This window comes from Pseudoalteromonas sp. BSi20480 (genome assembly GCF_000241365.1).
Taxonomy (GTDB): Bacteria; Pseudomonadota; Gammaproteobacteria; order Enterobacterales; family Alteromonadaceae; genus Pseudoalteromonas; species Pseudoalteromonas marina.
On record NZ_BADX01000064.1, the window covers coordinates 1 to 40,764 of the forward strand.

39 protein-coding genes are annotated in these 40,764 nt (G+C 41.4%); 15 read left to right on the forward strand and 24 right to left on the reverse strand.

The annotated features are described in order from the left end of the window. Positions 1-45 precede the first annotated feature (45 nt). Positions 46-564 carry a hypothetical protein gene (locus tag P20480_RS12035; RefSeq protein WP_033025251.1) on the forward strand — a complete coding sequence of 173 codons (519 nt, stop codon included), beginning with the start codon at positions 46-48 and terminating at the stop codon, positions 562-564. Between the two features lie 272 nt (positions 565-836). Further along, positions 837-1,526 carry a helix-turn-helix transcriptional regulator gene (locus P20480_RS12030; protein ID WP_008128493.1) on the forward strand — a complete coding sequence of 230 codons (690 nt, stop codon included), beginning with the start codon at positions 837-839 and terminating at the stop codon, positions 1,524-1,526. An 80-nt stretch (positions 1,527-1,606) separates the two neighbouring features. On the opposite strand, the gene P20480_RS12025 is transcribed toward P20480_RS12030, so the two are convergent. From P20480_RS12025 to P20480_RS12010, 4 genes are read right to left on the reverse strand one after another with little or no spacing between them, the layout of a single operon-like run. Continuing rightward, positions 1,607-2,380: a CsgG/HfaB family protein gene (locus P20480_RS12025; protein WP_006792598.1), complete on the reverse strand. Its 774-nt coding sequence runs from the start codon at positions 2,378-2,380 to the stop codon at positions 1,607-1,609. After that, complete coding sequence (locus P20480_RS12020; protein WP_006792599.1) at positions 2,380-2,805, reverse strand: curli assembly protein CsgF; 426 nt, start codon at positions 2,803-2,805, stop codon at positions 2,380-2,382. The genes P20480_RS12025 and P20480_RS12020 overlap by 1 nt, the downstream gene beginning before the upstream one ends. Beyond that, the gene (locus P20480_RS12015) at positions 2,795-3,190 is read right to left on the reverse strand and encodes a curli production assembly/transport protein CsgE (protein WP_006792600.1); all 396 of its coding nucleotides are present in this window, start codon (positions 3,188-3,190) and stop codon (positions 2,795-2,797) included. Before P20480_RS12015 ends, P20480_RS12020 begins: the two co-directional genes overlap by 11 nt. A gap of 43 nt (positions 3,191-3,233) precedes the next feature. Beyond that, entirely contained in the window at positions 3,234-4,736 is a 1,503-nt protein-coding gene (locus P20480_RS12010; protein ID WP_008128501.1) for a curlin, read from the reverse strand. A 507-nt stretch (positions 4,737-5,243) separates the two neighbouring features. Here P20480_RS12010 and P20480_RS12005 point away from each other — a divergent pair. Continuing rightward, entirely contained in the window at positions 5,244-7,745 is a 2,502-nt protein-coding gene (locus P20480_RS12005; protein WP_008128503.1) for a S8 family serine peptidase, read from the forward strand. A gap of 86 nt (positions 7,746-7,831) precedes the next feature. Here the strand turns inward: P20480_RS12005 and puuE are convergent, their stop codons facing one another. Genes puuE through xdhA form a run of 9 tightly spaced genes read right to left on the reverse strand, consistent with a single transcriptional unit; the run spans position 7,832 to position 16,901 of the window. Beyond that, positions 7,832-8,764 (reverse strand): allantoinase PuuE, encoded by a 933-nt coding sequence (puuE, locus tag P20480_RS12000; RefSeq protein ID WP_008128506.1) that lies wholly within the window; start codon positions 8,762-8,764, stop codon positions 7,832-7,834. Position 8,765: 1 nt separating this feature from the next. Continuing rightward, positions 8,766-9,977: a urate hydroxylase PuuD gene (locus P20480_RS11995; protein ID WP_008128509.1), complete on the reverse strand. Its 1,212-nt coding sequence runs from the start codon at positions 9,975-9,977 to the stop codon at positions 8,766-8,768. Between the two features lie 3 nt (positions 9,978-9,980). After that, the gene (gene guaD / locus P20480_RS11990) at positions 9,981-11,345 is read right to left on the reverse strand and encodes a guanine deaminase (RefSeq protein ID WP_008128511.1); all 1,365 of its coding nucleotides are present in this window, start codon (positions 11,343-11,345) and stop codon (positions 9,981-9,983) included. Between the two features lie 2 nt (positions 11,346-11,347). Further along, complete coding sequence (uraH, locus tag P20480_RS11985; RefSeq protein ID WP_008128513.1) at positions 11,348-11,698, reverse strand: hydroxyisourate hydrolase; 351 nt, start codon at positions 11,696-11,698, stop codon at positions 11,348-11,350. Next, positions 11,695-11,886 carry a 2-oxo-4-hydroxy-4-carboxy-5-ureidoimidazoline decarboxylase gene (locus tag P20480_RS19790; protein WP_008128515.1) on the reverse strand — a complete coding sequence of 64 codons (192 nt, stop codon included), beginning with the start codon at positions 11,884-11,886 and terminating at the stop codon, positions 11,695-11,697. Before P20480_RS19790 ends, uraH begins: the two co-directional genes overlap by 4 nt. Beyond that, positions 11,879-12,196: a 2-oxo-4-hydroxy-4-carboxy-5-ureidoimidazoline decarboxylase gene (locus P20480_RS19795; RefSeq protein ID WP_008128517.1), complete on the reverse strand. Its 318-nt coding sequence runs from the start codon at positions 12,194-12,196 to the stop codon at positions 11,879-11,881. The genes P20480_RS19790 and P20480_RS19795 overlap by 8 nt, the downstream gene beginning before the upstream one ends. After that, on the reverse strand, positions 12,193-13,083 hold the full coding sequence (xdhC, locus tag P20480_RS11980; protein ID WP_008128519.1) for a xanthine dehydrogenase accessory protein XdhC: 891 nt from the start codon (positions 13,081-13,083) through the stop codon (positions 12,193-12,195). Before xdhC ends, P20480_RS19795 begins: the two co-directional genes overlap by 4 nt. After that, positions 13,076-15,415 carry a xanthine dehydrogenase molybdopterin binding subunit gene (gene xdhB / locus P20480_RS11975; protein ID WP_008128522.1) on the reverse strand — a complete coding sequence of 780 codons (2,340 nt, stop codon included), beginning with the start codon at positions 15,413-15,415 and terminating at the stop codon, positions 13,076-13,078. Before xdhB ends, xdhC begins: the two co-directional genes overlap by 8 nt. After that, positions 15,402-16,901 (reverse strand): xanthine dehydrogenase small subunit, encoded by a 1,500-nt coding sequence (gene xdhA, locus P20480_RS11970; protein ID WP_033025254.1) that lies wholly within the window; start codon positions 16,899-16,901, stop codon positions 15,402-15,404. The genes xdhB and xdhA overlap by 14 nt, the downstream gene beginning before the upstream one ends. A gap of 473 nt (positions 16,902-17,374) precedes the next feature. Here xdhA and P20480_RS11965 point away from each other — a divergent pair, with 473 nt between their 5' ends. From P20480_RS11965 to P20480_RS11955, 4 genes are all read left to right on the forward strand, one after another. Next, positions 17,375-18,214: a DUF417 family protein gene (locus P20480_RS11965; RefSeq protein ID WP_008128526.1), complete on the forward strand. Its 840-nt coding sequence runs from the start codon at positions 17,375-17,377 to the stop codon at positions 18,212-18,214. Positions 18,215-18,229: 15 nt separating this feature from the next. Continuing rightward, complete coding sequence (locus tag P20480_RS11960) at positions 18,230-18,481, forward strand: Rho-binding antiterminator (protein WP_033025257.1); 252 nt, start codon at positions 18,230-18,232, stop codon at positions 18,479-18,481. 319 nt (positions 18,482-18,800) lie between these two features. Beyond that, positions 18,801-19,187, forward strand: coding sequence for a hypothetical protein (locus tag P20480_RS17885; protein ID WP_138739542.1), 387 nt, complete (start codon positions 18,801-18,803; stop codon positions 19,185-19,187). A gap of 132 nt (positions 19,188-19,319) precedes the next feature. Beyond that, a complete protein-coding gene (locus P20480_RS11955; RefSeq protein ID WP_008128531.1) occupies positions 19,320-19,766 on the forward strand; it encodes a hypothetical protein in 447 nt (148 codons plus the stop codon). Positions 19,767-19,973: 207 nt separating this feature from the next. Here the strand turns inward: P20480_RS11955 and P20480_RS11950 are convergent, their stop codons facing one another. The 10 genes from P20480_RS11950 to P20480_RS11905 all read right to left on the reverse strand — a co-directional run bounded on the left by P20480_RS11950 (position 19,974) and on the right by P20480_RS11905 (position 30,847). Continuing rightward, positions 19,974-21,260, reverse strand: coding sequence for an allantoate amidohydrolase (locus tag P20480_RS11950; protein ID WP_008128532.1), 1,287 nt, complete (start codon positions 21,258-21,260; stop codon positions 19,974-19,976). A 15-nt stretch (positions 21,261-21,275) separates the two neighbouring features. Continuing rightward, positions 21,276-22,505, reverse strand: a complete 1,230-nt coding sequence (locus P20480_RS11945) for a pyridoxal-phosphate-dependent aminotransferase family protein (RefSeq protein WP_008128534.1) — start codon at positions 22,503-22,505, stop codon at positions 21,276-21,278. Between the two features lie 3 nt (positions 22,506-22,508). Next, the gene (locus tag P20480_RS11940; RefSeq protein WP_008128536.1) at positions 22,509-23,333 is read right to left on the reverse strand and encodes a sulfite exporter TauE/SafE family protein; all 825 of its coding nucleotides are present in this window, start codon (positions 23,331-23,333) and stop codon (positions 22,509-22,511) included. A gap of 11 nt (positions 23,334-23,344) precedes the next feature. Beyond that, positions 23,345-24,910: a gamma-glutamyltransferase family protein gene (locus tag P20480_RS11935; protein ID WP_008128539.1), complete on the reverse strand. Its 1,566-nt coding sequence runs from the start codon at positions 24,908-24,910 to the stop codon at positions 23,345-23,347. Further along, positions 24,907-26,115, reverse strand: a complete 1,209-nt coding sequence (locus P20480_RS11930) for an amidase family protein (RefSeq protein WP_008128541.1) — start codon at positions 26,113-26,115, stop codon at positions 24,907-24,909. Before P20480_RS11930 ends, P20480_RS11935 begins: the two co-directional genes overlap by 4 nt. 340 nt (positions 26,116-26,455) lie before the next feature. Continuing rightward, positions 26,456-26,938 (reverse strand): putative 4-hydroxy-4-methyl-2-oxoglutarate aldolase, encoded by a 483-nt coding sequence (locus tag P20480_RS11925; protein ID WP_008128543.1) that lies wholly within the window; start codon positions 26,936-26,938, stop codon positions 26,456-26,458. Positions 26,939-26,941: 3 nt separating this feature from the next. After that, entirely contained in the window at positions 26,942-27,595 is a 654-nt protein-coding gene (locus P20480_RS11920; protein WP_006792620.1) for a TetR/AcrR family transcriptional regulator, read from the reverse strand. A gap of 171 nt (positions 27,596-27,766) precedes the next feature. Beyond that, complete coding sequence (locus tag P20480_RS11915; protein ID WP_008128547.1) at positions 27,767-28,636, reverse strand: alpha/beta hydrolase family protein; 870 nt, start codon at positions 28,634-28,636, stop codon at positions 27,767-27,769. Positions 28,637-28,756: 120 nt separating this feature from the next. Beyond that, positions 28,757-29,218, reverse strand: a complete 462-nt coding sequence (locus P20480_RS11910; RefSeq protein ID WP_370587916.1) for an ankyrin repeat domain-containing protein — start codon at positions 29,216-29,218, stop codon at positions 28,757-28,759. Positions 29,219-29,314: 96 nt separating this feature from the next. Continuing rightward, the gene (locus P20480_RS11905; protein WP_008128553.1) at positions 29,315-30,847 is read right to left on the reverse strand and encodes a catalase; all 1,533 of its coding nucleotides are present in this window, start codon (positions 30,845-30,847) and stop codon (positions 29,315-29,317) included. A gap of 363 nt (positions 30,848-31,210) precedes the next feature. Between P20480_RS11905 and P20480_RS11900 the strand changes: the two genes are divergently transcribed. The 5 genes from P20480_RS11900 (at position 31,211) to P20480_RS11880 (ending at position 37,984) form a co-directional block, all read left to right on the forward strand. Beyond that, the gene (locus tag P20480_RS11900) at positions 31,211-31,879 is read left to right on the forward strand and encodes an HAD family hydrolase (RefSeq protein WP_008128555.1); all 669 of its coding nucleotides are present in this window, start codon (positions 31,211-31,213) and stop codon (positions 31,877-31,879) included. A gap of 134 nt (positions 31,880-32,013) precedes the next feature. Beyond that, positions 32,014-33,735, forward strand: a complete 1,722-nt coding sequence (locus P20480_RS11895) for a purine-cytosine permease family protein (protein WP_008128557.1) — start codon at positions 32,014-32,016, stop codon at positions 33,733-33,735. 40 nt (positions 33,736-33,775) lie between these two features. Further along, complete coding sequence (locus P20480_RS11890; RefSeq protein ID WP_008128559.1) at positions 33,776-35,296, forward strand: mannitol dehydrogenase family protein; 1,521 nt, start codon at positions 33,776-33,778, stop codon at positions 35,294-35,296. A gap of 2 nt (positions 35,297-35,298) precedes the next feature. After that, positions 35,299-36,216: a carbohydrate kinase family protein gene (locus P20480_RS11885; RefSeq protein ID WP_008128560.1), complete on the forward strand. Its 918-nt coding sequence runs from the start codon at positions 35,299-35,301 to the stop codon at positions 36,214-36,216. A gap of 301 nt (positions 36,217-36,517) precedes the next feature. After that, complete coding sequence (locus P20480_RS11880) at positions 36,518-37,984, forward strand: carbon starvation CstA family protein (protein WP_006792628.1); 1,467 nt, start codon at positions 36,518-36,520, stop codon at positions 37,982-37,984. Positions 37,985-38,051: 67 nt separating this feature from the next. Here the strand turns inward: P20480_RS11880 and P20480_RS11875 are convergent, their stop codons facing one another. Next, positions 38,052-38,579, reverse strand: coding sequence for a TetR/AcrR family transcriptional regulator (locus P20480_RS11875; protein WP_008128564.1), 528 nt, complete (start codon positions 38,577-38,579; stop codon positions 38,052-38,054). A 204-nt stretch (positions 38,580-38,783) separates the two neighbouring features. Here P20480_RS11875 and P20480_RS11870 point away from each other — a divergent pair, with 204 nt between their 5' ends. The 3 genes from P20480_RS11870 to P20480_RS11860 all read left to right on the forward strand — a co-directional run bounded on the left by P20480_RS11870 (position 38,784) and on the right by P20480_RS11860 (position 40,661). Next, positions 38,784-39,407 (forward strand): glutathione S-transferase family protein, encoded by a 624-nt coding sequence (locus P20480_RS11870; protein ID WP_008128566.1) that lies wholly within the window; start codon positions 38,784-38,786, stop codon positions 39,405-39,407. A 77-nt stretch (positions 39,408-39,484) separates the two neighbouring features. After that, positions 39,485-40,177: a cupin domain-containing protein gene (locus tag P20480_RS11865; RefSeq protein WP_008128569.1), complete on the forward strand. Its 693-nt coding sequence runs from the start codon at positions 39,485-39,487 to the stop codon at positions 40,175-40,177. Positions 40,178-40,280: 103 nt separating this feature from the next. Further along, positions 40,281-40,661, forward strand: coding sequence for a SpoIIAA family protein (locus P20480_RS11860; protein ID WP_008128571.1), 381 nt, complete (start codon positions 40,281-40,283; stop codon positions 40,659-40,661). The last annotated feature ends 103 nt before the right edge of the window (positions 40,662-40,764 follow it).

The following is a 40,764-nucleotide window of genomic DNA, read 5'->3' on the forward strand; positions in this document are numbered from 1 at the left end:
AAGCGTATAAGCAGTTAAATTTATTATAAAAACAGGCTAATTAGAATGATTAGATCAATATTTACAATGCTTTTGTTACTCTTAATAACTGGCTGCGCATCGCAATACCCTAATCAGCAAGTTGTCGGAAAGCAATTTCCAACGATTACTGGCGAAAGCTTAGAGAATAAAGAATTTGTTATTCCGAGTGATTTTAACACTGAAAAAACCTTGCTGCTTATAGGCTATAAACAAGATAGCCAGTTTGATATTGATCGCTGGTTAATCGGTTTAGATATGGCCGGTGTAACACTCCCTACCTATGAGTTACCTACCATTGCCGGCATGACACCGCGAATGTTTAGCACGTTTATTGATAATGGTATGCGCAAAGGGATTCCTAAAGAGTTATGGGGTGGTGTTATTACTATTTATAAAGACGGTGAAGCGGTGCAAAAGTTTACTGGTAACCAAAGCCCTAACAATTCGCGCGTTATTCTTATAGATAGCACAGGGAAAATATTATATTTTTACGACCGTGGTTTCTCTGTTGATGCGCTCAATAAATTAAAGGCAAAAATATAACGTTTTAAAGTGTGGTCGTTATTTATGGAAAATTTAAATAACGGCTCAGTATAATTTTTCAGTACTGAGTATTGAGATAAAGCTAATAGGTAATGCTCAACAGATCAGAGCAGTATAATATATGAGGTATAGTATAAATTAATTTTTAAGCTATTGTTATTTATATGTATTATTTTTTCGCTGCTTTTTCTCTTTATTCTTAATACTAAAATCGCATTGTAAACCTCGGATATTTTAGTTAATCTAGTATCAAAGTTTCAAGGATGAAATCTATGCTAAAACCGCACACCGTATTTGTTAAAACCACCTTTCAATCTTCTTTTCACTGTGAAAGTTACACAATTATATTAAAAACTATGCAGGCTATTTTTGGTGATATAAAAATGGATGATGCGTTGCCTAAACCTGACGCGCGCGACAAGTTTGATTTATATTTAATTGATGGTGCTAAAAATAACTGGCTTGATTTATTACCTGCTGATTTACTTTGTTTAGCAAAAAAGCATAAGGTTGTTTTATTTAATGTTGAGCAAGAGGCTGTTTGCGAAAAAAACTTACTATTAAATCATGTTAATGGTGTTTTTTATAAATCGGATGCGCCAGAAGTTATTTTTAAGGGGTTAGTTAGGGTCACATCCGATGAACTGTGGTTTACCCGAAAAGTAATTTCTAAAGCATTTAGTGATATTTTATTAGTTGCCTCTTCTTTTAACTCTTTAAAAGACGATATTACATTAAAGCAAGACGATTATGCTCACCTGACCAAACGCGAAAAGTCGGTTATTCATTTAATTGCTCAAGGCGCGAGTAATAATACGATCGCGGATAAACTTAATATAAGTGATCACACAGTAAAAACTCATTTGTATAGTGCCTTCAAAAAAACAAATTCACGAAATAGAGTAGAGCTTGCAAACTGGGCCCAGCGTTATGTAGCGGTATTATTACCTATGAGTAAGTAGCTTATTGCGGCTAAATAACAACATAAACCATATAAAAAGGCTACGTAATGTAGTCCTTTTTAGTTTTTTAAAATAAAATATTAAGCTGCTTTTTGAGCCCATAAGCCTTTATCAATGCCCTTTGTAACTAGGTCGGTCAGTGCTTTTTCTATTGCTTGAGTAACACATATACTCATGGGTTCGTTGTCGCTAAAGCCACCTTCAGCTTCGGCAAGGCGCTTGTAGCTTACATATCTAAAAAAGCCTGCTCTCATTTCTTGGCTTAGTACTTTTTTGCTGGTGGCAACGCTCAATAGCACTTGGCCTGTTCGTACGTCTACGGCGCGTAAATATATTGAAATAGCATCTTCTCTATAAAGCTCAGAGGCGCCAATACCAAAGTACTCCATCCCTAAACCACCGGTTTTTACGTTGGTATCGTAGCTAATAATACCGCCTTCTAAAATTATTTTAGCGGTGGTTAATGGAGGAAGTTCAACACTGTTTGGGTTTTCTGATTGGGCTGCCCGAATAATTTTTCTTTCCGTTAATATATTTTGCAGACCTTCTCGTTCAACCGGTGTAAACCAGTCTGATTCATGAAGCGCTTGTACTAAAATAGAATTAGCGCCTTGTGTTACGGCAGTAGAAAAGGAGCTTACATTTGTTTGGGGTTTGTATTGACCTGTTTGATCTCTAAATGAGTAAACTGAAACCGGTATACTGCCTGCTGGCTTTGGTAAGTTTTTTAGATCGCTGAATATTTCTGTTGGCTCAAGGCTCATTGCATTTTGTTGTGACGGTGGAATTAATTTGCCTAATGTTGAGCAACCGCTTAGCAGTAATAGTATTGCTATTGTTATTATTTTTTTCATTATCCAAACCTCGGTACTTCAATAATCACGACGGTGTCATCAATAATATTTGTTATTTTGACTGTAATGGTATCAGCGGTGCTGGTGATGACTTCAATTTGATAATCGCCACTCATAAAAATTGAGTCTTGGTCAAAAATACTGTCTTCTATATCTTCCCCAAAGGCCATGTCTGTTATTTCACGTACCATACGGTTTAAATAAGTACGTTCAAGTGAGTCCTGAAATTGTTCAGCATAGCCTTTTTCGATTGAAGGCGCTTTATGCTTATTTTGGGCTTGTGCTTTACTCAATAGCATATTGGCATTAAGTGGGTTACCGCCAAAACTTGGGTTTATTGGGGTATAAACCATTTCAGTTGCTGATGCGCAAAAGGATAATGTTGTTATTATTGTAAATATTATTTTTTTCATTTTACCATCCATTTAAAGCCATATCTTTAGAAGATGTAGCCATGTTTGAGCGAGCCATTGCATCAATAACCGTATAGACCGCTTGTTCAACGCGTGCATCTAATGGCTCTAATCTGCGCCCTAAATAGGTTGCATATATAGTTTGATTGTTCATCACTAAGGTAAGCTTTGTTCCAGCTTTAGGTATTACTGTTTCTTTGATTTCAATGTTAAAACCAGCCGTTGAAGGTAAGTCTCGCCAGTAATTTGAAAATTCATAGTAGAATTGATGCCCAAATCGGCTAATGCTTCTATCAAGTAACAGCCCATCAATTTCAAGTTCATCTGCAGCAACACCTGGAGGGGCCAAATACAAAGCGAGTAAGAGCAGGAGAGTGATTTTTTTATTTATTTTCATAGTTTAAAATAGGGGAGTTGAAGCTCCCCTTCATTGTTATTAATTACATTTGTGTAATTGTGGCTGTATTACCGTCGCCAATTTGAGTAACCGTTACAGTACTATTAACACCAATAACACCACCCTCAACAATGTTGTCATTACCAAGTTGAGTTACATTGAATGTAACGTTTTCACCACCTACTAAAAACGGTGATTGCTCAGTACCAACAACCCAGTTATTTTCACCTTCTTGAGAAATATCTATGCTGTGGCCACTGCCTTCAACCATCATATCGATAAGGTTAAAGTCGCCATTTTGCGCAATATCAATTTGGTTAAAGTTACTATCAAGAATACCTGCAAGTGTAACCATGGTTTCATTTTGCAAGCCATCTTGTGTAATTTCGATGTCGTTTTCATTAGATGTAAGTGAAACGTCAGGGTAAGATGATTCAACAACGGCGATGTTTTCTTCACCAAGTTGGGTAAGGTTTACATCATTTCCTAGGCCATTAAAGTTTACTAAATGAGCTGAGTTAACATCGCCAAATTGGCTAATTGTAAATTCATTATCTGAGCCTAATACGCCCATGTATGCTTCATTTTCGCTACCATTTTGAATGGCTGTAAGTTCGTTGTCGTTACCAATTAACTCAGCAGTTGTTGTATTAAAGTCACCATTTTGCATCGCCATTACTTCGTTGTTTTCGCCTTCAAATAAAGCTGAATCAACATTATTAGCTAAGCCTTCTTGGTCTATACCTACTTCGTTATCATTACCTACAATAGCTGTGAAATTAACGGTGTTGTCTGCACCTTCTTGCTCAACACCAAACTCATTATTGTCACCGTAAAGCTCTGTAAGTGTTACAGCATTTTGGTCGCCAACTTGCTCAATGTCTAACTCGTTATCGTTACCTTGTAGCGAGGTCACTCTGAACGTATTATAAAAGCCGTCTTGCTCTACCATTACTGCATTATCGTCGCCTGTAGCGCTTGTAATTACAGCTTCATGCCATTCACCAGTTTGTAATGCACTTAGCTCATTGCCACTGCCTTGCATGTCCATGTTGTAAAACCAATGACCACCTGTACCTTGTTCAATATCAACAATGTTGTCATCACCCACAATAGAGTTAATTGCTTCATTGTTAAAAAATAAACCTTCGCCCTCTTGTGAAACATAAAGCTGATTATTGTTGCCGGTGACTGTAGTTAAAGCACCATTGTACAAACCGTCCTGAGAGTATATTTGTACGTTGTTATCGCCAACGGTGGTTACTTCTACAAAGTTACCTGTTTGGAATTGCGATACCTCGGTCGTGTTGTCATTACCAATGGTGGTAACCTGCATTGCATTGCCATCACCATCTTGCAGCAGTAATGCTGTGTTACCTACTTGGGTTTGCGCAAGTACCATTGAATTGCTCGTGCTTTGCACAGACACTTTTGTGCTTAAATCAGATACTGAGCCAGATTTAGTTGCTGTATCTGCAAAGGTAGAGAAGCTTGTGCCCATTGCAATTGCCACTGCACAGCTTAAAAGTGATTTATTTAACTTCATTATTTTCTCCTTGAAATAAAAATACCGAATGCCCTACGTTATTTTGTTTATATAGAGTATTCGCGTTTCCAGCATGCCGTGCCGGTATAAAGTTGTGATCTAAATGTTATTCAATGTTGTGTTGCGTTTTTTAAATGCACATTCACTGTATTCTTGAATTGTTAATTCTTAAATCATCTTTTTTTACCAATTTTTTTATTGTTTTAATACAATTGGTTATGGTGCTTATATTTTTATTCTCACTGTTTTAATTAAAAAACCAGTAAAAATTGTTGATCTATTTAAGTGTCCGATTATAAGAATTTGGCTCATAAAAAAGACTGCTTTTAGTTGTTTTTTTAGTTGCGCTACTGGTCAAAAATGTTGATTTTTTATTGTTTCCAATTTAAAGACTTGAGTAATTTTTGATTTGTTAGTTTGCTGGGTACATGCCATGTGATCTTTCTTATTCGATGTTGTCAGTAAACTTGCTTAAATTTTTAAGCTTAATCAACTATGGATAGAACAATGAAAACAAAATTATCTATTATTACACTTGCGCTTGTTCCTTGTTTAGCTGCTGCGCAACTACCAGAAACAAGTATTAAGCAATCAGTAACTGCAAGCAGTGATTCGCTTATTGTTAAATACAAAAAAATAGTGTCAGCTAAAATGCGTAAGCAAGCTCGCTCGTTAGTAAGAGCCAAAATCTCTGACATGAACAGCGATGAGGTTGATGATAACTATAAGTCTTTACTTTCAGGCCGCTTAGCTAAATTTAAAGTAACGGGTATGAGTACTAAAGAGGCGATTAAACGCCTTAAAACTCATCAGGCTATTGAGTATGTTGAGCCAGACTACCGTGTAAGCATTGCCACTACGCCAAATGATCCGCGTTTTGGTGACCTGTGGGGTTTAAATAACGAGGGTCAAACCGGTGGTGTAGCTGACGCCGATATTGATGCACCTGAAGCATGGTCAATTTCTACGGGTAGTAGAGATGTGGTTGTTGGTGTAATTGATACCGGTGTTGATTATAGTCACCCCGATCTTTTAGCAAATGCTTGGGTTAACCCTGGTGAGATTGCTGGCGATGGAATTGATAACGACGGTAACGGTTATGTTGATGATGTTCATGGCATCAATGCAATTACTAACTCAGGCAACCCAATGGACGATCAAGGGCATGGTACGCATGTTTCAGGAACCATTGGTGCAAGTGGCAACAATAACGAAGGTATTGTGGGTGTAAACCATGATGTATCTATCGCTGGTTGTAAATTTTTAGATGCTTCAGGTAGTGGTTCAACGTCTGATGCCATTAAATGTATTGACTACATGGTTGGTCTTAAAAACTCAGGTGTTAACCTTCGCGTACTAAATAATAGTTGGGGTGGAGGCGGTTATAGCCAAGCTTTAGCCGATGCAATAACGGCCAGTGAAGATGCAGACATTTTATTCGTAGCAGCAGCAGGGAATGACGCAGTAGATAACGATGTAAACCCGCACTACCCATCTAACTACGAAAACGACAGCGTGCTATCAATTGCAAGTACAGATAGCAGTGATAACATGTCTGGTTTTTCACAGTGGGGCCTAGAAAGTGTTGATATGGGCGCGCCGGGTAGCGCTATTCTTTCAACTATTCCAGGTGGCGGTTACGCTAGTTATTCTGGCACTTCAATGGCAACTCCACATGTTGCAGGTGTGGCTGCTCTTGTTCTTTCAGTAAACCCTGATTTAACAGCCGTAGAGTTAAAAGAGTTATTAATGAGCAGCGGCGATGCTAATACTGCTTTAACAGGTAAAACAGTTGCAGGTACGCGTTTAAATGCAAACCAGGCATTATTAGATGCTGACCCTACACCTGGCTTTAAATTATCGGTTACTCCTACAACTCAGCAAGCAACTGTTGGCGACACGGTTACCTACATGTTTGAAATTGGTTCGATTGCGCAGTGGGATGGCGATGTAGCGCTTTCTCTTAGCGCTGGTTTAGAGGGGGCAACATTAAGTGCTTCTACGGCACGTCCAGGTGATGAAGTTGTGTTAACTGTAAATACGTTTGATGACACGCCTTGGGGTAATTATGATTTTACTGTTGAGGCAAGTACAGATCAGCAGTTAAAAACACAAACTGTGTCATTAATGCTACAGCCTGCGGGCTTAAACGATTTTACATATAGCAGTGATGAAAACGTATCTATTCCAGATAACGATCCACAAGGTGCAAGCTCTGTAATTACCGTTGCTGATGATTTAACTCTTTTTGGCACTTCTGCCGATGTAAACATTACACATACTTGGTCTGGTGACTTGGTACTGACGCTAACATCAGCTCAAGGCTCTGAAGTTACGTTACAAAGTAACCAAGGTGGCAGTGACGACGATATTGTTAAAACATTTACATCAAGCGCATTTAACGGTGAAGTTGCGACAGGCGATTGGACATTAAGCGTTGTAGATACAGCTGGCTTAGACACGGGTAATATTAATGGTTGGTCCCTTACTTTTAGTGCTATTGGAGAGGTTACTCCTCAGCCACCACAAGCTAACTTTAACGCTGAAATAGAAGGCTTAACGGCCATGTTTACAGATTCAAGCACTGATGCTAATAACGATATTACACAGTGGAGCTGGAACTTTGGTGATGGTGCAACATCGTCTGATCAAAACCCAACTCATGTGTATGCCGGCTCTGGCAGCTACAACGTTGAACTAACCGTAACAGACAGCGAAGGTAATACGAGTACGTATATGCAAACGGTTGTTGTTAGTGATGTAGATATTGAGCTTACATTAAAACGCGCTAATAAATCACGCTTGGGTACTATGCGTGTAGATCTTAGCTGGGGCACAGTAGGAGCTGAATCAATGAACGTTTACCGTAATGGTGAGCTAATTGATACTACGTCGGATAACGGCCGCTACCGTGATTACGAGCGTGGTGCTTCACTTTCTAGCTACGATTACCAATTATGTGTTTCTGATAACGTATGTTCTAACATCGTAACAGTAACATTTAATTAAGTAACACCCCCTTAGAGTAACAAAAGCCCAGCTAAGCTGGGCTTTTTATGTTTTACAATGCCATTATTTTAGAAGCGCCGTCATAATTATAATTGTTTGTATGGATGGGTTTTAAGCCAATGCTCCGCAATTTGCTCGCGCGTGGCAAACCAAACTTGTTCATGCGAGCGGGCATATTTTAAAAACCGTGCGAGGGCTTTAATGCGCCCAGGGCGGCCAATTAAGCGGCAATGCAGCCCTATCGACATCATTTTTGGGGTGTTTTCAGCTTGTGGGTCGCCTTCTGCATAAAGCGTATCGAATGCATCTTTTAAATAATTATAAAACTGATCGCCGGCATTAAAACCTTGCACTGCAGCAAAGCGCATGTCATTTACATCAAGCGTGTAGGGCACTATTAGCTGTGGTTTTCCTTCTTTAATACTGTAAAAGGGTAAATCGTCGCTGTAGTCATCGGCATCATATAAAAAAGTGCCATTTTCTACCACAAGGGCTGCAGTATTTGGGCTTGTGCGTCCGGTGTACCAGCCTTTAGGCTTTTTACCGGTAAGTGCTTGAATGATCTCAATGGCTTTTTGCATGTGCTCGCGCTCGGTTTGCTTATCTATATGTTGATAATTAATCCAGCGCAGGCCGTGGCTTGCAATTTCGTGCCCTGCCTCTATAAACGCTTTAGCTACATCGGGATGGCGCTCAAGGGCCATTGCGACTGCAAAAATGGTGACCGGTATATCGTATTTTTTAAAGAGTTTAAGTAAGCGCCACACGCCTGCGCGCGAGCCATATTCGTAAATAGACTCCATGCTTATGTGGCGGTCTTCTACATGCGGAGCACTGACTATTTCAGACAAGAATGTTTCGGCCGCTGCATCACCGTGTAATACACAGTTTTCGCCGCCTTCTTCGTAATTTAATACCACTTGTACGGCTATGCGGGCTTTATTGGGCCAATTTGCATGGGGCACCTGTGAGCCATAACCAATTAAATCGCGCGGGTAGTGTTTAAATTGCTCGCTCATGTTATTGCTCCTTTTTAAGCGCTGTGAGCCAAGAGCCTAGCGTTTCGCGCTCTGTATCAGTCATTTTGGTCATATTTGCCAATGGCATGTCTTTGGTTATAACTGCGCGGGTATGAATAAGCGTGCTGGCTTTTTTTACATCATTGATAGAGTCGAGCTTAAAGCCAAGCGGCGCTGTTTGAAAAAGCTCAGAGGTGGGTGTTTCACTGTGGCACTGTGTACAGTGCTTGCTGATTATATCCCACACTTGAGTGTCGGTAATGCTCGCTTGTAAAGGTGCGTTTTCGTCTGCATTTGTTGGGCTGCTAGGCCAAGGCGCTATGGCAAGCATTAAGGCAAAAAAGGCGGCAATACCACTTATAAGTACCGAGGGTTTATTAACGCCTTGGTGCTTTAAGTTAAAGTAATGGCGTATCCACATGCCAATGCCAAATAGCGCAATTAATATAAGCCAGCCAAAGCTGTGGCTGTAGGTATATGGAAAGTGGTTGCTCAGCATAATAAATACCACAGGTAACGTGGCGTAGTTATTATGAATAGAGCACAGCTTTGCTTTTAAACCCGGTGCTGAATCAGGAATGCGGCCAGCTTCTACTTCGCTTACCATGTAGCGTTGCCCTGGCATAATAATGTGGTACACATTGCCAACCATACACGTACCAATAAGCGCACCTACATGAATATACACCGCGCGGTCACTAAATAGCTGGTCAACCCCGTAGGTCCAAAGGGCCAATATGCAAATGACCACAGCAATAAACGCTTTACCGTTTTCAACAAGCCGGGTTTTACACAATAATCGATAAACACCATACCCTAAGCCAATAAAGCCAAGCGATGCGCCAATAGCGGCAAATTTACTTAGTTCACTTTTACTGTTATCGATTAGGTAAACATCGGCGCCAACATAATAAAGTAGGCTAAATAATAAAATACCGGTGATCCACGTTGTGTAGGCTTCCCACTTAAACCAGTGCAGGGTGTGCGGCATTTTTTCAGGGCCATTTTGATACTTAGCAACTTCGTAAAAGCCACCGCCGTGCACGGCCCATAAATCGCCTTTTATACCTTTGTCTTGTTTCCACTGGGGTGGTGTTTGTAAGTTATTATCAAGCCACGCAAAATAAAACGACGCTCCAATCCACGCTATACCTGCAATTACATGAAAATAACGCAGTACTAAATGAGCAAGCTCAAATAAATAATTTTCCATTGGCTAAGCCTCTTCTAATTGCGGTGTCTGGGTGGCTGTAAATTGTTTTTTATCATCGCGCTTATACACGCTTTTACCCATGATGTAGGTTTGTTCAATGCAGCGGTCGTCGCCTAGCATCATCATGGCAAAGAGTTGCTCGTGCAGGGTTTTTGCATGGCCAATTCTGAATTTTAAAAACGAGGTGGCGGCGTAATCCATTACAATACAGTCAGCCTCGCAACCTACTGCAAAATTACCTATGGTGCCCTCTAAATCAAGGGCTCGCGCACCGCCAAGAGTTGCTAAGTATAGGCCCTTAAAAGCTGAGAATTTTTGACCTTGAAGCTGTTGAATTTTGTACGCTTCATTGCCTGTTTGCAGCATCGAGAAACTTGTGCCTGCGCCTACATCTGTACCCATGCCTACGTTAATACCGTGCTCTTCACAGGCCTTTAAGTTTAATAAGCCAGAGCCTAAAAATAAGTTAGAGGTAGGGCAGTGAGAAATAGCCGCGTTGTTATCGGCAAGGCAGCAAAGCTCGCGCTCAGATAAATGAATACTATGAGCAAATACAGAGCGTTTACGCACCATTTTAGCTTGCTCGTAAACACTTAAGTAGTCACCAGCTTCTGGGAATAACCCTTTTACCCATTCACACTCGTCTTTGTTTTCAGATAAGTGCGTATGCAGGTACGTGTCGGGGTATTCTTCTAATAATTGAGTACATTTTTGTAGTTGCTCAGGGGTAGATGTAGGTGCAAAACGAGGGGTTACCGCATAGCTCAACCTATCAACATTGTGCCATTTTTTTATTAATGCTTTTGATTGATCGTAACTGGTTTTCGCGCAATCTGATAAATCGTCAGGACAATTACGGTCCATCATGACCTTACCGGCAATCATACGTAAATTACGTTTTTGAGACTCGTTAAAAAACGCATCAACCGATTGTGGATGCACCGTGCCAAATACCAATGCGGTGGTGGTGCCGTTACGTAATAACTCATCTAAAAAGCGGTTTGAAACCTCACTTGAGTACACTTCACTGGCAAACTTTTTTTCGGTTGGGAAGGCGTATTCGGTAAGCCAACTTAAAAGCTGCTCGCCATACGCGCCGACCATTTCGGTTTGCGGCAAATGTATGTGCGTGTCTATCATGCCGGGCATTACCAATTTGCCATCGTGGCGAATAAGAGTGGCTGATTTATCTAAGCTTGGCAGTATGTCTTGCTCGTAACCAAGGTTAACGACTTTGCCGTTTTGAATAACTAACGCGCCTTTTTCAAAATAGCGATGGGCGCTTTCGCCTGCTATGGCGGGGTCGTCAACAAAATCGAGTATGTTGGCACAAATTACGGTTAGTTTATTATTATTTTGCGTGCTCATAATTAGCTGCCTCTGTACGTTGAGTAGCCAAACGGGCTAAGCAATAACGGGATGTGATGGTGTTTTTGATCTTGTAATCTAAAGGTAATTTGGGCCTCTGGGTAAAACGCTGGGGTAGGTTGGTTTTTATAGTAACTATCTAAATCAAATACCAACTTATAGGTTGCAAATGCTACGTCTGTATTTAGCCAGTCGGTAATGCGCCCGTCGCTGTTTGTTTTACCTTGAGCAATTAATTGCCACTCGTTATTAGTGTGAACAAACAATTTTACTGTGACATTTTCAGCCGGCTTGCCTGTACTGGTATCGAGAATATGGGTAGTGATAGGGCTTTTATTCATACTTTTATTCATAGCAATGACTCCAATCTTATTTTTGTTATTTTGGCTTGTTCGCCCGCGGCAATTGTTAGCTCTTCTTCGCGGGTGTTGTCTACGCGCTGCTCTATTAGCTCAAGCATTTTCTCAGCACTTTTACCGCTGGCACACACAATAAAAATAAAGCCAAATTTACTGAGGTATTGTTTATTTAGCTCAATCATTTTTTTTAGGGTTTTGCTCGTTTGCTTTACTCATACCCGATTGTTCGTGCCCCGCTTTTTTTGCGGTAGCGGCGTACTTTTTACTTAATGTTGATAAATCGCCTATTTGCGGGTGGCCTTCAAAAGCGGCCAAATAATCGCTCTCACTTAGGCTATCCCATACGGTTTGCGCACTGTGAAAGAGGTGATCTTTATTTTCAAATGGCATGATATTTAGCATACCGCTTACCCAGTTAGGGGCGGCGCAGCAATGCTCTAATGCTTGATGCGCTTGCGCTGTATTTAGGTTATTAATTTTTAAGCTACTCATGCGCTTTCTTCCTCGTGCGTGGTGCTAATTAATGCATTTTTAAGTGCACGCCATTGCAAGCCTTGGCGTTTGGGCGCATGGGTTTGCATAGCCTGATAAAGGCCAATTAACTGCCCGCTAATTGATATTGCTACTTCCATTGGGAGCTTGCCCGTTACATTTTCAAGTCCAACAGGGCAGGTCATTTGCTTTATTTGCTCGATGGTAAAATTGCGATGAGCTAAGCGTTGTTTAAAGCGTTTTGCTTTGGTATCTGAGCCAATAACACCAAGCCAATTGGCATCAGCGCGTTTAATAATGGCTTGTGTGAGTGCAAAGTCGAGCTGGTGGTTATGGGTTAATATTAAGTAATTATTAGCCTTTGGTGCGCGTTTAACTTGCTCTGTTGGCTCTTCATCAACCACTTTTATTACGTTATTAGGAATAACCTGTGGGAATACATCGGCGCGGCTATCTATCCAACGTATACGCATAGGCAGCTGTGCCAATATACCAATAAGCGCCTGTGCTACATGGCCTGCGCCATAAATATCAAGGGTAAAGCGCTCGCATTGCATGCACTCAAGCATCACTGTGGCAGCTCCGCCGCAGCATTGGCCTAAATTTGCGCCTAGGTTAAATTGCTCTATCACTTGGGCTGCCTCGCCTTTAGCAAGTAGCTCGCGGGCTTTTTCTATTACTACGTATTCAAGGTGACCACCGCCAAGAGTGTCGTAAATATGCTCGCCGCTTATTACCATTTTAGAGCCTGTGCCACGGGGGGTTGAGCCATTGGTTCCCAGCACTGTCGCAATAACATAGTTAGTGCCGCTTTGTTCGTGCTCATTTATAGCCTGCGCCCAATTTTGAGTATGAAAACCCTGAAATGACTCATTTAAATTAGCCATGTTGCTGCTCCTTAAACCAGCTAGCGGTTTGCTCAATTGCATTAAGTACACGCTCAGGTGTAGCAGGTGTGTCAAGTGGGGCGGTGTATTTGTAATCGGCCACACTGCTTATGGCATTACGAATCGCACTCCACACACTAAAGGCCAACATAAACGGCGGCTCGCCAACTGCTTTTGACCTAAATACAGTGGTTTCTGGGTTGGCAGAGTTATATAAATTGACGTTAAATTCGGCAGGGGTATCGCCAATAGCCGGAATTTTATAGTTAGCTGGGCTAAAGCTTGCAAGCTGGCCTTTATCGTTCCATTGTAGGTCTTCGGTGGTAAGCCAGCCCATACCTTGCACAAAAGCCCCTTCAACTTGCCCTATATCAAGTGCTGGGTTTATTGAACTGCCCACATCGTGCAGAATATCAACACGGGTTACGGTATTTTCACCTGTCAGCGTATCTACCTCTACTTCACTCAGTGCTACGCCGTGCGCGTAGTAAAAAAACGGTCGGCCTTCGCCTTTCGCTCTATCGTAATGAATTTTAGGCGTGGCGTAATAACCGGTTGATGAAAGCGATATTCGATTCATGTAAGCAAGGTTTGCTAGTTCGCTAAAGCTAATTTCGCCTTTGCTAAAGGTAATGAGGTTATCTTTAAATACAATACTTTGGCTGTCTGCTTCAAAGTGCTCGCTTATAAAGTTTATTAAGCGCTCTTTTATTGTGTTTACTGCATTTAGTGCCGCCATACCGTTTAAGTCGGTACCGCTTGAAGCCGCGGTTGGCGAGGTGTTTGGTACTTTGTCGGTACGAGTAGCGCTTATGCTTACTGCGTCAAAATCAACGCCAAAGCCATGGGCTACAATTTGCGCTATTTTTGTATTAAGCCCTTGACCCATTTCGGTGCCGCCATGGTTTAAATGAATTGATCCATCGCTATAAACATGTACGAGTGCACCCGCCTGGTTTAAGTGCTGTACGGTAAACGATATACCGTATTTTACCGGCGTCATCGCAAGGCCTTTTTTGATAATGGGCGATGATGCATTAAAGGTTTTAATTGCCTTTTTTCGCGCCCAGTAATCACTCGACTCCTCAAGCTGGCTTATCATATCTTTTAAAATATGTTGCTCTACGGTTTGATGGTACGGTGTGGTGTCGCGGCCTTTTTTGTATAAATTAAGTTTTCGGATCTCAAGCGGATCTTTACCTAACTTAGCTGCAATGTCGTCCATTATTAGCTCGCCCATGATCATGCCTTGCGGGCCACCAAATCCTCTGAATGCGGTGTGGCTTACAGTATTAACTTTACAGCGATTACCTTTAATGGTGGCAGCTGGGTAGTAATAAGCGTTATCGGTATGAAACATGGCGCGGTCTACAATTGCATCCGATAAATCGGGCGAATAACCACAAAACCCATTTACGGTTACATCAGCGCCTTCAATTAGGCCATTTTCGTCAAACCCTACATGGTATTGATTATAAAATGGGTGGCGCTTACCGGTAAGTTTAAAGTCGTCGCTGCGGGCTAGGCGCATTTTAACGGCGCAGCCAAGGTGATAAACCGCAAGCGCTGCAAGGCAAGCCCACGGCGCGCCTTGAGTTTCTTTGCCGCCAAAAGCACCGCCCATTCGGCGGGTTTCTACGTTTACAAAGCTAAATGGCTTTTTTAAAATTTTAGCAACTAAGTTCTGCACCTCGGTTGGGTGCTGCGTAGAACATTGAACATGAATCCCGCCATCGTTGTCGGGCTGAGCGAGTGCTATTTGCCCCTCAAGGTAAAAGTGTTCTTGCCCGCCTATGTGTATTTCACCTTTAAGCTGGTGGGCTGCATTATTAATAGCATGTTCGCTATTACCGCGGTTGAGTGAATGAGGCGGCCTTACCCAGTGCTCTTTTTTTATGGCTTCTTTAATATCAAGTATGGGGGTGGTTTGCTCGCACTCTATAACCACTAAACGAGCAGCGCGGCGCGCCATTTCGTAGCTGTCGGCAACGACTACCAGCACAGGTTGCCCGTGGTATTGAATTTCATGATTGGTTAATAGCACATCACCTGGGAATATTGGGCCAATATCAAGCTTACCGGGTACATCATCAGCCGATAAAATACGCTTAACACCTGCCACTTCAAGCGCTTTGCTTGTATCAATTGATTTAATAAAGCCGCTGGTAATGGGCGCAAGTACAGGGTAGGCGTGTAAGCAGCCATGAGGCTCTGGGTTATCGTCGGCGTAGTTTGCATTGCCACATACTTGTTTTATTGCGCTTTCGTGGTACTTAGATTGGCCAACGCTTCCGCCTTGGGCTTTTAGTTTATCCATTTCAAAGTGACGCATGTGAGATCCTCGTAATGGCAATGTTGTTATTATTTTTACTGCTTGGCTGTGCACCACAAAACTCAATACCAATACGTTGTAGCAAGTTTTTGCTTACCGTAGTGCGATAATGTGCGCTGCTGCGTACATCGCTCATAGGGGCAAAGTCATCATTTATAGCGCTAGCGGCATCTATAAACGTGCTTACTTGTAAGGTCTGAGCATTAAGCTTTTGCTCTATGTGCGCGGCGCGTTTTGGTATTGCAGCCATACCGCCCATGGCGCAGCGGGCATTGCTAATTAAACCTTGTGCTTGCTCTATAGCCAGCACTAAACACACAGTAGATATATCATCTTCAAGGCGTTTTGAAATTTTATGACACGCAAGCTTTAACGACTCTGGGCGTTTAGGCACTGTAATTTTGCTAATTACTTCATCGCTTTTAATGATTGTTTTTTTGTAATCAACAAAGTAGTCGGCCACGTTTATAGTGCGTGTGCCTGCTGCGCTTAATAAATCCATAGTGGCATTAAGTGCAATTAATAATGGGGCTGGATCGCCAATAGGAGAGGCATTTCCTATGCTGCCACCTAAGGTGCCACTGTTACGTATTTGATTAGAGCCTAGGCGTTCAAACAGCTCTTTAGACTCAGGGTAGTAAGTGTAAAACGCTTCAACAAACTGGCTGTAAGGTAGTGCTGCACCAATATGTAGTTCGCCGTCGTTATCGCTTAATGTGCACAGCTCTTTAGCTTGGCTTAGGGATATTATTACATCGGGTAATAGCATATTTTGGCTAAGCTCAATGGCAAAGTCGGTGCCACCAGCAACCAAGTGTGCATGCGGATAACGCGCTTTAAGCTCAACAAGTTGCGCTGCACTTTGCGGTAAATAAAACGTACGAGGGCCATTTTTTAAGCAAGGAATATCATCACCTATATTTAGTGATGCCTTAAATTGTGCCGCCATGGCTGAGTAAGGCTCATTTTTACGCTTATAGCTGTAGGCTTTTTCAACTGCGAGTAAAATAGGGCTATAGCCAGTACAACGGCACAAGTTACCACCTAAAGCATGAATAGCAGCTTTTTTACCTGGATAACTCGGTTGATTAATATAAAGCGCCAACATGCTCATTATTATACCTGGGGTACAAAAACCGCATTGCGAACCATGGCACTCTACTAATGCGCGTTGTACTGGGTGTAAGTCATCAAGGGTTGGGTAAAGCCCCGTTGTTACAGCCTCTACGGTTACTATGTGTTTTGCGTGTGCATTGCCTAATAAAAGCAGACAGCTGTTCATAGTTTGGTAGTGCCAAACTGGGTTACCGTTTGAGTTTAGTTTTTCTTCGCCAACTAAAATTGTGCACGCGCCGCAATCGCCTGTAGCACACCCTTCTTTGGTGCCCATTTTCCCTTTTTTGGTGCGAAGCCAGTCCAAAATGGTGAGACTTGGCGAGCATTCTTGTTCTTCAATTGGCGTGTCATTTAACAGAAACTGAATCACACAGACCCCCTTAGCTTTTTAACACCCTGTTTTTAATAAGGTTTGTTGTTTGCTTTTTCGTATTGTTATTGCGCAAGTAAGAAAAAAGCTGTTTTATTATGATTAATACTTTGCAGTTAATATGCCATATCTGACCGATCGGTTAGCTTTTTTGTGTTTGGTTAATTTAACAAGCATTAAAAGCAAGGGGGTGTATTTATTTTTATATTTTATATCAGATGTTTATTTTGTTTTTATTCTTTTTTATATGAGGTGATTAAATTTTTTTGTTAGCTTTTAGGTGAAATTTAAATAGCTTTTATGTATAAACCTGACCAAAAGGATATGTTTATTTTTGTGAGCTTTTTGCTTTTGAAAAGTGCGTTTACATAACTTTTTAAGTTACAGATGTGTGAATATTTAATTGGCTAGGTTGAATGCTTTTTATAAATAACAAGGTCTTTATTAGGCATGACAAATTTAATGAGCACACAATGAACCTAACACACACAAATAACGCACTCACCTTCATACTTACACTCAGCTTTGCATTACTTGGTGTATCGCTTGCTTTAGGTGCAAACCCAAACACACTTACAGCGACCTTTAGCTTTTATGAACTTGATATCTTACTCAGTGTAAATACGTTAGGTTTGCTCACAGGCACCGCTATGATTGCATTAGCTCTCGCCACTCTAGCCGCACATTTAAAATTACTAAAGCCTATGCCAGTAGCTGTTTTAGCGTTAATTGTTTGCATTGTGCCTTTACTTACTTTATTGGCCAGTAACCGTTGGATGGCGCAGTTAGGAGGCTTTCCAATTATTGGCAGTGGGCAAGGCATTATTAAATACTTTGCTGTTATTCCTTTGTATTTATTTTTGTTTTATAAAAATAAGCTCACCGACAAACAACATGTTTTTTTAAACTTTATACCGGTTGCGATGGTTTTACTGTGGATTGGCGGCATGAAATTTTATGAGTTTGAAGCTAAAGCCATTGTGGGGTTAGTAGAAACCTCACCGTTTATGTCGTGGTTATACACGGTATTTAGCGTACAAGGCGCATCAAACGTAATTGGCGGGTTTGATGTATTATTTGCAGTGTTACTCGGTGCGGGCATTTTAATTAACAATAAAAAGCTCATTATAGTGAGTGGTTTAGCATGTTTAAGTGTTTTTTTAATGACCCAAACATTTTTAATTACCGCCACCGGCGCATTAAGTTCAGGCGCGTTATTAGATCGATTAGGCCAATTTGTAATTAAAGATTTATGGTATGTAGGCAACTTAATTGTTATTGCCACTTTAATACTATTTAAACCAGCTAAATAATGTAAAGAGAACCTTATGATCAGTTGCAACCATTACGATTACATCGAAATTGCTTGTATGCACAGGCTGAATATTGAGCTTGTATTAAAAAATGGTGATAGTGTATGTGGTGTAGCAGCTGATATAAAACGCAATGCACTCAAACAAGAGTGCATTGCCATAAATGCAAGTGGCGAGCTAAAGCTCATAGAACTTACCGGCATTAGTGTAATTAAAGCGCTCACTCACAACCCGTATTTTGATAATATAAACTTTGAGGTTAATTAAATACTCCACTATAGCTTTATTAATAATGCTGCAAAGGCAGCGCTGTAAAGCCCTATTAAAAACAAACAATGTATATAATCCGCAACTTTTACTCTAATTCGCAACCCAACCCAATAACCTTATCAATACGGCTTTTGTACCTTATGAAAAGTCACTTTTATAACCCCTAATTGCCTGTTTATATTGTAGTTATTAGGTGGGATTATTAAGCTATATTATGTGTGCCGTTTACGGCAAGCGTCATATCCTTTATTTGGAGTAGTTGTTGTTAAAGTGTAGTAAGTGCAAAACAAAAAATAGTTTTAAAACTGATTTTTGGATGTCAAAAATCGATATGGTGGGATTTCTTTTTCTTAGCCTTTGTTTATCTATTCCAATAGGTTTCTTGGCTTTTTTAGCTGAAGAGTCACAAGGTTTTGCTTATTTTATAGCTTTTTTTACATTTGTTATTGCGGTAATTGGCAAGCACTATAAGGTTGTGGCACTTTTATTTGTTGAGTTGTGTATAGATTCAGCACTCTACGAAAATGGCGCTTATGAATTTAGTTTTATGGTGGCAACAGCGTTTGTTCTGACGTTTATAAAAATTGGAAGTAAAGTGTATGGCTTCTTTTTTCAGTGCGTTAACTATAAGTTCGAATTAGATATCACCTGTGGTAAGTGTAAGAAAGTTTATAAGCAATTAAAATTACCGCAGCAGGCATAGTCAGCATATATCAAGCGCATTAAAAATGGCGTTAAATGCTCTTTTGAGACTCATTCTCTGCTAATTATAGCCAAGCATTCCCCGCATTATATGCAGCGTTAGCAATCATCAATCTTAGTAAGGAGCCAACATTTGAAAAAAGTTATACTCGCTGTTGCAGTTTTAATGTCGAGCATTTCACATGCATCGGAAAATGCGAAAAGTTTTTTTGATGAATATACGAAGTTAGGTAGTAATTTTGACGTGAAAGTTGCTTCTTTATATGCAAACGATGCCAAAATTCATTCCTATCGCGTTTACCCGCATGGTAAGGAGCGTCAAATGGAAATTACGGGTGAACAGTGGAAGGTGCTTGTCCAACGTGTAATGCCATTGGCAAAAATGAAAAATGACAAAAGCACATTCAAAAACATAGCAATAAAGCCTGAAGGAAATGGCTACAAGATCAAGGCACACCGATATTCTGAAAAGAAATGTTATACCGATAAAGGCTATTATATGCTTCTAAAAAGAACGGAGAAGGGGCAGCTAGAAATTGTGGAAGAATACATGGAAACACAGCCGCAATCTGATTGCTAACCTACCACCTAGTTACATTATTAAATAATTGACGTAAATACGCCGTTTAAACATCAGTAATATTACAATTGAATATAAAAAGCAGGTATTTACTATTACTGCTGTAGCTGTAACTCATCTTGGTGATATGCGAATAAAACCTCGCAAAGTTAATCGTTAAATAGAGCAATACTTACATTTTAACCTCTGGATTACTTATTAGCTTCACTATTCTTTTAACGTTTGTGTATACAGTACAAGCGCGCTGTACATTATGCTGAGTGCTTTTGTTACATCGCTGTCGATAACAGCTTCTGCGGGGTGATGGCTTATGCCGCCAGGGCTGCGTATAAATAACATGCCAACGGGGCAAATAGGGGCTATGGCCATTGCATCGTGCCCAGCGCCAGAGGCAAGTGAAGGCGATGCTTGGTTGTTAAGTTTGCATGCGCTAGTAAATAAATGCTGAATTTGAGTGTCGCACGCTACGGCTTCGGCGGCATGAGTCCACTGCCAATCAAGCGTTAAATTGCGTTTGTTTGCTATAGATTGAGCGCTACTTTGTATGGCCCTTAGTAAGTTAGCGAGATCGGTGTCGCTCTGTGCACGTGCATCTAGGCTAATGGTGGTTTTACCAGCAATAACATTTGTAGCGGCTGGACGAGCATGAATTTGACCTACGGTGGCTACCTCACCATTACTCGCGTTTTTTGCTAGTTGCTCTATGGCAAGAATCAGTTTGGCGCAGCCTGCTAACGAATCCTGGCGTAAATTCATTGGTGTAGTACCCGCGTGGCCGCTTTGACCTGTTAAAGTGATCATAGCGCGCTTGGCCCCTGCAATGGCTGTGACAATGCCTAATGCCTGATTTACCGACTCAAGCACAGGGCCTTGCTCTATGTGGGTTTCCCAGTAACCGAGTAACTCGTTTTTGTTGAGCGCGGCTTTAGCGTAATCATCTGGGTTTAAACCAAAATCCAGCATGGCTTGGCGCATAGTAATGCCGTTTGTATCTTCTATATTTAACCACTGCGGGTCAAACTCGTTTGCCAGTGCTTTTGAGCCAATTAAAGTGGTGGCAAAGCGGGTGCCTTCTTCATCACAAAAACCCACAACATCTAAATGAAAGGGTAAATCAAGCTTAAGCGTGTGTGCAAGGGCGGCTATTTCAATACCAAGTAACACCCCTAAAATACCATCAAATGCACCGGCGTTTGGTACAGTGTCAAGGTGCGACCCTATAATTAAGCGTTTAGCGTGTGGGTTGGATGATGTTAAGCGCCCCCATAAGTTGCCTACTTCGTCTTGCCACGATTGCATGCCCGCCTCAGCCATCCAAGTGGCAGTAACGCTATTACACTCTTTGTGCTCTTTAGATAAATACACACGGTGAATGCCACCTTGCATTTGCGATAGGCTGCTAAGTGTTTTACAACGCGCTAAGGCGCGTGCAGCAAATTTATTAGCCAGCTCTCTGTTTAATAATGGCTCATGGAGTGGGCTTGCAATCGTCATGCTAAATCCTTTTTATTATTTGTAATGGGAAAGGGCGGCAATAGCGGCTTCGCCTTTAGGGCCTTTGTAACCGTTGGCATGCAGGCAGGCATCTAGGCTTGCCAATGTTTGTAATACGGCATCTTTACGGGCGTTGTAACCCATGGTGCCAATACGCCAAATTTTGCCATGCAGCGGGCCAAACGAGGTGCCAATTTCAATACCAAAGTCGGTTAGCATTTGAGCGCGTACGTGGTCAGCATTAATGCCCTCGGGTATATAAACACCCACTACGTTGTTCATTTTATGGTTTAAGTCGCCAAATACGTTTAACCCCAGCGCTTGAATACCCGTTAGCATGGCATCGCCGTGTAACTTGTGGCGGGCAACGCAGTTATCTACGCCTTCTTCAATAACAATGCGAGCACATTCTGATGCGCAATACAGCATGCTGGTGGCTTCGGTGTGGTGGTTAAGGCGCTCCTCCCCCCAGTAATTCATGATCATGCCTAAATCAAAGTAGTTAGAGCGTACAAATGGCTCGGTGCCGTCGGTATGCTCCGCGGTGCGAATCCCCGCTTCTACTTTTTTACGCTTTTGGATCCAATTAGCGCATTTATCGCTTAGTGTTAATGGCGCAGAGCCAGACGGGCCACCTAAACATTTTTGCAAACCAACCGACAGCGCGTCGAGTTTCCACTCATCGGCGGGTAAATCGTTACCCACAATTGAGGCGGTGGCATCGCAGTAAAATAATACATCGTGCTTTTGGCAAATATCACCAATGTGTTCAAGCGGCTGGTTCATGGTTGTAGAGGTATCGCCTTGCACCATGGCAAGTACATGGGGTTTTACATCAACAATGGCTTTTTCTATTTGTTCGGGGGTAAATACTTCGCCCCAGGGTACGTCTATGGTGTGTACCTTTGCGCCTACGCGCTCGGCTATTTCAGCAAGCAAGTGGCCAAAGCGCCCCATAATTGGCACCAGCACTTTATCGCCCGGGCGTAAAATAGAGCATAAAACGGCTTCTATTCCTGCGCGCGATGTGCCATCAACTAACATGGTCCATTCGTTTTTGGTTTTAAATATTTCGCGATAGCGGGCCATGGTTTCGTTCATAAAACCGGTCATTACTGGGTCGTATTGACCAATTAGCTGCGCCGACATAGCACGCAGGACGCGTGGATCTGCATTAATTGGCCCAGGCCCCATGAGTAAACGCTGCGGCGGGTTTAAAGTTTGAATTTGCGTGTTGCTAAACATGTTTTAGGCTCCGATTGTCTGAATAAGCATGCGAATGCCCGTTATCATTAATACAACGGCAAAGGCGCGTTTTAATTGTTTTTGGTCCAGCTTGCTACCAATTTTTACGCCAATAGGCGCAAACAAAATAGTAAGTGGAATAATAAGTAAAAAGGCAGGGAGGTTAACTAACCCCCACGTACCTAGGGGAGCATCGGTTGGCGTGGTGCCAATACTTAATAAGGTAACTACGCCCGGTAGGGCAATCAATAAGCCAAATACAGCTGCAGTGCCTACTGCAACATGGGCACGTACGTTAAATGCGTTAAGCATGGGCACGCCAATTGTGCCGCCGCCAATGCCTATCATTACCGATAAGCCACCGACAATACTTGCCATTATGCCTTGGCCAAATTTACCCGGTAATTTACTTACAAGGGCAGGGGCGCCGGCTCTAAATAACATGTTAAGGCTGACTAAAATAGCAATACACGCAAACATAAGTACCAGTGCATTACCGCGTATTGAGTGCGCTAAGTAGCTGCCTACAACGGCCATTACTAAAATAAACGGCGCCCAGTATTTAATTAAAGCAAGATCAATGTTGCCCTTTGCATGGTGCGAGCGAATAGACGAAATAGACGTAGGCACTATGGTGGCAAGCGATGTCGCGGTGGCTATCATCATGGCCGTCTCAGGGCTTACGCCAAACCCTTGCAGTAAAAAATACAGCACAGGTACGATAACAATACCGCCGCCTACACCAAAAAGTCCTGCTAAAATTCCGGCAAAAATACCGGTTGCTATTAAGGCCACAATAATTGGCCATTGATTCATTATTTCTGTCATGTGTGTTCCTACTACGTTGATGAAACAGTTGCACGGCCATCAGAGCGAGGATCCGTTGCAGCTTCAAGGGTTGTAGGTGTATCTAAAATAGCACCCGCGTGACCCATCATTTCGTTGTTGTCTTCGACACTTACCCAGTCGTGGCCACGTTTATTTAATTCATTGTCTATTTGGGCAGCGAGGCTGTGTTCTATTTTTAAATTTGTGCTGGTGTCGCCCCATGTGCGGCCCAGTAACCAGCGCGGATCGCTTACCGCTTGGTTAATTGACTTATTTCGCCACGCGTATCCGGCAAATACAGCGGCTTGAGTTTGTGGTTGGCCTTCACCACCCATAGTGCCGTAGGCAAGGCGTCTGCCATCGTCAAACTTAGCCATAGCCGGGTTAAGGGTATGTGCTGGGCGTTTATTTGGCGCTAGTGCATTGGTATCTTTAGTGTTTAAGCTAAAGCTTAGCCCGCGGTTATTCCATACAAACCCGCCTTCGCTCATGAGTATGCCGCTACCAAATTCCCAGTAAATACTTTGAATAAAGCTCACTAGTTGGCCGTTTTTATCGCGTGCTGCCATCCAAACGGTATCGCCGGGCTGGGCATCAAACGGCCATTTTTTAGCGGTATTCATATCAATATTGTTGGCAAGATCGCTTAATCGCTCATCAGTTAATGCGTTTTTATAATCATCGCCAAGCGCTTTAAGGTCGGCCCAAAGCGTTGGGCGGTGCGTAAAGCTTTGCTTGGTGGCTTCTACAATTAAGTGGGTCCAATCGGCCTCGGTGTTAGCTTTGTGTTTTAGCTTATTAACGGTACCAATTATTTGTAGCGAATGTACGCCTTGAGTAGGTGCAGGTAAGTTATAACAATTAATACCCGACAAATTAGCATTTAGCGGGCTTACTACATCGGCTTGCGTGTTGGCAATATCATTTGGGGTAATAATGCTGCCAGCTTTGGCTAAATCGGCTGCAAACGATTCGGCAAGTTCGCCTTCATAAAATGCATTTAAGCCATGTTTAGCTAAATGCTCAAAGGTATCGGCAAGTTTTGGGTTTTTAAAATGTTGGCCTGCTTTTAACGGTTTGCCATTTGGGATGTATAGTGCTTTAAATGCATCATTTGTATTGGTAACCGTCGCGAGTTTTTCACAGCCTGCTTGCAAACTTTTGGTAACAGTAAACCCTTCGCGGGCAAGTTTGATAGCTGGGGCTAAAATAGTACTTAGCGAAAGGGCTGCGTGCTCATCTAATTCAAGGGCTTTTTGCCAGCCACGAAGTGTAGCCGCTTGAGTCAATGCGCTTAAACCGCCACGATCTGGTATTTGTTGCTCATTGCTGTAGGCGCTGATGTCGTTTGGTGCACGTCCGCATGCATCAATTGCGGTGGGTGTGCTTTGGTTTGGGTTGTCAATAAGCCAAAAACTGTCGCCACCAATTGAGTTCATATGTGGGTAAACCACGCTAATAGCAGCGGCTGCTGCAACCATAGCCTCGGTGGCTGTGCCGCCTTGTTTTAGTATTGAGGTGCCTGCCTCGGTCGCTGAGAAGTGCGGGGCCGTAAAGGCAATGTTGTGTGCGTTCATGTGAGAGTTTCCTGTTTAAAATATGCAGCTAGTTGTGTTGCGCAGGCAAGTAAGCTTTTATCGTTATTGTGGCTCATCATGAGTGAAAACCCATATGGATGGCCATTTGCTAGATTAGCCAATGGTAAGTGAACTTGCGCCGAGCGGCTCAAGCCCGCAATAGCCGATAGCGTAATTATTTGCATGCGTAAGGCGCTTGTGTCGGCGCCCAATTTAGGTGCGGTTGTTGGGGTTGTTGGCAAAAATAAGCAGCTAGTTGAATTTAGGTTTTTAGCAATTAATGTTTGCCATTGGGTTTGAACGTTAAGTGCTTCTTTTTCTTCTTGGGCGGTTAGTGCCAATGCCATTTTAAAACGGGCCGCAATTGCCGGAGCAAACTGGGGAGGGTGCTCCGGCAACTGAAGCCAATCTTTGTGCACTTTAGCAATAGCACGTCCTTGCAATATTCTAAAACTATCAGCGAGTTCGCTTAATAAGCTGATGTTAGGTAGTTCAAAATTTTTGTGGTGTTTAAAAAAAGGTTTGGTTTTTTTAAGCAGTTGTTTAAGTGGTGCTTGTAAAGCTGGGCTGACTAGCTCAAATAAGGGCTCACAAATAACCAAGGTATTTACACTATTAATAGCTCGGTTTGATAACAGTACATTGCCTACTTTTTCTAATAGTTCTGCGCTTTGGGTAAGCCAACCAATGGTATCAAAAGGCGGTGCTAGCGGGATTAGGCCGTCTTTTTCAATTAAGTTATGGCTTGGCCTAATACCAAATAAACCGCAATAACTTGCGGGTATTCTAATAGAGCCTCCGGTATCGGTGCCCAACCCGATGTCAGCTAAATTGCCGGCTACTGCGGCGGCTGATCCCATACTAGAACCACCGCATGCATGCCCTTTTATTTTGGGGTTTTGTGCTGCGCCATAGTGAGTATTATTACCTTCTAAGCTATAGGCAAGCTCGTCGGTATGGGTAAAACCTTTAAAAATACAGCCTGCATCCATTAATTTGTTAACACTACTTGCTGTTCGCTGGGCTAGTGGATGTGTTTTAAACCAGCAGGGATTACCTGCACTGTTTTTTTGCTTTTTAACGGCAAATACATCTTTTACGGCTAGGCGCTTAGTGCTTAGTATGCCCGTTTGACTTGATTGCCAATTACTGGGTCCATGGTCACAAAATATACCTGTGTTTTTATTTTTTAATTGCGTGTTCATTTTGTAACCCATCTACATAAAACTGACCAAATGGTTATTTACTAATTTTAAATTGAGTAAAAGAGAATAGTGTTGTTATTTTTTTCAGCTCTCTACGTAATATCTTATTTTTATTAACTGAGCACTAATTGTACTTTGCATCGGTGGTTGTGGTTTTAGCGAACTTAATACAAGCAAAAGAAATGCCAAAAGTAAATTCCTGTCCGATTGGTCAGGTTTTTGGGGGTTGCAGAGGGGGATTTATAATTTTGAAGTTTTAAAGTGGGTGTTTTTAACCGCAAAACAAACCAACTTGGTGCATTGCTGCACCAAACTGGTTGTTATTATTTACACGAATTTATTAAATAAGGGGGGCTTTACTAATTATTAGGCCATTAACGTCGCCATACAGCCAATCGTTTGGTGCTATTGCGGTACCCAGCATATTAATAACTTGGTCTTGATCGCCAAAACCGCGCTTAAGTGTGCTACGAGGGGTTGAACCAATTGCCATTACAGGTAAATTCATAGTGGCAAGTATTTCTATATCGCGGCAACAACCATTTATTACAACACCTTCCCAGCCATTTTGTAGCGCGCGTTCGGCCATAATGTCGCCAATAAAAGCAAAACGTTTGCTAGCAAACCCATCAATTACTAACACTTTCCCTTTACCATCTTGATGGAGAACATCGGCGGCAAGCGAGTTGTCTTCTGGGCAGGTTACCGTTACTGCTTGGCCACTAAAGGTGGTTTTTTTACCAAAGTGGCGCAAGCCACTATCTGCTACTTGAACCGAGTTGCGGTGATCGTCGAATAGGTCAGGGGTTGTAAAGTTTTCCATGTGTTAGGCCTCGTTTGGGGCGGGTATTTTTAAGCCAATACCTTTTAAAATTATGTGGGCAATTGATTGTGTTATTTGTGCCACGTCGGTTTCGTCATATTCTAATTTATTCATAACTAGCAGTACTTCTGCTTGAAAGTCTGCGTAGTATTGTGTTGTTGACCAAATAGTAAATAAAAGGTGATGGGGATCAACTTGGTCTATTTTTTTTGCGTCCATCCAGGATTGAAACACATCAATTTTTTGTTTAACCCAAGGCCGTGTATTTGTTCTAAAGTAGTTTTGTAAATAGGGGGCGCCACGCAAAATTTCATTGGCAAATAAACGAGACTGAAGAGGTTGGTTTACGGCAAGTATTACTTTACTTTTTATGTAGTTATAAAGCACTGCTGCGGGGTCGTCTTCAGCGGTGACGTTATCAAGGCCTAAGTTCCAATTTGCTATTATTCTGTCTATTACCGCTTCGTAAAGGCCATCTTTGCTTTTAAAGTAATACAGTATGTTAGCTTTTGGAACGTTAGCCTCTTTTGCAACCATGCTCATGCTTGCGCCGTCATACCCATTAAGAGAAAATAATTGCTCGGCGGCATTTAATATAAGCAGTTGGTTTTTTTCCCGAGTGACTTCTTTTTTATTTGGTTTTATTTGTGTGGTCATTATTGATTGTGCGTGTTTAACGTGTTGATTGATTGTAGCTTTACTGACCGAAAGGTCAATTACTAAAGTGGCTTTAAATTTAACAGCACGTAAATATGCTTAGGTATGCAGAGGTTAGATGGAGTTAGCAGGTGTGTGTTTAGCGTGTAGGGAGCTAAACACACCATGGTGTTAAATACTATGTTTATTTAGCCAGTCTAGTGCTAAAGGCCATAAAGCGGCAGACCTTTTACTAAAAAACTTCATATGGCCAATATCTTTCAGGTTATATTCACTGGGCGTTAAATGTAGCGTTTGTGCGTTAAGTTTTGGAAAAACAGAAAGCATATCAGCAACATTATCGTTATTTGCTATATCATCATCGCTGGCATTAATCCAAAGCGAAGGCATGACTAGTTCATTATAAAAATGTTGAAATACTGTATTGCCAAATGCTGATTTAACATACCCTTGTGCGTTACACCATTTTTGCCACTGTTGAGCTACGCCTATAGGTAAAGGCTCGCCCATACCAAACCATTGTGATTTAGTATGGCCAAATAGTGCATTACTCACCGGAATAACCCCATTCATAAAAAAGTGTGCTTTAACCTGATACGCCAAGCGCATATTGGTTAACTTGCCCGACGAACACGCAAAGTTAAACAGTGAGCTGAGTTGAGTGGCATTGTGCATTAAACCTACTAGCTGCCCGCCGGCACTGTGACCTATCAAATGGTAGTGGGTATTCGGAAATGTTTTCTGAAGTTGTTCTAGCACTGCGGGCATATCCTGCTCGCCCCACGATTGCAAATTCGCTTTACTATTTTTAATGCTGCCTTTAAGTGATTGGCCTATCCCGCTGTTGTCAAACGTAATAACGGCAAATCCATTTTGCTGCAAGTAAGTAGCAAAGTTTGCATAAAACTGCTGCTTAATCCCCGTTGCAGGTGCAATCATTACTGCGCCTTTTATGGTGCCTTCTGGTTTAAATACATGCGCGCTTAATGTTTGCCTGTTATTGCAGGTAATAGTGATGTGATCAAAGTGTGGTGTGGCCATTAGAGTTATTATTTTCCATATAAAGTACACAGGTGAAAAGAATAGCTGGTTAGACCAGTAGAGGCAATAATACTATTTTTCCCGTGTTCATGTCCTAATGGCAAAAAATACAAAAACAAGCTATTTTGCGTCACTATTCACCTGCGCTAGTAAGTCGAGTACTTTTTGTTGACCAAAAGTTTGTGCAAATTGCTCTGCTGTTTGGCCGGCTTTGTTTTGATGGGCGTTATCGCAATCAAGGCTGACAAGTGCTTTAGCAATGCTAAATTCGCCTCTAAATATAGCGGCCATTAGGGCCGTATTGCCATGCTTATCTTCAAGGCAGGCATTAGCGCCTAACTGTAAAAGCGTGTTAACCGTGCTTTTATTACCGTGATAAGTGGCAATCATTAGCGCGGTGTAACCTTTGTTGTTGTAACTATTAATAGGAATGCCAGCATCAACAAACTGCGTTATTACGGCGGTGTCGTCAGTACGTGCGGCAGCAAAGTAATATGCAAGTAAGCTGTCGTATTGTGCTTGTGCGGTTGTTGGCTCATTCACAGTATTTTGTTGTTCATTACCAAGGCTTGAAAAGCTCATTACTAAAGTAAATATAATAAGGAATTTACGCATACGGTTTACCTTTTAAAAAAAGAGGAAGGAGAGTCGATCCTTCCTCTTGGTTGGGTAAAATTATTAAAGTTTAGCGGCTAATTGTTTAACCATTTTAATATCGCCATTTACGGCTTTAGTTAAACGTGTACCGTACTCGCTGTCGGCTTTGTAGAAGTAGCTGAGCATTTTGTGCTTTACTTTGCTGTCTTTCACTTTGCCTAAATCGCCAGCTAAGTTGTCAACTAAGTTAGTGCGCTCTTGCTTACTAAAGCCACGGTAAAGTACGCCAGCTTGTGCGAAGTTTTGCTGCTTTTTAATCGCGGCTTGTTGTACAAAACCTTTAAGTTCAGTGTTACTTCTGCGTGCAATTGGGTTTTCTGCAACGTTTTCGTGACTTGGTTGGTAGTTCACATTACTTGTTGTATTACCGTAGTTCATTGCGCCGTCTTGGTTGTAGTTAACCACATCAACTTTTGCGCGGTTAATTGGCAATTGTTGGTGGTTAGCACCTAAGCGGTACATTTGTGTATCTGAGTATGAAAACACACGCCCTTGTAATAGTCTGTCTTCAGATGGCTCAATACCCGGGATTACATTTGCCGGTGCCATTGCAACTTGTTCTGTAGATTGAAAGAAGTTAGTTGGCATACGGTTTAAGGTCATTGTACCCACTTTTGTTTCTTTAACGTCTAACCACATTTTTGTTGCATCTAATGGGTTGTAATCAAAGTCGTCTAACTGCGATGGGTCAAGTGTTTTAATGTATAGGTCCCACTTAGGGAAGTTGCCTTTACCAATTTCGGTGTACAGGTCGCGTGTTAAGTGTTGAAAATCTTTTCCTTGTACTTCGGCTACTTCTTTTGAATCTAGGTTGTCGATACCTTGTTGGCTTACCCAATGAAACTTAACGTATTTAACATCGCCTGATTTATTAATCATTTTATATGCATGTACTCCCCAACCATCCATTTTACGTAAGCTTGCTGGTGTACCGTAGTCGCTGTATACCCACGTTAACATGTGAGTAGAGCCCGGCTCGTACGAGAAAAACTCAAATAAGCGGTTAGGATCTTGAATGTTATCTACCGGAGATGGCTTTAACGAGTGAACCATATCTGGGAATTTAATCGCGTCACGGATAAAGAACACAGGTAAGTTGTTACCTACTAAATCCCAATTACCTTGGTCTGTGTAAAATTTTGTAGCAAAACCACGAGGATCACGCAGCGTTTCAGGGCTACCTTTTGAGTGAATTACTGATGAAAAACGAACAAATACGTCTGTTTCTTTACCTGCTTCTGCAAATGGCGCCGCAATTGTTAAATCGTCTAGTTCTTTTGAGGCTACAAACACGCCGTGTGCGCCAGTTCCTCGCGCATGCACTACACGTTCAGGGATACGCTCGCGTGCAAAACGTTGCAGCTTTTGAATTAGGTGTACGTCTTCAAGCAATACACTGCCGCGCTCACCGGCGGTCATTGAGTTTTGATTATCGCCAACAGCTGCGCCGTTGTCCTTTGTAAGAGTGGTAACCGCACTTGCAGGTAATGCCACTGCAAGGGCTAATGCGCTTAAAGTTAATTTAGTTTTTGTTGTGTTTATTTGAGTTTTCATTGTCGACCTCATTATTTAAAAGTGCCGGCAGTGTTGCTGGCTGTTTAACTGTTAGCGAGTGTATGGGTTAAATTTATTTCGGTAAAATTGATTGTTTAGATTGTAATAATCACAAAAGTAGATTGGAATCTGCAGTAAATACACTTGCTGTGAATACGGCATGCGATTTTAGTCGTGACAGCTAAAATCAAAACTAATGAAAATCAACAGCTTTTGTATTGAGGTGTTGATTATTTGAACTATGTAGCGAGTTTTTAAGTTCACACCGTGTTGACATATCATAATAATAAAGAGAATATGCTCACTCTATGGGCTTATGCTCAAAGTTGTGTTTGCATAAAACTAAATGCAATAAGATAAAAAATGAACCCTAAAATTGAATTGGTTATTTTTGACTGTGATGGCGTTGTAATTGACAGCGAAGTTTTAAGTGCGCAAGTGCTCATCGATATGCTTGTTGATAAAGCGGTGTTTATTGACCGTGCTTATGTACAAGAACATTTTTTAGGGTGCAATTTTAAAGCGGTTACTCAAAAGATAGCTGATGCTTTTAATGTTGAATTGCCAGAGCGATTTGAAGCTGATTATAGAAATGCACTTTTACATGAGTTTGAAACAGCCCTAATGCCCACAAATGGCATTAAAGAGGTATTGGCTAATTTAGCTACACCTAGCTGTATAGCAACTAGTAGTAGCCCTGCACGAACAGAAAAGGCATTAAGCGTCGTTAAATTGAGTCATTATTTTGATGAGGTGTTTACTTCAAGTGAAGTAAAAAATGGCAAACCTGCGCCGGATTTATTTTTACACGCCGCTAAAAAAATGGGGGTTAACCCAGCCCATTGCTTGGTAATAGAAGACTCTATAGCGGGCGTGAGTGCGGCGCTTGCCGCAAACATGCAAGTACTTCATTACAGCGGTGGAGGGCATATGCAAGGAGCTGTTAATTTTGTTCACAAGGCATACCCCGAGGTTGCTCATTTAACAGCTTGGAAAGCGTTTTATGAAATGTATCCAACCCTAAAAATATAAAAACAGCGTTGATTTAGTCCCACACTGACATGAATGACGTTGTTTAAGAATTTTCGAGGTTGTGTGCTTAGCCGCACACACAACTAAATGCACGTTTTTGTGATTATTATCGTGTTAAAACAATAGGAAGTACCATGGCAACGAGTCCACACACACACACATTTAAAGATGTAAACGAAGAGCAACTTCCCGTTGCTAATAATAAGCTTCATGGTTGGAAGCATTTTGCCGGATTATACGCGGGTGAGCATGTTGCAGCCACTGAGTTTGTTATTGGTGCAACATTTGTTGCACTGGGTGCATCAACCATCGACATTTTACTAGGTCTATTAATTGGTAATTTATTAGCAATGTGTTCTTGGTGGCTAATTACAGCGCCAATTGCAGTAGAGACGCGTTTAAGTTTATATAATTATTTGAACAAAATTGCTGGTAACTCAATGACTAAGCTCTATAACTGGGCTAACGTCATTATTTTTAGTGTTATATCGGCGGCGATGATTACGGTATCGTCCACTGCGGTTCGATTTTTATTTGATATTCCCGCACAGTTAGATTGGTACCCAAATAGTTTAGCGTTTGTGGGTATTGTTTTAGCCGTTGGCTCTATTGTTGTATTTGTGGCTATGTATGGTTTTTCTACTGTAGCTGACTTTTCTAAAATTTGTGCACCTTGGCTATTTGTTATTTTTATAGCGGGCTCGTTTGCACTTTTCCCTGAACTTTCAAATCATGTAATTGGGTCAACCACTTTAACCAGCTTTAGTGACTTTATGACCATTGGCGACTCATCCATATGGACAGGTACGAATGCAGAAGGGGAGCAGGGAATTGGCCTACTAGAGGTAATTGGTTTTGCGTGGGCTGCTAACTCTATTACTCACTTTGGTTTAATTGATATGGCGATTTTTAGATTCGCCAAGCGCAAAAGCTATGGTTTGTTCTCGGGCGTAGGCATGTTTTTTGGTCATTACTTAGCGTGGATCTCTGCCGGTATTATGGGTGCAGGTGTTGCGGTATTACTTAAAACAACTATTTCATCACTCGATCCGGGCGATGTGGCTTACCACGCATTAGGTTGGACTGGGTTTGTTATTGTAATTATTGCCGGTTGGACTACTGCTAACGCAAACCTTTATCGTGCGGGGCTTGCGGCGCAATCTATTTTTGTAAACCACTCTCGTGAGCGCACAACCGCTATTGTAGGGATTGTGACCGTAGTTATTGCATGTTTCCCGTTCGTATTTTCTCAAATGCTACCTTTACTTACTTATGCTGGCTTATTGGTTGTGCCTGTTGGGGCGATTGTATTTGCCGAGCATGTATTATTTCCTAAAATTGGCTTAACGCGCTACTGGGCTAAATACAAAAACAGAACTCGAAGTGTGCCGGCCATTGCGTCTTGGGCGTTAGCGTTAGTGTTTGGCTTTGGTTTAAATGCGCTAGATGTTATGTCGTTTTATTACTTATTTATACCTACCTGGTTTTTTACCATTGTTGTTTACACGCTGTTAGCGAAAAAGTATGGCGCTGGTGAAGACTACAAACAACATATAGCTGCCGAGGAACAAGAGCAACGTGATATTAAAGCGTATCAAGCAGCGCAGGCGAAAGACATTCCAAAACCTGTAGTTGATGGTTCTATGTTTACTAAAGTGCTTAATGCGGTTTCGACTATTTCACTTGTCATTATCTGTATATTTGCAGGCCAAGTCATGTTTTTTAGCGACACAATGAGCATATATAGCGCAAACAAATTGCAGTTTGAGATAGCGTGTTTCATCTGTACGGTTATCTATTTTGTTACCGCTTATTGGTCCTTAAAACGCCATAAAGCGCTCAATGCTGCATTGTAATTTACACGTTTTTTAATTTTTGTTTTAGTAAGGCCGCACCATGACACAACATCACACTAATGCCCTTGTTAAAGGGCTAAACCAACAAAGCTTGGCATATATGCCAAGCCATGTAGACACCCCTAGCTACGACCGCAGTAAAGTAAAAGCAGGTATAGTTCACATTGGCGTTGGCGGTTTTCACCGTGCTCACCAAGCCATGTATATTAATGAGTTATTAAAAACGCCAGGTTCTGAGCAATGGGGTATTTGTGGTGTAGGCTTGCTTGAAGCAAATCGTGGACTTCGCGATGTATTAAAGCAGCAAGACTACCTTTACACATTAACGGTAAGACACCCAAATGGGACAATAGACAATACCGTTATAGGTTCTATGATTGATTTTTTGTTTGCGCCTGAGAACAAACAAGCTGTTATTAATAAGCTCGCACACCCTGATACTAAAATTGTGTCTTTAACTATTACTGAAGGCGGATACAACTTTAACCCAGTAACGGGTGAGTTTGATTATGCAAACCCAGACATAATTAACGACATTAATAATCCAAACGATCCTATTACTGCATTTGGATATATAGCAGCTGCGTTGAAGCTACGTAAAGAACAAGGCCTTAATGCGTTTACAGTACAGTCGTGCGATAACATTCAACATAATGGCAATGTAACGCGCAAAATGTTACTCGCTTTTGCCGCAGAGCAAGATGCAGCATTAAGTGAATGGATTGCTGCTAATGTAATGTTTCCCAATGCTATGGTAGACCGAATTACGCCAGTATCTAAACAAAGTGATATTGACTACGTTGTTGATGCTTACGGTGTTAGCGATGAATGGCCAATAACGTGTGAATCGTTTACACAATGGGTAATTGAAGATTCATTTTGTGACGGGCGGCCAAATTGGGATAACGCTGGTGCTCAATTTGTAAAAGATGTAACCCCTTTTGAAACCATGAAAATTCGCTTATTAAATGCAGGCCACTCAGTACTGGGTTTACTGGGGTCTGTACATGGCTATGGCACAATTGACGAAACAGTATCAGATCCCTTATTTGCAAAGTACTTACGTGCGTTTATGGATAAAGAAGTAACGCCTAACCTAGAGCAATTAGAAGGCATTGATCTTGAAATCTACAAAGACACACTTATTGAGCGTTTTGCAAACCCTAATATTAAAGACAGCTTATCGCGTATTTGTTCGGAGAGTGCAGCTAAACTACCTAAGTTTTTAATTGCCACTATTAACGAAAACCTAGCGCAAGGGCGAGATGTATCACTAGCTACACTCGTTATTGCTGCATGGTGTTTTTATAGCGACAAAGGGGAAGATGAGCAAGGCAATACGCTTGAAGTCATTGATGCAATGCAAAGCGAGCTTCATGAAGCTGCTGCTAAAACGACGACTGATAACCTTGCATTTTTATCGCTAACAAGCTTATTTGGCGATTTAAACACGCAAAGCGCCTTTACGTCTCACTACAAAAACAATGTAGACGCGTTATACGCACCAGCAAGCAAAATAAAAGCAATTATGAAAAACGTGCTTGAGCCTAAAGGTAACTAATAATGAGCATTTTAATTGATTCTAAACAAGGTAAAGACGTAAGCGTAAGTTGTTTTGGCGAAGTGCTATGGGATTGTTTTGCAACAGGTAAACGCTTAGGTGGTGCACCATTAAACATGTGTGTGCGCATTAACTCATTAGGTATTAAAGCCGACATGATAAGCGCAGTAGGTAACGATGAATTAGGTACTGAGCTTCTTGGCGAAATTAAAGCAAAAGGCGTTAGTTGCGATTATATTGCCGTTAATAACGACAAAAAGACCAGCACCGTACAAGTTACTTTAGACAAAAGTGGTTCAGCCAGCTACGAAATAGTCGCTGATACGGCATGGGACAACATTACTCTTACTGATTCACTTATTGAAAAAGTAAAAGCCAGTGATGTATTTGTATTTGGCAGCCTAATTGGCCGCAGTGAAGCTTCACTTGCTACGCTAAACCAGCTAGTTGATGTAGCTAACTTTAAAGTGTTTGACGTAAATTTACGCGCCCCGCATTACACATTAGACACGCTAGTAGATTTAATGAATAAAGCAGATTTTATCAAGTTAAACGATGAAGAGCTTTACGAAATTGCCAAAGCAATGGGGTGTAAGTTCCATTCGCTTGAGCAAAACCTAGCATTTATTGCAGAGCAAACTAACACTGAATATTTATGTGTAACCAAAGGCAGTCACGGCGCACTGTTAACTGTTAAGGGCCAAAATTATTATAATTCAGGCTATTTAATTAGTGTTGTAGACACAGTGGGCGCTGGGGATTCATTCTTAGGTTCATTGATATATCAGTTATGTAGCAGCGATTGTGCTCAGTATGCGGTTGATTTTGCCTGTGCGATAGGGGCTATGGTTGCAGAAAGTGCAGGTGCTACACCTACATTGACTCATGAAAAAATTAACGAATTTATGCGTCCTCTTTAAAAAAATTGTGTGTTGAAAGCGGCTTAAGCAATATGCTTAGCCGCTTTTTTTTGCCTAAAAATAGTGTGGTAAACATACATTTTGAACGTTTAGACAGCGGTATTCGTCAGGTTTCTAAACGAGTTATCAAATTACTTCATAAAGTGAACAAATCATGAACGATTGCGACTAAGGTATTAGCTAAACGTCTAATTGTTTGTAATAAATAGCTTTGATATTGTTCCAAAGTTATTAAGTCACATTTATGCGAAGCGATACACACTGCGCTTCTAAATACCCATACAAAAGAGAAACGTGCTTTATGATTATCTTTTTTATTTGCCTCACCATATTAATTCTGGGATATAAGTTTTATAGCCCATTTGTAGAAAAACAAGCAGGCATGGATTCAACGGTTGATACACCACAAAAACGCTTTAGTGAAGGTGTTGATTACGTGGCTATTCACCCTGTTCGTGCTTTTTTAATTCAATTTTTAAATATTGCGGGTGTGGGTCCAATTTTTGGCCCTATACTGGGCGCTTTATATGGTCCGGTTGCGCTCGTATGGATTGTGTTAGGAAATGTATTAGGTGGCGCTGTTCACGACTTTTTCTCAGGTGTAATGAGTATAAAAGAAGACGGTAAAAGCTTACCTGAAATAGCTGGTCACTATTACAATGTTGTATTTAAAGGCTTTATGCTTATTTTCACCGCAATGCTGTTATTTTTTGTTGGTGTAGTATTCATAATGAGCCCAGCGGGTTTACTTAGTAACTTAAATTTATTTGAAGGTACATTTTTAGCCAATAATACTTTTTGGGTATTGGCTATTTTGGCTTATTACTTTTTAGCGACGCTGCTACCAATTGATAAGATCATTACACGTTTTTACCCTATTTTTGGTTTGTTAATGATTGTTATGACAGTCGCTGTTGCCGTGTCGTTACTTATTAACGCGCCACATTTACCGGTTGCTGGCGACTTTTTGGCGTATTTTGAAGCCGATCACGCGCATGACTTTTTAGCACCAAACCCCGACGGGTTACCAACTTGGCCCCTATTATTCATAACCATTACCTGTGGTGCTATTAGTGGTTTTCATTCAACGCAAGCACCTATTATTGCTCGTTGCTTAACAAACGAAAAATATGTACGCCCGGTGTACTACGGTGCCATGATGTGTGAAGGCATTGTTGGTTGTGTTTGGGCATTGGCTGGTATTGCGGCTTTCCCTGAAGGTTATGCTGGTTTAAAAGCAATGCTTGATCAAGGTGGTCCAGGCTTAGTTGTAAACCATATTGCAAATAGTTACTTAGGTGTATTTGGCGGTATTATGGCAATTATTGCGGTTGCTGTTTTCCCTATTACCTCAGGCGACACCGCATTTCGTTCACTGCGCTTAACGGTAGTTGATGCCTTTAATATTCCGCAAAGTATACGTAATCGCCTGTTGTTGGCTTTACCTATTCTAACTATTGCTTACTTTATGACCAAGTTGGATTTTTCATTAATTTGGCGTTACTTTGCGTTTTCAAATATGTTGCTTTCTACCAGTGTACTATGGCTTGCTACTAAGTATTTGTTTGACCGTGGCACCTTTCATTGGATTGCAAGTATACCTGCGGTTATTGCAACGGCTGTGACCTTGTCGTATATCACAACAGCTGCAATTGGCTTTAACTTATCGAGCGATTTAGGTAAACCCATAGGTGCAGGGGTCGCGGTGGTTGGCCTGATCATACTTGCCATCGTGCATGCTAAGCATAAAGCGAGCCCAGCAGTTTAAATTATTTCCGTGTAAAACTAAAAAGCGAGCTAATTAAGCTCGCTTTTTTATTCGTCAAATCGTCTGGTTAAATACTGTCTCGCGTTGCTAAATCAAAGTAGCTGTGATCGTCGAGTGTTTTACTGATCATCATCGCACCCTCAAGCATACTTACCGTTTGAATAGCTGCTTTTTGTGGGTTTATTTCACCGTTGACCGAATGCGCTGCGCTTAGCCAGGTTAAATTTTGAGTGAAAAAGCGCTTTACTTCTTCACGTACTTTTTCAGGTAAGCTGTCACTCTCGGCGCCAAGTAAACCGCATAAGCACATTTTTTTATCGGTCACCAATGCGCCCCTAAATAGCGACGTATAAAAGTCGATAGGATTTTTTCCTTGCGCTTTTAACTCAGCGGGTTCCCCTAATGAAAGCAAAAACGCATCAGTATATTGATGTGCAAGCTCTGCGCCTAAGTCGGCTTTAGTTGGGAAGTGATAATGTACACTGGCGCTTTTTATACCTACTTCGTTAGCAAGTTCTCTAAAGCTAAAATTGCTGTATCCGCCTAGGCGTACTTTATTCTCTGCCGCTTTGAGTAGGGCCTCTTTTTTGCTCATACATCTTCATCCTATTGTTGACCATAAAATTATCGACCAGTAGGTAGTTATTTTCAAGCCTTATTATTTTTATAAATAAAATATTAAGTTTCATGCGGTTAGCAACTACTCTGCTTATGTAGTTATTTTAAAGTTTGACTTAGTTTGGTATAAAGAATATAAATACCTATCAGTAGGTAGTTAAATTAAAAAAGGTCACACTCAATGAAAATTTATGATGTAGAAAACTTTCCAAACCCGCTTCGCATTCGTATTGCGCTAGCAGAAAAAAATGCGACAACTGAAGTTGAATTTATTGCGGTTGACTTGCTTAATGGTGAACACCGGACAGAGGCTTTTATAGCTAAAAACCCATTAGCTGGTGTGCCAGTATTAGAGCTTGATGACGGAACATTTATATCAGAATGCACAGCAATTACTGAATATATTGATGCTGCTTTTACAGGACCATCATTGATGGGCATTTCGGCAAAAGAGCGCGCAGTAATAAATATGATGCAAAAACGTGCTGAGTCTATGGTACTTGATGCTGTTGCAACGTATTTTCATCATGCTACTGATGGATTAGGCCCAGAGCTTGAAACATATCAAAATATTGCATGGGGCGAAAAGCAAGGTGAAAAGGCGCGTACTAACTTAAATTATTTTAACGATATACTTGCTAAATCAAGGTTTGTTGCGGGCGATAATTTTAGCATTGCCGATATAACTCTTTATGCTGGATTAGTGTTTGCTGGGTTTGCCAACATTGCGCTACCGAGTCATTTAACTCATTTGCTAGCGTGGCAAAAAGCAGTTGCAGCTCGACCAAGCGTAGCGGGCTTATAAGTAAAAGTGGGTTCAATAGGCCAATTAAACTCGGTATATTGAGTTTCATTGGCAAAACAAAAATTTAAGGGGCAAGCATGAAAATAGCAGCCGATTTTAGTCAGCGTATAGTGGTGAACAGTAATACATTACCGTGGGTAAAATCGCCTATGGCAGGCGTTGATAGGCGACCTCTTGATCGCATAGGCGATGAGGTTGCGCGTGCAACGAGTATTGTTCGTTATGCACCAGGTAGTGAGTTTTCGCCACATGTTCATACCGGCGGGGAAGAGTTTGTTGTGTTAGAAGGTGTTTTTCAGGATGAACATGGCGATTTTCCTGCTGGCTCGTACATTAGAAACCCGCCGCAATCACAACATAAGCCGGGTTCAAAAGAGGGATGTATTATTTTTGTTAAGCTTTGGCAGTTTCAGCCACAGGATAGAACACACGTTCGGTTGCAAACTCACTTTATGGGAAGCGTTGAACACTCAACACAACAAGGGGTTGCGGTAACACCTTTATACAAAGATGAGTTTGAGGAAGTTAGCTTAATTCATTTAGCGCCTAATGCGCAGTTTGTTTTAGATGCTGAGTGCGGAGCTGAGTTGTTAGTAATTGAAGGCGCCGTAACAGAAGGGCAAGATTTGCTTGAAAAAAGTAGCTGGTTGCGTACGCCTGTAAATTCTAATGTTTTAGCAAAAGCAGGCAAGCTGGGTGCGAAGTTATGGGTTAAAGAAGGGCATTTAAACGATGTAGATAACCAAATTGCACGAGTGCAGCAAGCTTAACTAACTTAAGCTCAGCTTAAATACGGTTTTGCTGATTTGCTTCATCATTGATTAATATAAAGTGCTTTATGCTCAAAACTTACTATAAGAATGAGCAAATGTAATGGTAAATTTAACTCCTAGTTTAACACTTGATATAGAAGGCGCTGGACGCGAAATTTTTATAACGTTAAAAGCCGTGGGTAATTTAAAGCACGCTGATTACAATGCAATCACCCCTAAAATTGAAGCCGCGCTTTTAAAGGTAAACAACCCGATTATTAATTTATTTATAGATGGCATTGAGTTAAAGGGCGTGGGTTTTAAATCGATATTTGACGATTTGAATTTAGGGATAAAGCATAATAAAGCGCTAAGTAAAGTAGCTATTTACGGTAATAAAACATGGCAAGCAACCGCTGCAAACATTGGGAATCGTATTATTTGTGGTGAAATGGCTTACTTTGAAAATGCCACTGCGGCAATTGATTGGCTTGAACACTAGTTTTAAATGGGCCTATTATTTTGGGTTTAGGCTAGTGTTATTAGACTAAAGTCTATAGGTTAGATTTCTTCACTTATTAGTTTTTTTTATCGTTTGTCGGTTT

What these genes read in the sequence shown, in the direction of transcription:
- P20480_RS12035 (WP_033025251.1), top strand. Translation starts at nt 46, where the DNA reads ATGATTAGATCAATATTTACAATGCTTTTGTTACTCTTAATAACTGGC.
- P20480_RS12030 (WP_008128493.1), top strand. Translation starts at nt 837, where the DNA reads ATGCTAAAACCGCACACCGTATTTGTTAAAACCACCTTTCAATCTTCT.
- P20480_RS12025 (WP_006792598.1), bottom strand. Translation starts at nt 2,380, where the DNA reads ATGAAAAAAATAATAACAATAGCAATACTATTACTGCTAAGCGGTTGC.
- P20480_RS12020 (WP_006792599.1), bottom strand. Translation starts at nt 2,805, where the DNA reads ATGGATGGTAAAATGAAAAAAATAATATTTACAATAATAACAACATTA.
- P20480_RS12015 (WP_006792600.1), bottom strand. Translation starts at nt 3,190, where the DNA reads ATGAAAATAAATAAAAAAATCACTCTCCTGCTCTTACTCGCTTTGTAT.
- P20480_RS12010 (WP_008128501.1), bottom strand. Translation starts at nt 4,736, where the DNA reads ATGAAGTTAAATAAATCACTTTTAAGCTGTGCAGTGGCAATTGCAATG.
- P20480_RS12005 (WP_008128503.1), top strand. Translation starts at nt 5,244, where the DNA reads ATGAAAACAAAATTATCTATTATTACACTTGCGCTTGTTCCTTGTTTA.
- puuE (WP_008128506.1), bottom strand. Translation starts at nt 8,764, where the DNA reads ATGAGCGAGCAATTTAAACACTACCCGCGCGATTTAATTGGTTATGGC.
- P20480_RS11995 (WP_008128509.1), bottom strand. Translation starts at nt 9,977, where the DNA reads ATGGAAAATTATTTATTTGAGCTTGCTCATTTAGTACTGCGTTATTTT.
- guaD (WP_008128511.1), bottom strand. Translation starts at nt 11,345, where the DNA reads ATGAGCACGCAAAATAATAATAAACTAACCGTAATTTGTGCCAACATA.
- uraH (WP_008128513.1), bottom strand. Translation starts at nt 11,698, where the DNA reads ATGAATAAAAGTATGAATAAAAGCCCTATCACTACCCATATTCTCGAT.
- P20480_RS19790 (WP_008128515.1), bottom strand. Translation starts at nt 11,886, where the DNA reads ATGATTGAGCTAAATAAACAATACCTCAGTAAATTTGGCTTTATTTTT.
- P20480_RS19795 (WP_008128517.1), bottom strand. Translation starts at nt 12,196, where the DNA reads ATGAGTAGCTTAAAAATTAATAACCTAAATACAGCGCAAGCGCATCAA.
- xdhC (WP_008128519.1), bottom strand. Translation starts at nt 13,083, where the DNA reads ATGGCTAATTTAAATGAGTCATTTCAGGGTTTTCATACTCAAAATTGG.
- xdhB (WP_008128522.1), bottom strand. Translation starts at nt 15,415, where the DNA reads ATGCGTCACTTTGAAATGGATAAACTAAAAGCCCAAGGCGGAAGCGTT.
- P20480_RS11965 (WP_008128526.1), top strand. Translation starts at nt 17,375, where the DNA reads ATGAACCTAACACACACAAATAACGCACTCACCTTCATACTTACACTC.
- P20480_RS11960 (WP_033025257.1), top strand. Translation starts at nt 18,230, where the DNA reads ATGATCAGTTGCAACCATTACGATTACATCGAAATTGCTTGTATGCAC.
- P20480_RS17885 (WP_138739542.1), top strand. Translation starts at nt 18,801, where the DNA reads ATGTCAAAAATCGATATGGTGGGATTTCTTTTTCTTAGCCTTTGTTTA.
- P20480_RS11950 (WP_008128532.1), bottom strand. Translation starts at nt 21,260, where the DNA reads ATGACGATTGCAAGCCCACTCCATGAGCCATTATTAAACAGAGAGCTG.
- P20480_RS11945 (WP_008128534.1), bottom strand. Translation starts at nt 22,505, where the DNA reads ATGTTTAGCAACACGCAAATTCAAACTTTAAACCCGCCGCAGCGTTTA.
- P20480_RS11940 (WP_008128536.1), bottom strand. Translation starts at nt 23,333, where the DNA reads ATGACAGAAATAATGAATCAATGGCCAATTATTGTGGCCTTAATAGCA.
- P20480_RS11935 (WP_008128539.1), bottom strand. Translation starts at nt 24,910, where the DNA reads ATGAACGCACACAACATTGCCTTTACGGCCCCGCACTTCTCAGCGACC.
- P20480_RS11930 (WP_008128541.1), bottom strand. Translation starts at nt 26,115, where the DNA reads ATGAACACGCAATTAAAAAATAAAAACACAGGTATATTTTGTGACCAT.
- P20480_RS11925 (WP_008128543.1), bottom strand. Translation starts at nt 26,938, where the DNA reads ATGGAAAACTTTACAACCCCTGACCTATTCGACGATCACCGCAACTCG.
- P20480_RS11920 (WP_006792620.1), bottom strand. Translation starts at nt 27,595, where the DNA reads ATGACCACACAAATAAAACCAAATAAAAAAGAAGTCACTCGGGAAAAA.
- P20480_RS11915 (WP_008128547.1), bottom strand. Translation starts at nt 28,636, where the DNA reads ATGGCCACACCACACTTTGATCACATCACTATTACCTGCAATAACAGG.
- P20480_RS11910 (WP_370587916.1), bottom strand. Translation starts at nt 29,218, where the DNA reads ATGAGCTTTTCAAGCCTTGGTAATGAACAACAAAATACTGTGAATGAG.
- P20480_RS11905 (WP_008128553.1), bottom strand. Translation starts at nt 30,847, where the DNA reads ATGAAAACTCAAATAAACACAACAAAAACTAAATTAACTTTAAGCGCA.
- P20480_RS11900 (WP_008128555.1), top strand. Translation starts at nt 31,211, where the DNA reads ATGAACCCTAAAATTGAATTGGTTATTTTTGACTGTGATGGCGTTGTA.
- P20480_RS11895 (WP_008128557.1), top strand. Translation starts at nt 32,014, where the DNA reads ATGGCAACGAGTCCACACACACACACATTTAAAGATGTAAACGAAGAG.
- P20480_RS11890 (WP_008128559.1), top strand. Translation starts at nt 33,776, where the DNA reads ATGACACAACATCACACTAATGCCCTTGTTAAAGGGCTAAACCAACAA.
- P20480_RS11885 (WP_008128560.1), top strand. Translation starts at nt 35,299, where the DNA reads ATGAGCATTTTAATTGATTCTAAACAAGGTAAAGACGTAAGCGTAAGT.
- P20480_RS11880 (WP_006792628.1), top strand. Translation starts at nt 36,518, where the DNA reads ATGATTATCTTTTTTATTTGCCTCACCATATTAATTCTGGGATATAAG.
- P20480_RS11875 (WP_008128564.1), bottom strand. Translation starts at nt 38,579, where the DNA reads ATGAGCAAAAAAGAGGCCCTACTCAAAGCGGCAGAGAATAAAGTACGC.
- P20480_RS11870 (WP_008128566.1), top strand. Translation starts at nt 38,784, where the DNA reads ATGAAAATTTATGATGTAGAAAACTTTCCAAACCCGCTTCGCATTCGT.
- P20480_RS11865 (WP_008128569.1), top strand. Translation starts at nt 39,485, where the DNA reads ATGAAAATAGCAGCCGATTTTAGTCAGCGTATAGTGGTGAACAGTAAT.
- P20480_RS11860 (WP_008128571.1), top strand. Translation starts at nt 40,281, where the DNA reads ATGGTAAATTTAACTCCTAGTTTAACACTTGATATAGAAGGCGCTGGA.